Origin of the sequence: Taylorella asinigenitalis ATCC 700933 (assembly GCF_000687755.1) — a bacterium.
Lineage (GTDB): Bacteria > Pseudomonadota > Gammaproteobacteria > Burkholderiales > Burkholderiaceae_B > Taylorella > Taylorella asinigenitalis.
The window spans coordinates 1-48,286 of record NZ_JHXN01000011.1; the positions used below are offsets into that span (position 1 = coordinate 1).

52 protein-coding genes, 1 tRNA gene and 2 pseudogenes are annotated in these 48,286 nt (G+C 39.1%); 23 read left to right on the plus strand and 32 right to left on the minus strand.

Annotated features, from left to right (window positions below):
* Positions 1-149: 149 nt before the first annotated feature.
* The 6 genes from cas2 to cas5c are packed head-to-tail and all read right to left on the minus strand — an operon-like array spanning position 150 to position 5,534.
* Positions 150-443, minus strand: a complete 294-nt coding sequence (gene cas2, locus T432_RS0106330; protein ID WP_028884610.1) for a CRISPR-associated endonuclease Cas2 — start codon at positions 441-443, stop codon at positions 150-152.
* Between the two features lie 2 nt (positions 444-445).
* Positions 446-1,459 (minus strand): type I-C CRISPR-associated endonuclease Cas1c, encoded by a 1,014-nt coding sequence (gene cas1c / locus T432_RS0106335; protein ID WP_028884611.1) that lies wholly within the window; start codon positions 1,457-1,459, stop codon positions 446-448.
* Positions 1,443-2,072, minus strand: a complete 630-nt coding sequence (cas4, locus tag T432_RS0106340; RefSeq protein ID WP_028884612.1) for a CRISPR-associated protein Cas4 — start codon at positions 2,070-2,072, stop codon at positions 1,443-1,445. Before cas4 ends, cas1c begins: the two co-directional genes overlap by 17 nt.
* Positions 2,062-2,910 carry a type I-C CRISPR-associated protein Cas7/Csd2 gene (cas7c, locus tag T432_RS0106345; protein ID WP_028884613.1) on the minus strand — a complete coding sequence of 283 codons (849 nt, stop codon included), beginning with the start codon at positions 2,908-2,910 and terminating at the stop codon, positions 2,062-2,064. The genes cas4 and cas7c overlap by 11 nt, the downstream gene beginning before the upstream one ends.
* A 12-nt stretch (positions 2,911-2,922) precedes the next feature.
* Entirely contained in the window at positions 2,923-4,815 is a 1,893-nt protein-coding gene (gene cas8c / locus T432_RS0106350; protein ID WP_028884614.1) for a type I-C CRISPR-associated protein Cas8c/Csd1, read from the minus strand.
* Positions 4,816-4,817: 2 nt separating this feature from the next.
* Positions 4,818-5,534: a type I-C CRISPR-associated protein Cas5c gene (gene cas5c / locus T432_RS0106355; RefSeq protein WP_028884615.1), complete on the minus strand. Its 717-nt coding sequence runs from the start codon at positions 5,532-5,534 to the stop codon at positions 4,818-4,820.
* Between the two features lie 813 nt (positions 5,535-6,347).
* Between cas5c and T432_RS0106365 the strand changes: the two genes are divergently transcribed.
* The 3 genes and pseudogenes from T432_RS0106365 (at position 6,348) to T432_RS08320 (ending at position 10,065) form a co-directional block, all read left to right on the plus strand.
* Positions 6,348-9,281 (plus strand): DEAD/DEAH box helicase, encoded by a 2,934-nt coding sequence (locus T432_RS0106365; RefSeq protein ID WP_028884616.1) that lies wholly within the window; start codon positions 6,348-6,350, stop codon positions 9,279-9,281.
* A 528-nt stretch (positions 9,282-9,809) separates the two neighbouring features.
* A pseudogene (locus T432_RS08700) lies at positions 9,810-9,872 on the plus strand (hypothetical protein); the annotation flags it as partial.
* A gap of 22 nt (positions 9,873-9,894) precedes the next feature.
* Complete coding sequence (locus T432_RS08320) at positions 9,895-10,065, plus strand: oligopeptide/dipeptide ABC transporter ATP-binding protein (protein ID WP_439645526.1); 171 nt, start codon at positions 9,895-9,897, stop codon at positions 10,063-10,065.
* Positions 10,066-10,882: 817 nt separating this feature from the next.
* On the opposite strand, the gene rpmA is transcribed toward T432_RS08320, so the two are convergent.
* From rpmA to rpe, 4 genes are all read right to left on the minus strand, one after another.
* A complete protein-coding gene (rpmA, locus tag T432_RS0106380; protein ID WP_013522010.1) occupies positions 10,883-11,149 on the minus strand; it encodes a 50S ribosomal protein L27 in 267 nt (88 codons plus the stop codon).
* 12 nt (positions 11,150-11,161) lie between these two features.
* Complete coding sequence (gene rplU / locus T432_RS0106385) at positions 11,162-11,470, minus strand: 50S ribosomal protein L21 (RefSeq protein WP_014110913.1); 309 nt, start codon at positions 11,468-11,470, stop codon at positions 11,162-11,164.
* A 186-nt stretch (positions 11,471-11,656) separates the two neighbouring features.
* Positions 11,657-12,190 (minus strand): HIT family protein, encoded by a 534-nt coding sequence (locus T432_RS0106390; protein ID WP_028884618.1) that lies wholly within the window; start codon positions 12,188-12,190, stop codon positions 11,657-11,659.
* Between the two features lie 28 nt (positions 12,191-12,218).
* Entirely contained in the window at positions 12,219-12,962 is a 744-nt protein-coding gene (gene rpe, locus T432_RS0106395) for a ribulose-phosphate 3-epimerase (protein ID WP_028884619.1), read from the minus strand.
* Between the two features lie 74 nt (positions 12,963-13,036).
* On the opposite strand from rpe, the gene mltA reads away from it, so the two are divergent.
* A complete protein-coding gene (gene mltA / locus T432_RS0106400; protein WP_028884620.1) occupies positions 13,037-14,308 on the plus strand; it encodes a murein transglycosylase A in 1,272 nt (423 codons plus the stop codon).
* A 19-nt stretch (positions 14,309-14,327) separates the two neighbouring features.
* Entirely contained in the window at positions 14,328-15,167 is an 840-nt protein-coding gene (locus T432_RS0106405) for a DsbC family protein (RefSeq protein ID WP_028884621.1), read from the plus strand.
* A gap of 30 nt (positions 15,168-15,197) precedes the next feature.
* Here the strand turns inward: T432_RS0106405 and T432_RS0106410 are convergent, their stop codons facing one another.
* The 4 genes from T432_RS0106410 to T432_RS0106425 are packed head-to-tail and all read right to left on the minus strand — an operon-like array spanning position 15,198 to position 17,477.
* Complete coding sequence (locus T432_RS0106410; protein WP_028884622.1) at positions 15,198-15,701, minus strand: TlpA disulfide reductase family protein; 504 nt, start codon at positions 15,699-15,701, stop codon at positions 15,198-15,200.
* A 13-nt stretch (positions 15,702-15,714) separates the two neighbouring features.
* Entirely contained in the window at positions 15,715-16,425 is a 711-nt protein-coding gene (locus T432_RS0106415; RefSeq protein ID WP_028884623.1) for a BON domain-containing protein, read from the minus strand.
* Positions 16,422-17,015: a phosphoheptose isomerase gene (locus T432_RS0106420; protein ID WP_028884624.1), complete on the minus strand. Its 594-nt coding sequence runs from the start codon at positions 17,013-17,015 to the stop codon at positions 16,422-16,424. The genes T432_RS0106415 and T432_RS0106420 overlap by 4 nt, the downstream gene beginning before the upstream one ends.
* 54 nt (positions 17,016-17,069) lie before the next feature.
* Positions 17,070-17,477 carry a YraN family protein gene (locus tag T432_RS0106425; RefSeq protein WP_028884625.1) on the minus strand — a complete coding sequence of 136 codons (408 nt, stop codon included), beginning with the start codon at positions 17,475-17,477 and terminating at the stop codon, positions 17,070-17,072.
* 49 nt (positions 17,478-17,526) lie between these two features.
* On the opposite strand from T432_RS0106425, the gene rsmI reads away from it, so the two are divergent.
* Complete coding sequence (rsmI, locus tag T432_RS0106430) at positions 17,527-18,462, plus strand: 16S rRNA (cytidine(1402)-2'-O)-methyltransferase (RefSeq protein ID WP_028884626.1); 936 nt, start codon at positions 17,527-17,529, stop codon at positions 18,460-18,462.
* Between the two features lie 95 nt (positions 18,463-18,557).
* Here the strand turns inward: rsmI and T432_RS0106435 are convergent, their stop codons facing one another.
* From T432_RS0106435 to T432_RS0106475, 9 genes and pseudogenes are all read right to left on the minus strand, one after another.
* Positions 18,558-19,040: a septal ring lytic transglycosylase RlpA family protein gene (locus T432_RS0106435; RefSeq protein ID WP_015552155.1), complete on the minus strand. Its 483-nt coding sequence runs from the start codon at positions 19,038-19,040 to the stop codon at positions 18,558-18,560.
* 12 nt (positions 19,041-19,052) lie between these two features.
* Positions 19,053-19,928: an RNase adapter RapZ gene (gene rapZ / locus T432_RS0106440; protein WP_028884627.1), complete on the minus strand. Its 876-nt coding sequence runs from the start codon at positions 19,926-19,928 to the stop codon at positions 19,053-19,055.
* 9 nt (positions 19,929-19,937) lie between these two features.
* The gene (hprK, locus tag T432_RS0106445; RefSeq protein ID WP_014110925.1) at positions 19,938-20,873 is read right to left on the minus strand and encodes an HPr(Ser) kinase/phosphatase; all 936 of its coding nucleotides are present in this window, start codon (positions 20,871-20,873) and stop codon (positions 19,938-19,940) included.
* Positions 20,874-21,027: 154 nt separating this feature from the next.
* Positions 21,028-21,471, minus strand: a pseudogene (ptsN, locus tag T432_RS0106450) (PTS IIA-like nitrogen regulatory protein PtsN); the annotation flags it as partial.
* A 12-nt stretch (positions 21,472-21,483) separates the two neighbouring features.
* Positions 21,484-22,242 carry an LPS export ABC transporter ATP-binding protein gene (gene lptB, locus T432_RS0106455; RefSeq protein WP_015552158.1) on the minus strand — a complete coding sequence of 253 codons (759 nt, stop codon included), beginning with the start codon at positions 22,240-22,242 and terminating at the stop codon, positions 21,484-21,486.
* The gene (gene lptA, locus T432_RS0106460; RefSeq protein WP_028884629.1) at positions 22,239-22,859 is read right to left on the minus strand and encodes a lipopolysaccharide transport periplasmic protein LptA; all 621 of its coding nucleotides are present in this window, start codon (positions 22,857-22,859) and stop codon (positions 22,239-22,241) included. Before lptA ends, lptB begins: the two co-directional genes overlap by 4 nt.
* Positions 22,860-22,862: 3 nt before the next feature.
* Positions 22,863-23,450, minus strand: coding sequence for an LPS export ABC transporter periplasmic protein LptC (gene lptC / locus T432_RS0106465; RefSeq protein WP_248646292.1), 588 nt, complete (start codon positions 23,448-23,450; stop codon positions 22,863-22,865).
* A gap of 37 nt (positions 23,451-23,487) precedes the next feature.
* Positions 23,488-24,066 carry a KdsC family phosphatase gene (locus T432_RS0106470; protein WP_028884631.1) on the minus strand — a complete coding sequence of 193 codons (579 nt, stop codon included), beginning with the start codon at positions 24,064-24,066 and terminating at the stop codon, positions 23,488-23,490.
* Positions 24,067-24,075: 9 nt separating this feature from the next.
* Complete coding sequence (locus T432_RS0106475) at positions 24,076-25,053, minus strand: KpsF/GutQ family sugar-phosphate isomerase (RefSeq protein ID WP_028884632.1); 978 nt, start codon at positions 25,051-25,053, stop codon at positions 24,076-24,078.
* Between the two features lie 48 nt (positions 25,054-25,101).
* Between T432_RS0106475 and T432_RS0106480 the strand changes: the two genes are divergently transcribed.
* Positions 25,102-25,638 (plus strand): adenine phosphoribosyltransferase, encoded by a 537-nt coding sequence (locus T432_RS0106480; protein WP_014110932.1) that lies wholly within the window; start codon positions 25,102-25,104, stop codon positions 25,636-25,638.
* Between the two features lie 3 nt (positions 25,639-25,641).
* Here T432_RS0106480 and ilvA read toward each other — a convergent pair whose 3' ends face one another.
* Genes ilvA through phoB form a run of 3 tightly spaced genes read right to left on the minus strand, consistent with a single transcriptional unit; the run spans position 25,642 to position 29,214 of the window.
* The gene (ilvA, locus tag T432_RS0106485; protein WP_028884633.1) at positions 25,642-27,150 is read right to left on the minus strand and encodes a threonine ammonia-lyase, biosynthetic; all 1,509 of its coding nucleotides are present in this window, start codon (positions 27,148-27,150) and stop codon (positions 25,642-25,644) included.
* Between the two features lie 34 nt (positions 27,151-27,184).
* Positions 27,185-28,498: a phosphate regulon sensor histidine kinase PhoR gene (phoR, locus tag T432_RS0106490; RefSeq protein ID WP_014110934.1), complete on the minus strand. Its 1,314-nt coding sequence runs from the start codon at positions 28,496-28,498 to the stop codon at positions 27,185-27,187.
* A gap of 14 nt (positions 28,499-28,512) precedes the next feature.
* Positions 28,513-29,214 carry a phosphate regulon transcriptional regulator PhoB gene (phoB, locus tag T432_RS0106495; RefSeq protein ID WP_015552165.1) on the minus strand — a complete coding sequence of 234 codons (702 nt, stop codon included), beginning with the start codon at positions 29,212-29,214 and terminating at the stop codon, positions 28,513-28,515.
* Between the two features lie 117 nt (positions 29,215-29,331).
* On the opposite strand from phoB, the gene ubiE reads away from it, so the two are divergent.
* Genes ubiE through T432_RS0106515 form a run of 4 tightly spaced genes read left to right on the plus strand, consistent with a single transcriptional unit; the run spans position 29,332 to position 32,831 of the window.
* On the plus strand, positions 29,332-30,090 hold the full coding sequence (gene ubiE / locus T432_RS0106500; protein ID WP_028884634.1) for a bifunctional demethylmenaquinone methyltransferase/2-methoxy-6-polyprenyl-1,4-benzoquinol methylase UbiE: 759 nt from the start codon (positions 29,332-29,334) through the stop codon (positions 30,088-30,090).
* Positions 30,087-30,812 carry a hypothetical protein gene (locus T432_RS0106505; RefSeq protein ID WP_014110937.1) on the plus strand — a complete coding sequence of 242 codons (726 nt, stop codon included), beginning with the start codon at positions 30,087-30,089 and terminating at the stop codon, positions 30,810-30,812. The genes ubiE and T432_RS0106505 overlap by 4 nt, the downstream gene beginning before the upstream one ends.
* A complete protein-coding gene (ubiB, locus tag T432_RS0106510) occupies positions 30,812-32,350 on the plus strand; it encodes a ubiquinone biosynthesis regulatory protein kinase UbiB (RefSeq protein ID WP_028884635.1) in 1,539 nt (512 codons plus the stop codon). The genes T432_RS0106505 and ubiB overlap by 1 nt, the downstream gene beginning before the upstream one ends.
* Before the next feature lies 1 nt (position 32,351).
* Positions 32,352-32,831 carry an adenylyltransferase/cytidyltransferase family protein gene (locus T432_RS0106515; protein ID WP_028884636.1) on the plus strand — a complete coding sequence of 160 codons (480 nt, stop codon included), beginning with the start codon at positions 32,352-32,354 and terminating at the stop codon, positions 32,829-32,831.
* On the opposite strand, the gene T432_RS0106520 is transcribed toward T432_RS0106515, so the two are convergent.
* Together T432_RS0106520 and thiD are read right to left on the minus strand one after the other, a co-directional pair.
* The gene (locus tag T432_RS0106520) at positions 32,828-33,511 is read right to left on the minus strand and encodes a protein-L-isoaspartate O-methyltransferase family protein (RefSeq protein WP_028884637.1); all 684 of its coding nucleotides are present in this window, start codon (positions 33,509-33,511) and stop codon (positions 32,828-32,830) included. The genes T432_RS0106515 and T432_RS0106520 overlap by 4 nt on opposite strands.
* 27 nt (positions 33,512-33,538) lie before the next feature.
* Complete coding sequence (thiD, locus tag T432_RS0106525; protein ID WP_028884638.1) at positions 33,539-34,348, minus strand: bifunctional hydroxymethylpyrimidine kinase/phosphomethylpyrimidine kinase; 810 nt, start codon at positions 34,346-34,348, stop codon at positions 33,539-33,541.
* A gap of 95 nt (positions 34,349-34,443) precedes the next feature.
* Here thiD and ppk2 point away from each other — a divergent pair, with 95 nt between their 5' ends.
* The 6 genes from ppk2 (at position 34,444) to T432_RS0106555 (ending at position 39,865) form a co-directional block, all read left to right on the plus strand.
* Complete coding sequence (ppk2, locus tag T432_RS0106530; protein ID WP_028884639.1) at positions 34,444-35,667, plus strand: polyphosphate kinase 2; 1,224 nt, start codon at positions 34,444-34,446, stop codon at positions 35,665-35,667.
* A 72-nt stretch (positions 35,668-35,739) separates the two neighbouring features.
* Positions 35,740-37,107, plus strand: coding sequence for a glutathione-disulfide reductase (gene gorA / locus T432_RS0106535; protein ID WP_028884640.1), 1,368 nt, complete (start codon positions 35,740-35,742; stop codon positions 37,105-37,107).
* A gap of 8 nt (positions 37,108-37,115) precedes the next feature.
* Positions 37,116-38,123, plus strand: a complete 1,008-nt coding sequence (locus T432_RS0106540) for an asparaginase (protein WP_028884641.1) — start codon at positions 37,116-37,118, stop codon at positions 38,121-38,123.
* 3 nt (positions 38,124-38,126) lie between these two features.
* A complete protein-coding gene (queC, locus tag T432_RS0106545) occupies positions 38,127-38,795 on the plus strand; it encodes a 7-cyano-7-deazaguanine synthase QueC (protein WP_028884642.1) in 669 nt (222 codons plus the stop codon).
* Positions 38,773-39,204 (plus strand): 6-carboxytetrahydropterin synthase QueD, encoded by a 432-nt coding sequence (gene queD, locus T432_RS0106550; protein WP_028884643.1) that lies wholly within the window; start codon positions 38,773-38,775, stop codon positions 39,202-39,204. The genes queC and queD overlap by 23 nt, the downstream gene beginning before the upstream one ends.
* Positions 39,191-39,865, plus strand: a complete 675-nt coding sequence (locus T432_RS0106555; RefSeq protein WP_014110947.1) for a 7-carboxy-7-deazaguanine synthase QueE — start codon at positions 39,191-39,193, stop codon at positions 39,863-39,865. Before queD ends, T432_RS0106555 begins: the two co-directional genes overlap by 14 nt.
* On the opposite strand, the gene T432_RS09085 is transcribed toward T432_RS0106555, so the two are convergent.
* Positions 39,866-40,147 carry a YqaE/Pmp3 family membrane protein gene (locus T432_RS09085; RefSeq protein ID WP_028884645.1) on the minus strand — a complete coding sequence of 94 codons (282 nt, stop codon included), beginning with the start codon at positions 40,145-40,147 and terminating at the stop codon, positions 39,866-39,868.
* Positions 40,148-40,249: 102 nt separating this feature from the next.
* Here T432_RS09085 and T432_RS0106565 point away from each other — a divergent pair, with 102 nt between their 5' ends.
* Complete coding sequence (locus T432_RS0106565) at positions 40,250-40,849, plus strand: nitroreductase family protein (RefSeq protein WP_028884646.1); 600 nt, start codon at positions 40,250-40,252, stop codon at positions 40,847-40,849.
* Between the two features lie 22 nt (positions 40,850-40,871).
* On the opposite strand, the gene T432_RS0106570 is transcribed toward T432_RS0106565, so the two are convergent.
* A tRNA-Phe gene (locus tag T432_RS0106570) sits at positions 40,872-40,947 on the minus strand.
* 159 nt (positions 40,948-41,106) lie between these two features.
* Here T432_RS0106570 and hemA point away from each other — a divergent pair.
* From hemA to T432_RS0106595, 5 genes are read left to right on the plus strand one after another with little or no spacing between them, the layout of a single operon-like run.
* On the plus strand, positions 41,107-42,366 hold the full coding sequence (gene hemA / locus T432_RS0106575) for a glutamyl-tRNA reductase (RefSeq protein WP_015552179.1): 1,260 nt from the start codon (positions 41,107-41,109) through the stop codon (positions 42,364-42,366).
* Positions 42,367-42,390: 24 nt separating this feature from the next.
* Complete coding sequence (gene prfA, locus T432_RS0106580; protein ID WP_028884647.1) at positions 42,391-43,470, plus strand: peptide chain release factor 1; 1,080 nt, start codon at positions 42,391-42,393, stop codon at positions 43,468-43,470.
* Positions 43,470-44,327 carry a peptide chain release factor N(5)-glutamine methyltransferase gene (gene prmC / locus T432_RS0106585; RefSeq protein WP_028884648.1) on the plus strand — a complete coding sequence of 286 codons (858 nt, stop codon included), beginning with the start codon at positions 43,470-43,472 and terminating at the stop codon, positions 44,325-44,327. The genes prfA and prmC overlap by 1 nt, the downstream gene beginning before the upstream one ends.
* 43 nt (positions 44,328-44,370) lie before the next feature.
* Entirely contained in the window at positions 44,371-44,700 is a 330-nt protein-coding gene (gene grxD, locus T432_RS0106590; protein WP_015552182.1) for a Grx4 family monothiol glutaredoxin, read from the plus strand.
* Positions 44,693-45,277 carry a UbiX family flavin prenyltransferase gene (locus T432_RS0106595; RefSeq protein ID WP_028884649.1) on the plus strand — a complete coding sequence of 195 codons (585 nt, stop codon included), beginning with the start codon at positions 44,693-44,695 and terminating at the stop codon, positions 45,275-45,277. The genes grxD and T432_RS0106595 overlap by 8 nt, the downstream gene beginning before the upstream one ends.
* Here the strand turns inward: T432_RS0106595 and T432_RS0106600 are convergent.
* A complete protein-coding gene (locus T432_RS0106600) occupies positions 45,258-46,022 on the minus strand; it encodes an EI24 domain-containing protein (RefSeq protein WP_028884650.1) in 765 nt (254 codons plus the stop codon). The genes T432_RS0106595 and T432_RS0106600 overlap by 20 nt on opposite strands.
* A 78-nt stretch (positions 46,023-46,100) precedes the next feature.
* Entirely contained in the window at positions 46,101-47,606 is a 1,506-nt protein-coding gene (locus T432_RS0106605) for a DASS family sodium-coupled anion symporter (protein ID WP_028884651.1), read from the minus strand.
* Positions 47,607-48,286: the final 680 nt, after the last annotated feature.

The window sequence follows — 48,286 nt, forward strand, 5'->3', positions numbered from 1 at the left end:
TACTTATTCTTAATGCTTATAATCGCTAAGCTATTAAAGTAATAAGGATTCAAATTAGAATTTTAGCAAAAGTTCAAAAACTTTTTGATTTTTAAAGAACAAAAGTATCGCTAATCTTATCTTAATCCAATGTTAACTAGAGGTTAGCGTCAAAGAATTAAAGGGTCCTTATAAATATCTATTGAAGGTTTTGCACCGTGATGTTCAACCTTTCCCCGCCATTTGCTTCCCAAATTGTAGAATCTCAAACTGTCTTTTTCAGGGTCGTATAAATCTAGCAATGTAGTCTTTAATTTTATCCACTTTTCTGGATCTATATCACATTCAAATACCGAGTACTGAACTCTTATTCCGAAGTTTTGACATGCATTCGATATTTTTTTCAATCTTTTAGCACCTGAACTGTCTTTCATGTCCACATCATAAGTAATTAGTATTAACATGTTCACCTCATTAGGAATGGTGGATATTCCTGTAATTCACCTCTTATATGACGAGCCAGCAATTGCGATTGTATATGTGGAATTAACCCTATAGGTACTTTTTCGTTGATATAAGGATGTATTATTAATTCTTGTTTTTTTGATTGATAAATACTTAAGATTTTTTTTCTTAAATCATCTTTCATCCTAATTGCACCGCTTAGCTCAAACTCAAATCCATTTACATCTATTTGCTTTAGATTTATCATTGTAAGAACAAGTCTATCAACCAACCATGCTCTTAGCTCTTCTAGGATATCTAAACTCAAACTACTTCTCCCTGACCTATCTGAATGCAAAAAACCAACCTGTGGATCAAGCCCTACACCTTGTAAAGCACTTGTTATATCATTAGATAAAACTGAATATAAAAATGAAAGAAGGGCATTCACTGGATCAGTCGGAGGTCTTTTAAATCTTCCATTAAATCTAAAGTTTGATGGTTTAAGTATTAAGGTATCAAAGACAGAGAAATACCTTGAAGCTGCATCTCCTTCTAAGCCAAGCAGTGATTGTTTAGAAGTTATATTTTTAATATTGTTTAAAATAAACGTTAAAGAATCTATTGTTGATTCTATTTCTGAATTATTCGAATGATTCCTTATGAATCTTTGTAAAACACGCTTAGAGGATTGAATCTTCGCAGCAATTATATTTTTAGCAATCGGCAAAGGGCAGTTATCTGCCATTCTATATTGATTTTTTCTAAGTAGTACATTTCCATTTTGTTTTCCAACATATCTTCCTAGAAATCTTCCATGTTCAGTATATAAACACAAAAGAACATTTTTTTCGCCACAGAAACCTACTAGAAAAGGAGATATTAATACATTGCCAAAGCAGAAAATTTGCCCAATTGAGTGGATAGGAATTTGAGCAACTTTTTTTTTATCAACTTCCAAAACGATTGTATCCCTTTCTTTGTGTAAATAACTACCTTGAGAAGTAACATAAATTGAATTAGTCAATTTCTTCATAAGAACTTTCGTAGAGGTTATCAATATATTCTTTAGTTTTATCTAAACTTATTATATTTGGCAAACAAGTGTCATATATAGAGCAAGATTTGCAACTAGAGCAAAGTATGGGATTTGGAGCTTTAGGATTATCAAACAAAATTTTAACTTCGTTTATTAATGAAATGGTCATATCTCTAAGTTCATCTGTGAAACAAACTTTATGTCTAGCTTTATTTAGATCGTACCAAATGTAACCATAGCTGAGTTCAACACCTAACATTTCTTCTAAACATAAAGCTTGAGCACAAACTTGAACCTCGTCCATTTCATTTGGTTTAGGCTTTCCTCGTTTATATTCAATGATGGTAATATGATTCATATCTGAATATTCAATCAAATCTATAAGCCCTGACATTTGGTATTTATGAGAAACGATTTGAATATTTCTAACTTGTTTTATGTTGTTTCTTGAATCTGAAACTCCAGAATCAACTTTTGTATGTATCAATTCACCAGAGGCTGTTAGATAGTTTTCAGCCCAAAGCCCCTCAACATAAATAAGGTACGCTTGTCTTTTGCAAAAGGCATAATGTTGAAGGGCTGAAAGTTGAAAATAGGGTTTATCTACCATCTAAAATTTCAGGTTTTAATTCACTGAGATCATTAATGTTAAATGAACCATCTGAATTTACTTCTAAAGATTGATGAACTTTAGCTGATGAATGCTTACCTAATTTGGAATCGTGTTTCCACCAAATTAGCTTTAATATTTCCATGCTACCCTCAGGTCTCGCAGATGAAGCATCTCCCTCAAACATAGATAACATAGCATTTTTAAGTATGTCTGCATCATCATTAGAAAAGCCTGTTTTTTCAGCTAGCTGAGGTGAAATTGAGCCAAATGATACATAAACAGCTTCATCTATTCTATGTTTCATACCCATAGTATCGGAGCTTTTCTTTTTTCCATCTCCAGATCCGCTAACACTTTTTGTAATCTGTGTAGATGTGATATTAACTGGGTCAACTGAAAAAGCAGGTTGAATTGTTACGGGGCCTCTTATTCCTATTGATACACCTTCTGATTCACCTGCTTTCTTTTTTATAGCAAAAACTTGACCGAAAGCTCTGACATCGTACCATTTTTTGCATGCGTTCTCGTATGCAGTATTTCGATCATTAAATCCTTTTTTACCTAATCCATGCTCTTCATCTTCTGCTCTTTTTTCTAGAGTGGTAATGCCATCCACATTATTATCATCAGACTGAACAAAAATTTTGAATCCATCTTTGTTTTCATTGAGTGATAAGATTCTGTTACGAATTTTTCTCTTCAAGCATACATCACTAATTTCTCCGAGACCATCAAAATTTACTCTCGGTCTATTACCGTTAAGTGGATCTCCATTTGGATTAGCGTTTTTTACTTTTATGATTAAAGCAAAGTCAATTTTATTATCTAAAGACATTATTTTCTCCTATTAATTTAAAGTTGATTCTTCTGTTGTATCAGTGGTTTCTGAATGAGTGTCAGAGCCCTTTCTTTTATATATTTCATTTAACTGGCAATGGTATCCTAATAAAAATTCAGGACTAAGTGCCTTGTCATTTTTATAGCTATCTTCATCAAATAGTTCCATAATTTCTCCAATTATTATGTCTGGATTGCCAAATCTATATCTCTTTGAATATATTTTTAGCGAATCGTAAATTACCTTCCAAGTTGTATAGGGACGAGTTGAGAATCTTTGGAAATATCTCTCCGCAGATGTATCTCTTTTAGAGCCAGGCTCAATATCTTTAATTACTGAATCTTCTACTGCCTGTGCTACGGCCAAGAGCCTACCGTATAGATAATCTCTTGATTTGTTTGTTAAGTTAAGTGACATTTCAACCTCCTTATTTAAGTTTCGAATAGAGTATCCTTTGAAAATTGAGCAAGCCAAGGATATGTTTTTTCTGCGTTTAAAATTGTCATATTTCAATGGGTTACATGCATTATGAAAAGCTTTAGAAACCAAGTCCCACGGAATTTGTAAATTGTTAATTTGTATTGGGATTAAGTTTGATAAAATGGAAGTTTTTAAAGTAGTGGATTCGTTTCCATATAGTTCGTTAACTATAATCCATGGTGAAGGGCTGAATTCATATGCTTCACCCTTAATAGAAAAAGTCCATGACAAATCCTCAATCCATTTGTTTATATTCCTCAAATAGTCATCTTTAAGCATTTCTCGAAAGTAGAGTATTGATCTCCTACCAGGAGAAGCAGATTTAAAGATGATTATTGAAATCTTATCGCTGTCAGATAAGTTATTACTAAAACCAGCAAGTTTTTCTTTTAGTTTTTTAGATGCTTGAAATCCATAAGAAGAAGTCCAATCAGGTTCACTGTTCGTTTCTTCATCATCAAAAGGATTTGAAGGTTCTTCAATTTCTAAAGTTGGCAATACTATAGGTTTCAAATTTAAATTAGCCCAAGAAATTATTTCAATGTTATCGTAAGTAAAAGATTGACCCCTCTCTTTTAGCCATCTCAACATAGCGTGCAATTTATAAGAGGCTTCAACTGAAATTGTCGCTGCTTCGTGAGCTTCTATTGCTCTTCCTCTGTATGTGAAGCCTTTTGAATCATTAGATGAAATTATTTTTTCTCTGTCCCCTGCGTTCGAAATTTTGCAAGAGTAACTTGTAGAATAAGTTTTGTTTTCGCCATAATAAAAACAGAATTTTTTGTCAAGTTTTGTTGAACAAAAGTCGATCCAAGAGGAAATTAAATTTTCATCACTCCACGATTGATATGAGTTGCCTGCAGAGTCAATTACTGACCACACTACAAATAATTTATCAACATCACCCTTATCAGTTAAGGAATAAATTAATTTTTGTTCATCTGAGATAGCGAGTACATTGTTATTTAACAGGTCTTTAATTAGAGATTTTTTATTTACATATTTGTTAATAGCTTGGAGAACTTTATAACTTTCAGTTTTGCTCCACAGACCTATTAACTCTAAATATTTGGAATTCTTTTCTTCAAATTTATTTACTTCTTTAGGTGTGGAAAAATAGTCTTTTAGATCTCCAGCAACATAGCCTAGATTATCAGCGAGTGGGTGTGGTTCGGTGCCACTAGTTCTGGAATCGGACTGGGGTGTTACAGGAATTAAATAAGATTTATTTTTGCTTTCTGAAGAAATTGTTTCTACTGATTTGAAATTTCCGTCTATATCAATTGTTACTATTAAATCAACTTTCTGTTTGTTGTGCAGAATGGGTGTTAATGGTTCAATCTTCTTGGATTCGTTTATATTGGATTTTATATCTTGATCAATAAAATCATATGCTTCTACTAAAGAACTAATCCAACTCATTTTTACTCCTCTATCTCTGAATAGAGATTATTAGTATTGTTTATGCTTTCTTCCCCAAAACATTTAGTAGGTCTCATTTCTCTTATGAAATTGACTTTTAATTTAGGGTCATTAATTTCTGGAAAGGAAATAATTCCCTTTTTCATTTCAGCTGACCAGAATCTGTTTATTAATTTATTTTCCCCAGTTTCTTCAGGATATCCGTAACTGTGAAACATATTCCCAAAAGTTAAATCTGCATCATCATAAAAGCCATTCCCTGAATTAAATTCACAAGGTTCAACATAGCCCTGGCATTCTCTTGAGCCTAAGAAAATATCTTGACGGCCTCCTCTCTCCAACATCCTTTTGGCAATGGATGAGTGCTTCTCCGTATTTCTATCTTTTTCGAGTTCTACCCAATTTTCATTCCATGTGAAATGTGCTAGAACTTGATATTCAACGTTTGTTAGATATGTGTAGTAGGATAGGCTGTTTTCGTCAACGTTCCACTTTCTAGGCTTCATTGACTTACTTGCCATTTTGATTGGATTAATAATTCTTATTTTGTCAATATACCAAATAAAAGTTGGTTTCCAATATATACTTTTAACTATACCTTTTATAGCTTCATAAGTTGGAACTTGATATGTAAATTTTTCGCCACCTAACTTAGTAAGTGGGTCAGTGAATAAAGCTTCTCTTCCCCATACTTTAAAACTTAAGTAATTTGATTCCATGCTGCATCTCCACAAGAACTTTTTTATATGATAGGAGATATGTCATAAAATGTAAAGTAAATTATAAATTAAAGTTAAATTTGTTGTATTTAATTCATAAGTACTTTAATCTAGGTTCACCGAAGTTTATACCTTGCACTCTTTCGATTTAAGAATATTGCACATATGAGGGTTTATTGGATATAGCCCACTCCAGGCCCCATGTAGTTAGCTAATGATCTTTTTGAAAATGTCCTATAAACTACAGATGTTTCTCAAAAGTAAATAATCAGAGAATTAAGTTCTAAGATAAACAAACTTTTTCTAAATTACGAAACTGAGAAGAATGTGGCATATTTATCTATATTAGAAGGTAGCAGATAAACGGCCATGCCAATTAAGAATTAGAGATATGATTTGGATCAATTCTGTCTTATGTTTGAAGATAGAATTACAAAGTATCTATATTCTATTTACTCCAAAATTTACAGGCAACTAATTAACTTGCTTTCAATAAATAACAATAACCTCACCACCCATTGTTTTCCTACTTTTACAGCCTTGTGAACTTTGGCGTTTTACCAGTTGATGTGTATTGGTGGGTAGAGCTCATACTAATTCATCTTATAATTATTTTGATCTGATATACCTATTTTTACGACTCCACCTGTAACGGTAGACATTACATATATAACACCCTTAACCATGAAAACTCCATAAATCTTTTGTGATTAGTTGAAACAAATTAATAATCATGATACATCTTCAAAATTATGTTGAAACATATAAGTCTTTGTGGTGTAAGTATTTTTAGAACTTAATTGGAGGATAGGGATGTCAAACAAAAATAAAATTTTGGATTCTTGGATATTGGTTGAGCAATTATCCGAAGGTGAGATAAAGCCTAAAGAATATGAATCACACTCTAAATTTGATTTCTCACACTCAAAATTAGAGGATTATGATTATTTTGATTTGTTTACGCAAAAAATTAATGTCACTAAAGGAGATGAGCATTTACTTGCACTTTACTTGAACTACATAAAATTTGAAGAATTAAACAAGATTCTTAAATTAGTGCCAAGTGAAGAAGCTTATAAATTTGATAGAAAATTTTCTATAGCAATTTATTTTGATAAAGAATTAAAACTGATGACAAAAGAGATTTTTGTAACTGTTTCTTCTTTCATTAAAAATAAGAATGCAATTCCATCTATAAAAGACTTTCAGGATTATGAAAATAATATTAAACAGTCTATTTCAAGCTTATTTCCAAATGAAAATATAGTCAATTATAGAGAAGTTTTTAATGAAGGTATCAAAAATCTTTTTAAAAATTTTCTTGTAGATAAAGTTAATAGTGGATTCAAAGTATATTCATCCTTAGAAAGGGAAAAATCAAATTTGCATTCTTTCTTCATAAAGGATCTTCAAAAAGCGAAAGTCCTTAGTACTAGAAATTTAGATAATTATCTAATTGATAATTTAGATGCACGTTTGCGTCATAGAGTTAACTTAGTAACAAAAGTTGAGTCAGATGATTTCAATAAAAAAACTATAAGGGCTTTTCTCAAAATACTACAACCAAAAAATTATCCTATTTCTAGATTTCCATCTTCTCCTAAATACGCTTTGAGTTTAATGCAACAGGTTGCGGTTAATTTATCTGTTCATGATGACAGTAATACAATTAGAAGCGTAAATGGACCTCCAGGCACTGGCAAAACCACTTTGTTAAAAGATATTTTTGCTCATTTAGTGGTTGAACAAGCCAAGGAAATATGTTCTTTGAGTAATAAAAAAATAGAGGGTACAGAGACCACGAAGTATTCTGATACCAAGTCTATAGGTGTACTGCAAAAGCAAATTTCTGATAGAGGAATAGTGGTAGCCAGTTCAAACAATGGAGCTGTTAAGAACATTGTTGATGAACTTCCAAAAATTGAGTCAATTGCTGATGAATTTAGAGAAGCAATTCTACAGGTAGATTACTTTAAAGACGTAGCTAACTCAAAAGAAAATTCAGATAATGATCGATGCGAACAAATCAATTCAAAAGGCTGTAAAAACTGGGGACTATTTTCAAAAGAAGGAGGTAAAAAAGCTAATATCAATCAGATTTTAAGTGCCCTTGATGGCGTCATAAAAGATTTGAAAAACAATCCAAATCCTAACTCAAATGTTTATGAAGAGTTTAGAAATCACCTCAAAGAAATCAACGAATTCATAGTAAAAAAACAAAAGGAATTTGAACATCTTAAAAAACAAAAATTCTTTTCAAAAGATATATTAAAGCAATTTCACAATGAAGGAATTAAGTTAGAAAACCCTGGCAGTATAGTTAATAAAGCTATAGTTTGCAAAACTGAGCTTGAGAAAGTTCGTGAAAATATAGCGAAAGAACGCGAAGCTTTTAAGTTAAAAAACTTGCCTCAGCCAAAATGGTACGATTTTTGGAGTAATGAAAGGAAAGAATTAAACAATTTAAAAAGTGAACATAATAAAAAACTCAAACCTTTAAAGAAACAAGAACAAGAACTATTGACTCGCTTTAATTACTTAAAGCAAGTTCATAAAATAGCTTCTGAGGCAAACAAAACAATACTTGATTTCACTGATGGCTATGAATCATTGCATCTAAGTAATCCCTGGTTTGATGCTAAATTCAGAGAAATGCAGTCAAACTTATTTATAAGTGCATTAAAAGTTAGGAAGCAATTTCTTTTAGAAAATGTGGATAACCTAGAAGCGGCACACTGCATTTGGAAGGAACAACTATATAAACCTAAATCTAAATTTATGAACGATGCGGTTATTACTCAAGCGTGGAATTGGATTAATTTAACTATTCCTGTGATAAGTACAACTTTTGCAAGTGTTTCAACTATGTTCAAAAATCTAGACAATGAGGTTATAGGTAATTTATTCATAGATGAAGCTGGTCAAGCTCTTCCACAGGCAAGTGTTGGTGCAATATTTAGAAGCAAAAGAGTTCTTGCTGTGGGTGATCCAGCTCAAATCAAACCCGTTCTCACATTAGATCCTGTGATACTTGAGATGATAAGAGAGAAATTTAATGAAGTTAAACCTGAAATTCCTAAAACTTATCTTTCTGAAAATTCTTCAACTCAAACATTGATTGACAGAATTAGTAAATATGGCTTTTATAAGAATAAGAAAGATGATAACTGGATTGGCATACCACTTTGGGTTCATCGTAGATGTAAATCTCCAATGTTCGAAATCTCTAATCAAGTATCCTATGATGGAAATATGGTGCAAGGGAAAACTGGTGATATACGTGGTAAAGCAGAGTGGTACGACGTTACAGGTTCTGCAGATGATAAATACGTAGAGGAGCAAGGCGAATGTTTGGTTAAAAAGCTAAAATATTTAGAAGATAATAAAAAGTTTTTTGTTATTTCCCCTTTCAAAAATGTAGCTCAGAGACTTATTGAAAGACTGGATTCTGAAGGCTTCGTTAGAAGGGATAAAAATGGAAAAGTAACAAATATTGGCACTGTACATACATTTCAAGGCAAAGAAGCTCCTATAGTATTTCTTGTATTGGGTGCAGACGAAGAAAGTAAAGAAGCTGCAAAATGGGCAATGGGTAAAGACCATCCTAATATTATGAATGTAGCTGCTACTCGTGCTAAAGAGGAGTTTTATATTATCGGTAATAAAAAATTGTATCAGGGATTAGAGAGTACGGTCGTTGATACAGCAATAGAAAAAATCGAAGAATTCAATATACAAAATAAATAATAAATACTTAACAGCTCCTCCACATCCCGCACCCCACATCTTAAGTGGGGTTTTTTCATCTTAAATTTATTTCTCAATACTAAGTACATCTCTCCCACAAATTAGCCATTTCAAAGCTGATCAACACATCAACCCTACCATTCGTGGAACCTCACCCCAACATGCCAAAGTCTACTATTAAGTACCTTCAGACGCACATACCACCCTCTCGTAACCGCTCAACCCCCCAGCCTTTGGTTAACCCTAATATATTGCCCTAATATTAATTAATAATATTGTTTATGAAATTTCCTTGGAGGATATTACAGGTATATAAAGAAAACTATTTTATATGTTGCTATCGCAAGCTTTGCCACTATAGGATTGGCTCAGTCGGCAAATGTACCTGCGGGAACTGAACTAGCAGCTAAGCAGGAGTTTAACAGGAATAATGGTACGAATCCTGCTTCATTCGACCCACAAAAAATCGAAGGCGTTCCTGAGGGTAACGTTGCACGTCAAGTATTCGAGGGCTTAGTTACTTCGGATGTGAAAGGTAATTTAAAACCAGGTGTCGCTGAGAGCTGGGAACATAGCGATGATTTTAAAACTTGGACCTTCCATCTTCGCAAAGATGCGAAATTGTCTAACGGCGATCTTGGAGGGCGATCTGCCTTCTCCAATCAATCCTCCATCTGGATGTGTTTTCAGAACGCGATGCCCAATTGCCGATAACAATTGGGCACAAATTAAGCCTGAGTTAGTGGGCGATAGAGTTCATAAAGTTGCTTGTTTGAAGTCTTAGTAAAACTGATTTGAAAAAACAGCAATTGTTTGAGGGAGTCCCCGTGTTTTGCGGGGCTTTCTTTTTTTATAATCTTTTTGTTCAAACTCATTGCCATGGAATGGGTTTGAAATGTTGGCGTTACAGTTTTGGTATCTACGGGATTAGGATATTTTTGTCCAGCACTAATTGCTTAAATAGGATGGGGCATTTAATATTTATTTACTTTTTTTGCATTTGAAAGAATCATGGTCTTCTTTAATAAATTAGATAGAAATCAAAAGGATGGATTGGCAAACTTTTTTGATTTAATTTCTGTACCTTCACTAATTGCTTTTGTATTGGATATGTTTGGATTTACTCAACTTTCAAAAATAGAATTAATCGCTTTACTAGTGGTGTTTGTGCTATTATTTACGTGTTCACTGACTCTTAGGAGGCTAGAATGGCAGGAGCAATAACACTATTTACGATTGGGATTGTAGCTGTACTTATTACAGCTTATGTAATTGCGGCTGATAAGTGGGGCAAATAATCACTTGACTCATATCCTATTAACTTCCGTTCATGTGAGCGGAGTTTTTTGTGAGTTTTAATTTTGTAAATCCGTTCTAATATTTCAAGACAGCTTTATATATTCTAAGTGCATCTTACATAAATAAAACAATACACAGAGATGCAATTGCGTGAATAAATACGTTAACCATGCCGTACACGAATCTATACAGTGAGTGAGAATCTAGCATACCCAATGAAACTAAGATTTTTTTAGTACACCATAAAAAACCCCGTTCAAATCGAACGGGGGAATTCTTCATAGTTTTAAAACTAATGACAATTAGTTCTTAGTTGATTCAACAACTGAAACTGTATGTTTATTAAGAGCTCCACGATGAGAGAACTTAACTACGCCATCTTTAAGTGCGTATAAAGTGTGATCTTTACCCATGCCTACATTTTCGCCTGCATGTACACGAGTACCACGTTGACGAACGATAATAGAGCCAGCATTAATAGCTTGATCACCGTACACTTTTACGCCTAGGCGTTTCGACTCGGAGTCGCGACCGTTGCGGGTGGAACCGCCACCTTTTTTCTGTGCCATGTGATACTCTCCTTAAGCGATAGATTCGATTTGAATCTCAGTAAAATTTTGACGATGTCCTTGGCGCTTTTGATAGTGCTTACGACGACGCATTTTGAAAATACGAACTTTTTCGTGACGTCCGTGCGAAAGAACCTTAGCTTTAACCACAGCACCATCAACAAATGGAGCACCCACTTTAAGCGAGTCGCCTTCACCTACCGATAAAACTTGGTCTAGCGAGATTTCAGCACCGATGTCTGCAGGTATCTGTTCTACCTTTATTTTTTGGCCTTCAGCAACACGATATTGTTTGCCTCCAGTTTTTATGACCGCATACATTTAAGGTTAACCTCTAACTAAAATTAGAAAAACTATCATTTTAGTAAATGTGGCAATGCTTGTCAATCTAATCTATATTTATAAGCTACTGATTTACAACAAGAAAGCTTAATGGCGGATACATCCCACAGCCACACTCCACAGCCGCAACCTAAAGCCGCACTCCACGGACACCTTCACCCAAGCCTAATTGCAGCCGCACTCCACAGCCTTATCCCCAATCGAATGTTTTATAAACGCATCAAGCAAAGCCGCATGATACTCAGGCACCATCTTATAAAGTTCAGCCAGCTTCGCTAAATATGCATCATCGCGCTCACGCATATTGTCGCTCCAAAAGCTATTTGGATAACGCAAGTCCCATGAGAATCGCGGTATCACGTGCCAATGCAGGTGCGGTACTACATTCCCGAACTGAGCAAGATTCACTTTAACAGCTTTAAGTAAGTTGCGTTGAACGCCTTCAATTAAATAAATATGGTCCATTAAATAATGACGGTCGGCAATGCTTAAGTCCGTCATCTCTTTAGAATGATCCTCCCAAATGACGCGTGTATACATCGGGAAATCGGAGTCATTTGCATTGATAACTCGAAGCTTTGAATCGCGATAGATAAATGTGCCACCTAAAGCCTGACAGAATTCGCAAGTCTCTGTGTCGGTCGCAAGATTGTGATTGCAAGGGCTGCAAGTATCGTGAATGTGATTATGTTCGCTCATACGGGTACTTCGCTTTTTTTAAATCTGATTAGGAACTTGTGCTTGTTATTGTGCTTAGTTTTGAGTCCGCAGAAATTCTACTACGCATCTCAGAGATTACATCCTTATAATTAGATGCCCCAAAAATTGCGGAGCCTGCAACAAAAGTATTAGCTCCAGCCGCATAAATCTGAGCGATATTATCGAGCTTAACCCCTCCGTCCACTTCTAGAAAAATGTCTCGCCCTGATTCTTCACGGTAAGCATCTAACCGTTTACGTGTGTCTGCAATTTTCTTATATGCACTTGGTAAAAATGACTGCCCTCCAAATCCAGGATTTACAGACATAAGTAAGACTACATCTAGCTTATCCATGACATAGTCCATATATTCTAAAGGAGTGGCAGGATTGAATACTAAACCCGCAGAACATCCTTGGTCGCGGATTAAGCTTAAAGTGCGGTCAATATGATGCGAGGCCTCAGGATGAAAAGTAATAATATTGGCCCCAGCTTTTGCGAACATAGGAACAATGGCATCAACTGGCTCTACCATAAGGTGTACATCAATTGGAGTGTCCCCTGCGTAAGGCTTAATCGCTTCGCACACCATAGGACCTATAGTCAAATTTGGAACAAAATGATTATCCATCACATCGAAATGAATCCAGTCCGCACCAGCTGCAATAACTTGTTCGATTTCCTGGCCAAGACGTGCGAAGTCAGCTGAAAGAATACTGGGGGCAATGCGAATGCGACTCGCCTCTCGAGTGTTATACTCAATATTTGACATATTTGGTCACCTATTTTTTGCAATTATTATACATTCGCAGCTCGAATTAGGCTCGGATTAGGCACGGTTAAATAATGAAAAAATTACTATTATCAGGGATTGTTTTGGTGTTGGCTGCATGTGCAGGGCCTAAAGGAGGTGGGTCAGGTTCAGAAGTATCAAAGGGTGAGGCTTTTGATATGAGAGCCCCGTTGAGAGTACCTGACATTGCCACATTGAAAGATACTAAGCCCCGAAAATTAGTTGGAAAATATGTTAAGTCGGATTGGTCTAAGTTGCCAGGTTGGGCTCAAGATGATGCGAAAGATTTATGGCTCGGGATGTATAACAATTGTCGTGGATTGATTAGACCAGTGTCGGGGTCGTTGTCATTGCCAGCTAGGGCGGCACCGCGTGATTGGGTGGGTGTGTGTTCGAAGGTTGCGGCTATGGGTCTTGATGTAGATGCACAAACTGCTAAGCAATTTATACAATCGCAGCTGCAGCCTTGGGCTGTGTTTAAGTCAAATAATACATCTAAGGGCATGGTCACGGGCTATTATGAGCCGGTTGTGCGTGGGTCTCGCTCTGCAGGGGGTGTCTATCAATGGCCTATGTACTCTGTACCGTCCGATTTGATTACCGTAGATTTAGGGCGTGTGTATCCTGAACTTGCTGGTAAGCGTGTACGCGGTAAGCTTGTGGGGACTAGATTAGTGCCTTATGATACTAGAGGTGATTTTAGTAATAGAACTTCGAGCGAAAAATCTAAGGTTATTGTATATTTAGATGACCCAGTGGAAGCCTTTTTCTTGCAAGTACAAGGATCAGGCAGGGTTATGCTTCCAGATGGTTCAGCCTTAAGATTGGCATATGCGGACCATAATGGGCGTCCATACTCATCTATCGGTAAATGGCTTGCAGATAGGGGTGAGTTGCCCATTGCCAAAGCATCTATGCAAAATATTAAGGCATGGGCTCAGCAAAATCCAAATCGCGTGCCTGAGATGTTAAATAGCAATCAAGCACTCGTGTTTTTTAGAGAAGAGCCCATTGTGGATGCTGTAGTCGGTCCTAAAGGTGCATATGGAATTCCACTGATTGCAAAGAGGGCCATTGCCATAGACCCAACTGTAGTTCCTTTGGGGTCACCAGTGTATTTATCGACTACAATGCCTGCAAGCTCTGAGCCGTTGCGACGTATGGTTTTTGCTCAAGATACTGGAGCGGCAATTAAGGGAATCGCAAGGGCGGATTTTTATTGGGGCAGTGGACCTGAAGCGGGTCAGCTTGCTGGTCGTATGAAACAAGACGGATTTATGTGGGTCTTATGGCCTAAGGATGCGGGTCAACCATCCGCTCGATAATTTTTTTATAGAGGTACATGTGAAATTAAAATTTAATTCTATATTTGCGGTGCTTGCTTTGTCTTCATTTGCTTCTGTTGTAGCGGCTCAAAATGCGGCTGTGGTGCCTCCTATGGGGGCCGTGGAGAAAGCACCTGTTGAACAAACTAAAGCGGAGAAGGCTGAGGCGACTTCGGAAAAATCAAAGGTGGAGAAAGCGGGGGCATTGCCACAAGAGAAAATTAATGCAATTACATCTAACATCGAAAAATCTTTTGGCGTAAAGGTGCTTGAAGTGAATGCCACTCCATATACGGGCCTGTACGAGGTTTTGACAAATGAGACTATTGTCTACACAGATGCGGATAGTTCGTTCATTCTTGCTGGGCATTTATTTGATACGAAAACGACCGACAATCTTACTCAACAACGCGTGAAAGAACAGTCGGCGAAGGCGTTTGCAAAATTGCCTGTGGGTGAGGCTGTCAAGCGCGTTAAAGGCAAGGGTACTAGAAAACTTGTGACATTTGAGGATCCGAATTGCAGGTATTGCAAGGCTCTATATAAGGAGCTTGAGCAAATGGATGATGTCACTATCTATACTTTTTTAGTGCCTCTATTAGCTAAGGATTCTGTAACTAAGGTGCGTGATATCATGTGCTCATCGAATCCTGCATTGACATGGCATGAATGGATTGAAAAGGGCCAAAAGCCTGCTCCTCATAGCAAAGCGAATTGCGAAGAGCCGAATCCTAAAACTCTCGATTTAGCTAGAAGCGTGGATGTAAGGGGTGTTCCAGTGATTTTATTTCCGAACGGGGAGCGTCGAAATGGTTTTGTGCGTCTCTCTGAAATCGAAGAGATAATTTCACAAAAATAAAAAAATGGGAGGACATGACACCTCCCTTTTTTATGATTGCTGTTTTAGTGTATTTTCTAAAGTTTTGAGGAAATCCTCAGAATTATATTTTCCTACGAAGGATTTTACGATCTCTCCGTTTCGATCAAGTAAAAACATAACGGGAGTGAATCTAACATTACCGTAAGTTTTAGCCAATGAGCCATCTAAATCGTATGCAACATTAAAAGGCAATTTCCACTCATTTACGAAATTCTTAATAGCACCCAAATCATCATATTTCATAGCTACAGCCATGATATCAAATCCCTGAGGCTTATATTTTTCGTAGTATTTAATGACATCAGGCATATTAGCTACGCAAGTGGTGCAAGTGGTTGCCCAGAATTCGACAAGCGTAACTTTGCCCTTTAAGTCCCCATGCGAGAGTTTTTTTTCTGAAATAAGCTCATATTTCAAATCTTCCAAAGGATTTGAACTACTGCGATTCAAAAAATAAAATCCTGCAGCGATTAAAACTATAGCGGTAATAATAGGTAAAACCATTTTTTGCATAGGCAGTTTTCTCCTAATTCACTGGAAATGTTTGTACGCCTGAAGCAGGTTTGCTTACAGGGGCTGGTTGAGCGGGTGCTACAGTAGTAGGCCCGCTATATGAGTTGTTTTGAATTCGATTGTATGTCGGTGCAATAGTCTTGTTTACGGGATCGATAATATCGAACACTTTTACAACTCGCTTAACGCCTTTAACTCTAGAAGCTGCATTTGCGGCTTTATTCGCTTCATCCGCTGTAACTTCGCCCATCAAATACACAACTCCCTGAGATGTTGTGATGGCAATGGGCCTGCTTGGTACGTTTTCCGCTAAAGTCAGCTCTGTGCGAACTTTAGACGTAATCCAGGAGTCGTTCGTTCTCGATTTAAGAGATGACTTAGGTCCCACAACAAGCTCGTTTACAATATATTTAACATCTTTTGATAACTTAGCAGCCTCAGTAACTCTAGCTTTTTCTTCTGCTGAGGCAACCTCGCCTGTAATCAAAGCCCTCTGATTAAACGCCGCAACATTAATGCGTGAAGTGTCAGGATTTACGACCTTTTTCGCCTCATTGGACACCGCAATATCGATTGTTTTATCAGTAAGCTGCATGCCAGTCGTTCGCCTGTCGCTAACAACAACAGCCGTCACAACAGCAGCCGTCCCAACAGCCAATGGCACGCAAGCTGTAAATGTACTCGCAGCTAATGTAGATAAAAGTACTGTTTTGAAAAATCTCATGACTTATCTCCGAAAAGGATGGCATCAATACCATCACACAAAATATGTAATAGAAGAATATGAACTTCCTGTATGCGCATCGTTCGATTACTTGGGACGCAAAGCTCAATATCATCTTCGCGTAAAAGCCCACGCATAGCCCCACCATCGCGTCCTGTCAGTGCTATGACCTTCATGCCCGCATCATGGGCCGCATGAATAGCCTCGATAACGTTTTTAGAATTTCCGCTTGTACTGATGGCAATGATAACGTCGCCCTCAACCCCAAGCCCTCGCACCTGTCTTGCAAATACATCATCGTATCCGTAGTCGTTTGATACAGCCGTCATAATCGATGTGTCCGTATTTAGTGCAATGGCTGGCAATGCATTCCTCTCTCGCTCAAATCGCCCAATCAATTCTGCTACAAAATGCTGTGCATCAGAAGCGGAACCGCCGTTTCCGCAGGCGAGGATTTTCTTATTTGCTTTTAGGCAAGCATATAAAGTTTGAATAGACCGCTCAATAGACACACCGAGTGCCTCCAAGGCATCGATATGAGCCTTAGCGTTTTCCTCAAAGTGTGATTTAATGCGTGTTTGGAAATCCATATTTATTCATTTTGCCAAAAAATTTTGCTAATAAGAAATTATAGAGTATTAAATTTATTGCAATATGTTTTTAATCCAGTCCATAGACTCAGCCCCAGCCACACCGTCAATATAAACGACATCAAAACGCATCTGATAATTCTTTACATGCGGATAACTCGCTTTTATTGATGGCAATAAATACGTGGCCGTCATCCTAAATCTTTTGAGCTTGCGAAATGAGATGGACTCGAGGCCATTGCCAAAATTGGCTTGCTTTCTATATCGCACCTCAACAAAAACAAGCTCAAAGCCATCAGTCATAAGCAAATCTATTTCTCCAACTTTGCATCTAAGATTTTGATCCAAAAATTTGAGGCCATGAGATTCAAGAAAGCTGCGTGCTTTTTTTTCGTATTGATGTCCTGTGCGTTGGTTCGGAGAATTTAGTAGTAATTTCGGAAGCGTTTGTGTGTATGTCATTTTGTGCGAGAATAATGGTTAAATTTATATTTTCTAATTTTGACCTCTCATGTCCAAGCCTGAAGGACAATTTTGTCCACCCCATTTGCTCGATAATTTAAAACATCAAGATTGGCCAGAAGCGACTCTGTATGTGGTTTCTACGCCTATAGGGAATCTGGCCGATATTTCTTATCGTGCTATTTATACTCTGCAATTATGCGATGTGATTGCATGTGAAGATACTCGTACTTCTAAGCAACTTCTGTCGCAGCTACATATTGAGCCTAAGAAATTGATGGCTCTTCATAAATTTAATGAGACGGAATCCATAGATTTGGTTGCATCCTATCTATCGGAGGGGCTTAGGGTTGCGATGATATCTGATGCTGGAACGCCTGCGGTATCTGACCCAGGAAGTGTATTGATAGAGGCTATGCTCGGACGAGGATTTCGTGTGGTACCTATACCTGGGGCGTCGGCCGTAATAACTGCTGTTATGGCCTCTGGTGTTAGGCCAAAAGATATTTCCTTGAGTGGATTTAGTTTCTTGGGATTTTTGCCATCAAAAGCCAGTGAGCGCAAAGGATTCATAGAACAGGAATTGACTGAGAATATTCGCCCTGCGGTGGTGTTTGAATCGCCTCATAGAATCGAAGAGTCCATGAAAGATATGATGGAGTTGCTCGGTGAGGATAGGTTGATTACTGTGTGTAAGGAGCTTACGAAGAAATTCGAAACTGTTGTGAGAGGCAGTGTGCGTGAGATAGTGAATTGGCTTGCTGCGGATAGCAATAATCAGAAAGGCGAATTTGTGATTATTGTGGAGGGCGTGGGCATTGCCACCCGAGAGGGGGAGGCGGAAAGCGAGAAACTGCTACGACTGATGTTAGGGAAAGGAATTTCGGTAAAGGATGCGGTTGCTGTGGTGCATGAGTTTATGTCAAGCCCTAAAAAACCGATATACGATATGGCTCTTCGCATCAAAAGCGAGGGGGAGGGCTAGGGCTAGGGCGTGCCGCACATGGGAAGCCGCTTAGAGGCCACTTAGTAGCCGCACACGGGCCAAAAGCATGAAGCCGCTTGGGAGCCGCAAAATAGCTACTTAGCTTTCTTATCTGATTTAAAGCCTACGAGTTCAATCGTAACTTTATCCGTGCCTTTTTTGTGAATCCCCAATTGCTTCGCAGCTGCGTACGAGAGATCAATAATGCGATTTTTATGGAACGGGCCGCGGTCATTAATATGCACAATCACGCTTTTTCCTGTAGTCTCGCTCGTAACCTTAACGATACTATTAAACGGCAATTCCTTGTGAGCTGCTGTAAGGGCGTTTTGATTGTATTTCTGGCCATTTGCTGTGAGGCGGCCATGAAAGCCAGGGCCATACCATGAAGCCGTCCCAGTCTGAGTATATTCCTTTAATTTAGTAAATGGACGATAAGCTTTTCCTGCAACAGTATAGGCCTTACCTTTTTTGGCTTGAGAATCATGGTAGAAATGCGGCTGATCAGCAACGGCAGCGGCACTTAGAGCTACACCGACTCCAAGTAAAATAGAAGATAAATAAGCCTTACAGTCCATAAATATCCTAAATTAAACTCTCGCAAAATGAGAGAGTGCTCTATGCCTTACACGCAGCGGTTTATGATCTTTGAAAATATCGGCTAGTTTTTCTGCGATATAAACAGATCTATGTTGACCACCCGTGCACCCAATCGCAACCGTCAAATAACTACGAGTGTCCTGCATATACTGGGGAAGCCACTTCCGTACAAAGGTGGCAATGTCCTCGATCATCTCGTTTACTTGTGGTTTGCTACCCAACCACTCCGCAACCTCAGTGTCTAAGCCCGTCAATGGCTTAAGTTGAGCATCGTAGTAGGGATTAGGTAGACATCTTACATCAAAAACAATATCTGCACTACTTGGGACCCCGTATTTGTAACCGAATGATTCAAATGTGATTAGGGTATCTCCACTGCGAACATTGATTAATTCTTTAATCCAGTTTCTAAGTTCGCTTGGTTTAAGTAGTGAAGTATCAATTACTTGCTCACTTTCTTTAATGGAACTTAATAAGTTCTTTTCGTAGTCAATGCACTCCTCTAAAGATGGAGTATGATTTGTCTCATTTTTGATACGCTTTGTGAGTGGGTGGGCTCTTCTCGTTTCAGAAAATCTATGAATTAAAACATCGAAAGCAGCATCTAAATAAAGAACCTGGACGTTGTATCCGAGCTCTCGCATACGTTTAACGGTCTCTGGCAAATGATGAATATCGTTATGGCTTCGTGCATCAACAGCAGCCGCAAGATAATCTTCTCCCTTAAGGCTAGAGTCATCAATAAAGTTCTTTATAAGCGATACTGGTAGATTATCGACGCAATAGTAGCCTAGGTCTTCAAGCTGCTTGATAGCAACTGATTTACCTGATCCTGAGATTCCAGTAACTATCACGACAGACTTCATATAGGCCCTTTATATCTTTGAATCCTTAAGAATAGCTTCTGATTGTTTCTTCATGAAGTCACTCAGTGTATCGATGCCTCGAATCTTGAGAACCATGTTCCGCACTGCAGCTTCAACTAAAACAGCTAAGTTACGTCCAGCTGCGACTTGAAGAGTAACTTTCCTAATCGGAATGCCCAATATATCATCTGATTGCTCTTGCATAGGAAGTCTTTCGAAAAATTCTGTATTTGCCCTAACCAAATTAACTATAAGCTTTAGGCTCATCTTGCGACGTACAGCCGTCTCACCGAAAATAGTGCGTATATCCAAAAGCCCTAAGCCTCGAACTTCAAGTAAATTTCTTAGTAGTTCAGGACAACGTCCTTCAATATAGTTTGGATATGTACGGGCAAATTCAACTGCATCATCGGCTACCAATCCGTGTCCACGTGAAATAAGCTCAAGTGCAAGTTCACTTTTACCCAATCCAGATTCCCCTGTAATTAAGACTCCAACTCCTAACACGTCTAGAAAAACTCCATGAACGGTGGTTTTTGGGGCAAATCTTCTAGTGAGAAAAACTCTAAGCACATCGATAATGCGAGATGCATCAATAGGGGAGGTTAAAAGAGCAACTTTATTTATCTCACAAAATTCAATTATGGATTTAGGCGGAGGTATATCTTCAGCAATTACAATGGCTGGAACTGAGCCATTTTTTAAAGTCTCAAGGTAGTGTTTAGTTTGAGTTTTGTCTAAATTTTGAAAATATTCAGTTTCCACTACACCAAATACTTGCACCCTTTGGGGGTGCATAATATTTAGGTGTCCGATTAAATCTGCGGCTGTAGTATTCGTATCCTCAATTGAAGAAAGCATGCGATCCCCAAAGGAGTCGCTTAGATACCAACTGAACTTTAAAGTACCAGTATTTTCTTCAACTAATTCTTTAATACTAAGCATCAGTATTGTTATTATCCTCTAAGTTGGAATTTGAGTCGGCCTTGGTTTCTGCTTTGACTTGGGCTTCGGCTTCGACTTGTGCGTCGGCTTCAGCTTCAACTTCCGCTTTGAGATCAACTTCAGAATCAAGCCCATAATTAGGTTCATTTTCAGATTCCGATAGAATACTCAATACTTCTTCAGTAGTCTCAACATTAAATAATTTACGTCTAGTCTCTTCATTTGAGAGTTTTTTGGCAATCAATGCCAACAAGTCCAAATGTTCCTGAGTAGCAGATTCAGGAACAAGCAAACAGACTAGTAAACGAACATTCTCTCCATCAGGTGCATCAAAGGCAATTGGAGTTTCTAATCGAAGAACCGCAATATGCGTATCTTCTAATTTTGGAATGCGACCATGAGGAATTGCAACTCCATGCCCTAAAGCAGTGGAACCCAATCTTTCTCTTGCAAAAAGGCTATCAAAAACCGTTGCTCTGGCAATGCCATACTGATCCTCGAATATTTGTGCTACTTGCTCAAAGGCTCTTTTTTTACTTGATGCCTGAACATCAAGCAGAATATTTTCTTGTGACAAGTTAGCTGAGATTTGATTCATAATTAATTATCCCTACATACGGAAATTTTCGCCCAAATATACTTTACGTACTTCGGGATTTAGAATTATTTCATCGGGTGTGCCACTAGTTAAGACACTACCGTCAGAGATTATATATGCTCTATCGCAAATTCCTAAAGTTTCGCGAACATTGTGGTCAGTAATAAGTACTCCAATATTACGCCTCTTGAGGAAATTAACAATTCTCTGAATTTCAATAACTGCTATTGGATCCACCCCTGCAAATGGTTCATCCAAAAGAATAAACCTAGGTTTTGTGGCTAAAGCTCTAGCAATTTCAACCCGTCTTCTCTCTCCACCTGACAATGATATCGCAGGACTGGTCCTTATATGTTGAATTTGCAGTTCAGAGAGGAGATTTTCTAATTCTTCATTTAGATTGAATTTATGGCCTGAAGCCTTTGAGTGGTATTGCTGTATTTCTAGAACAGCTAGAATATTTTGCTCAACCGTGAGCTTTCTAAAAATTGATGCATCTTGAGGTAAATAAGAAAGACCTATTCTTGCTCTTTTATGTATAGGAAGGGTAGTTACTTCCACTCCATCAATTTCAATTAAACCGTAGTCTGCAGGTACTAGCCCTACAATCATATAAAAGCTCGTAGTCTTGCCAGCTCCATTAGGACCAAGAAGACCTACAATCTCTCCGCTATTAACTTCGAGACTGACATTTTTAACTACAGATCTTTTTCCGTAGTCTTTGCGAAGTCCAATGGCCTTTAAAGTACCATCAGAGTTAATTGGAATCATACTTTGTCTTTTATGATTGAAGGCATGGGCTTGCCATTATACTTTTTTTTACATTCCTCTAAAGCTTTGTTACCGTTAGCTCTAGGTTCTAATACAGAACGCACTCTGCTTGAATTGGAGCGTTTTGCTGTATATGTGTTATTTGCGTTATCAAAAATAATTTCTTCGCCAGATATACTATCTACTATATTTCCGCAAACGCTTCTCGTAATAATTGCGTTACCCTTGAGGATAATTTGGTCAGAACTTCCGTCATAAATTGCCGATTTTCCTGATCCTTTTAATAATTCATATTGCTCTGGCCGTTCATTAAAAAACTCTACCTTCTTATTTGGCCCTACAACAGCCTCACCCCTTTGGGTACCATCAGAATTTTCAGTGATATGCAATTCATCTGCTGTTAATTTCATCAATCCTCTCTGTAAAATTACATTTCCAGAGAAGACGGTCTCATTTGTATTCTTGTTATATTGAAGAGAGTCTGATAGAACGGTGGTTTTTGGTTCTTCTGCACCTTTTGAACTACCAGTGTTCATAAGATCTTTTAGACCTTGTGCATGAACAATGCTCGTAGAAAATATAGATGCTAAAAGAAAATATAAAAGTCTTGAATTCATAGCTTATCGCAACTCAGTTTTGAATCGCTTATTATCTGAGCGACCTTTGTTTAAATCTTCTGGGGCAATTTCAAGACCAGAGTTATTAAGAACATTTAGTAGTCCCGTCTTGTTATCGAAAGTCATTCCAACCCCCTTGAGTACCGAATCTCCGTGATGGACAACGACCTCACTTTTAGTTTGTATTAAACCCGTTTTTGTGTGAATTTCTAGTTTATCAGATTCGATTTTTATGTTTGGTTGATTCTCAGTTGCGGGGCGATTTACGATTGCATCCCCCTCTAGAATAATCAAATCTCCATTTTGCATTACCCTAGCTTTATTTGATCGGCCGATTGTTCTTGGATTTTTTGCATCTTCAGCTATTAAGTGGGCATCAGTAATAAGATAGAAATCATTAACAGGAAAATGCTCGATTCGCTGGCCTATAAGTCTATTGATAGCATGCCCTTGTTCATCTGAGGTGATCATTTTAAATTCCCCCGACCAGGCATCGGGTTTGTTTTTTTGCACGCTAACTTGATCTATGGGTATAGATTTTTTTGCGTATTCTGAGGCCCACCAGGTGGCAATGACCAGTAATATCAGCAAGCCAAATGCTAAAAAGGTGGGAAGTCTTTCTCTCATATTACTGTAGGTTTAATTTAGATTTGAGTGATTGGTTTAATAAACCTTGAGCAGCCAAAATAATATCAATAAATTCGCGAGCTGCCCCATGCCCCCCATCTTTAGTGCTTATCCAATGAGCGGCTTCCTTAATATACTCAGGTGCATGTGGAACACTTGCTGAGAGTCCAACAGTTTTAAGTAGGGGATAGTCTAAAATATCGTCCCCCATAAAAGCGACCTCTTTCAGACTAAGCTTATATTCTTCGAGGATGGATAACATGATTTGATATTTGTCACGGGCATTTTGATATAAGGCGTGAATTCCAAGTTCCGCTGCACGTTTCTCGACAATAGGACCTCCACGCCCAGTAATCCAAACCACCTTAAATCCGTGCTCTTTTAGTCTATTGATCCCACCGCCGTCTTGAGTATGAAATCGCTTCATAACCTCACCATCTGGACCCAAGTAAAGAGCTCCATCAGTAAGTACACCATCTACATCAAAGGCAACAAGCTTTATTTCAAGAGCCTTAAGCCTCACACTTGGCGGGACATGTGATAAAACCTGAAGTTCGCATGGAAGCCTTACTTTGTGCATATATACCCCTTAGATTACTTTTGATCTTAATAAATCTTGCATATGCAGAGCCCCAATTAATTTTTTATCGGAATCTGTCACAAGCAGAAGATTAATAGAATGCTTCTCCATAATATTCAGAGCCTCAGTGGCCATCAATGTATCCGAGATAGTTTTGGGATTTTTAGTCATCACATCGGACATCTTAAACGAGCGAATATCGCCTTGTTTTTGAATAAGTCTTCGCAAATCTCCGTCTGTAAAAATGCCAGCTGCACGTCCTTGCTTATCCGCATAGCAAGCCATACCAAGAGTTTTAGATGACATGGTTTTAAGAATTTCGTCCATACTCGCATCCTGTGACACGCATGGCAAATCGGCAAGCGGTCTCATAATATCTGATACTTTAGTTAGCAGCTTACGCCCCAAAGCCCCGCCTGGATGAGAGCGAGCAAAATCTTCGTGATTAAATTGCATAGCCTCCAAGCATGCGATAGCAATGGCATCGCCCATAGCCATAGTAGCAGTTGTACTACTTGTCGGTGCTAAGCCCATAGGACATGCCTCTCGCTCCACTCGCACACTCAATACCACATCTGAAATTTGTGCAAGTTCAGATTTAGTGTCTCCAGTTATGGCAATAATGCGAGCCCCTGACCTTTTTATTAGTGGCAATATCGTCGCAAACTCTACGCTTTGCCCAGAGTAAGAAATCGCAATTACAATATCATCCTTGGTAATCATCCCAAGATCCCCATGCACAGCCTCTGCTGCATGGACAAAATATGCAGCAGTCCCTGTCGATGCCAATGTAGAAGCGATTTTACGTGCCACATGACCAGACTTACCTATACCCGTAACGACTACACGTCCCTTACGAGTAAGAATAAGCTCACATGCCTCAATAAACTCATGCCCAATATGGGTGGCAATGTTCTGTAGGGCACTCGCTTCTATATTAAATGTAGTCCTAGCGGACTTTAAGTGATTGATTGATTTCATGCGCATATTTTAACTTAGCTTATAATAATTAAGTTACAAATCTTCCCCATAATCATGCAATACAACCCCATCGAAACAGTAAGACAAAACATTCGCACAATTCCAGATTGGCCTCAACCTGGAGTTAACTTTAGAGACATAACACCCGTTCTGCAGGACCCGCGTTGTTTTCGTATGCTTATCGATATATTTGTCTCTCGCTATATGAGTCAAAATCTCGATGTTGTTGCAGGGGTTGATGCACGTGGATTTATTTTAGGAAGTGTTGTTGCCTATGAATTGAATTTAGGCTTTGTCCCAATTCGTAAAAAAGGAAAACTTCCTTTTGATACTTTAGGCGAAGATTACAATCTTGAATATGGGAGTGCCTCAGTCGAAATACACACTGATGCTGTTCATGCTGGGCAGAGGGTTCTTTTAATGGATGACTTGATAGCTACAGGAGGCACATTGCTTGCTGCGAGTCGATTATTAAAACGTCTTGGGGCTAACATTGTGGAGGCCTGTGCCATAATCGACCTTCCAGATCTTGGAGGTTCCAAACTTATAGAAGAATCTGGAACCTCTGTTTTTAGTCTATATAAATTCTAGTAACTATAAGAACATTTTGTAAGCAGGGTTATCGGTTTCATTTACATACCTATAACCCAAATTTTTAAGCACTTCTTTAAATGCCTTTTTGCTGTCTGGAGGCACCTGTATTCCGCAGAGTACATGCCCAAAGTCTCCTCCAGTATTGCGATAGTGAAACAGACTAATATTCCACTCAGGATTCAAAGCTAATAAGAAGTTCATCAAAGCCCCTGGCCTTTCAGGAAACTCAAATCTATATAGCAATTCATTTTCCGCAAGAGGGCTCTTACCGCCTACCATATGACGTATATGCGTTTTAGCTAAATCATCATTACTAAGGTCGCGAACATCATAAAACTCCTTATCGAGTTGAGCATGAAGCTTACGAATGCCTTCTTGATCAGTAGTCTGAATCCCAATAAATATATGAGCTTGCTGTTTATCTGAAATGCGGTAATTAAATTCTGTCACCTGACGGTTACCGATAGCAGCACATAATTTTTTAAAACTTCCCTTTTTCTCGGGCATCGTAACTGAGAACAGGGCCTCTGTATAATCACCTACAGATGCACGCTCTGCCACAAATCGTAGCAAATCAAAATTCATATTAGCTCCTGTAGTTACAGCAACTAAATTAGTGCCTTTTAGACCTTTCTCATAAGCATATTTCTTAGCCCCTGCCACTGACAATGCCCCCGCAGGCTCCACCACATTTCTCGTATCAAGGAACACATCTCTAATAGCAGAACAAATCTCATCGGTATTCACGCAAACATAATCGTCCACGTAGTTTTTACAAATCTCATATGTACGCGACCCAACCTGTTTTACGGCAGTACCATCAGAAAATAGCCCTACATCTGACAATGTCACCCGCTTATCCGCTTCTATACTTAATTTCATGGCAGCTGAATCCTCAGTCTGAACACCTATAACTTTAATATGCGGATACAAAGCTTTGATATAGATGGCAATGCCCGAGATCAATCCACCCCCACCGATTGGACAGAAAATCGCCTCAATATCTGGAGTAGTTTGTCTCATAATCTCCATGGCAATGGTTCCCTGACCTGCAATTACATATGGATCGTCAAATGGATGAATAAATGTCAGGTTTTGTTCTTTACAGAGTTTTTTTGCATGGGTTTGTGTCTCTGTATAAGACTCACCATGTAGGACCACTTCAGCCCCAAGACGTCTAACGGCATTTACCTTTACTGCGGGTGTTGAAACGGGCATACATATAATCGCCTTACAGCCTAGTTTTCTAGCTGATAGGGCAACACCTTGTGCATGGTTTCCTGCTGAAGAGGTAATAACTCCACGCTCAAGTTCTTTTGGAGTCAGATGTGCCATTTTGTTGTAAGCTCCGCGAATTTTGAAGCTAAATACGTCTTGGCTATCTTCTCGTTTAAAGTAAATGTTGTTATTAATTCGGGCTGAAAGTATCGGAGCAAAATCTAGTGGAGTTTCTTCTGCGGCCTCATAAACCTTAGAAGTAAGTATTAGTTTCAGATAGTCATTCAGCATTTTTCGTTACAATTCAAAACGATTTAAAAACTAACTATTCTATAATATTTTGTTCTTCTTGTTCAAAATTCTGAATTGGGAATATTAGGCTAAATGTACTACCTTGGTTCAATTTAGATTCAATTAGAAGTTTAGCTTGATGCCTTAAAGCGACATGCTTAGTAATAGCAAGACCTAATCCAGTCCCACCAGAAGCTCTAGAGCGGCTCTTGTCTACACGATAAAATCTTTCCGTTATTCGAGATATATCTGTTGGAGATATTCCTAAACCTGAGTCTTTGACGCTAAATACAGGGTTCCCTTTATCATTTAGCCCCCAAAATACATCAATACTGCCTCCCTCAGGAGTATATCTGACAGCATTAGTCAAAATATTTGTAAATGCTGATCCAAGTTCCGTCTGTTTTCCACGTATGGTTAAATCCTCATCTACATTCCAAGTGATTTTATGATGCCCCCCTGAGAGCATATCGATGGAACGCTTAGCCGATTCTAGTAGGGCAGAGACCTTCACTTCGGGTTGCTGAGAATAGTCTAATTTAGAGGATTCAAGTTCAGATAATGCAAGTAGATCGGATATGATCGCCTGCATTCTTATGGCCTGCTCTTGCATTAATTGGTGAAAATGCTCTTTTTGCTCATTTGTCAGTGAGTCTGGCAGATTACCTAATGTTTCCAAAAAGCCAATAAGTACAGTAAGTGGAGTTTTTAGTTCATGAGAAACATTTGCCACAAAATCTTGTTGCGTAGTTTTCATGCGATCAATAGCTGTATTATCAAAGCATAGTACCAGTATTCCACCGTTATGGTATTTGGTTAATTCATATTTCAAGTTATACGTTTGCTCATTTTTATGCACATAACTTAAATAGGGTTTTGTCCAAATTCCAGAAATTACATATTTATAAAAATCAGGTGATCGCAAGATATTAAAAATACTAGTACCAATATCTCGTCTATTATCTATACCGATAAGACTATAGGCATTTTTATTGCACCATTGGATTGTGTAATCACTATTTAAAATAATTACACCTGCAGGGTAAGCGTTTGCCGCTTCCATAATATCCCTGTTTAGGGACATAAGATTTTTATTTTCGTGAGTCAGTTTTTTGAAATGACGAAAAAGAGGACTAATAATAGGTTCTAAATACCCCATGTAAATTGGAGGGGTCGACTCAAGATTATTTACCCATGACCTAATTTTGTAAAGCTTAACGCGGTTGATTATATGGAAAATCATTAATACACCGAATGCTATTAAGATTCCCCAAAAGGAGTGCAGATAATACTGAGCAACTATGCCAGCAAAAAAGGAGAGAATAATGGCAAAAAATGGAGGGAACATAACGATCCCTGATACTAATTTGAAGAAGGCAGTCTAGTAGTAAATCTATAACCGCTACCACGAACAGTTTCTATTAGTTGATCATGACCACTAGGCTCAAGTGCTTTACGAAGTCTTCTGATATGCACATCCACAGTGCGTTCTTCTAGGAAAACGTGATCACCCCATACGTGATCTAATAGCTGGCCACGACTAAAAACTCGCTCCGCATGAGTCATAAAGAAATGAAGCATACGGAATTCAGTAGGACCTAAAGAGAGAAGGGTGTTATTACCTGTAACTCGATGCGATCCTGGGTCCAAATGTAAGCCAGCTATATTAATTTCATCATCTGTAAGCTGAGGGGCTCTTCTTCGAAGAACAGCTTTGATGCGTGCTAATAGTTCTTTAGGAGAGAAAGGCTTTGTAATATAGTCATCAGCACCATTTTCCAAACCCTCTACTTTATCAGCTTCACTATTTTTTGCCGTAAGCATTATGATAGGTATATCCTGAGTTCTCTCATTGCTACGGAGAGATCTAGCAAGAGAAAGTCCAGATGTATTAGGTAGCATCCAGTCAAGAAGAATCAAGTCAGGAAGTTCCGCATCAATAAGAATTTTCGCTTGTGCGACATCTAAGGCACGAAGCACTTTATGTCCCGCAAACGTAAGGTTTACTGAAATAAGCTCTTGAATAGCTGGTTCATCTTCTACTACTAAGATTGTGCTTGCCATAATACGGTAAAATTAAAAGGATTAAATAAAGGTTTTGTTGGCTGTAACTTTGTTACAATCAACCAATATTAAATTCATTATATGTCATGTTTGTGACATTATTCTTTTTTGATTCATATGCAAAACCAAATTCCCCCAGATGAAAGCAAAAAAACCCATTTTGGCTTTCAAACAGTAGACGAAGACAAAAAAGCGGAAAAAGTCGCTGATGTATTTCATTCTGTAGCAAGACGATACGACATTATGAATGACTTTATGTCAGTAGGTCTTCATAGAGCATGGAAGTTCTTCACCATAGGAAAAGCCAATGTGCAAAAAGGCATGAAGGTGCTTGATGTAGCTGCAGGTTCAGGAGATTTGACTATCGCCTTTGCAAAAAAGGTGGGCAAAGAAGGGGAAGTCTGGCACACAGATATAAATTACTCGATGTTAAGTGTGGGACGAGACCGTCTAATCGATAATGGGTTCAATATTCCTAGTGTTGTTTGTGATGCGGAAGCATTGCCATTTAAAGATAATTACTTTGATGTTGTGACTGTTGCTTTCGGTTTGAGGAATATGACTCATAAAGATAAGGCAATTGCTGAAATGTATCGTGTTCTTAAGCCAGGCGGTAAATTGCTTATTCTTGAGTTTTCAAAAATTTATCAACCACTTGAAAAAGCATATGATTGGTATTCGTTCAATATATTGCCTTGGCTGGGCAAGAACATTGCCAAAGATGAAGACAGTTATAGATATTTAGCGGAGTCTATACGCATGCACCCAGATCAGGAAACTTTAGCTCATATGATGCGTGACGTGGGGTTCGAGATGGTTGATTATCATAATCTTAGTATGGGTATAGTCGCACTTCATGAGGGTATTAAGCTATGAGTTTACTGACTGATTTACTAAATGGGGTAGGCGGCTTATTAGAGCAAGCCACACGTGCATCAAGTTCAAGCGGAATTGGTGCCTTAGTCTCAAAAATAAATCCCATTAAATTAGGCGTTCTGCTCCTTAACTCTGCAATTGTTAAAAATCCACAAATCAAAGGTCAGCTCGATCAATACTCTGGGAAAATTTTGTGTGTTCGAATTCTCAATAAAATCCATTATTTTAGAGTCATGGGTGGTACGGGTCTTGAGTATATAGATGGTGCTCAAGCTTATGAGCCGAACGTTACTTTAACATTGGATAATAGTGTTTTATTTAAAATTCCTTCATTACTAGCTGATGGAATTTCTATTGATGACTTGACGGAACTTATGCATATTGAGGGGGAAGCAGGTTTAGCAAAAACATTGGCAGAATTGGTGGTCCTACTTAAAGAGAGTGGTGTGGCTGAGTTAAGCAATACAATTGGTCCTCTAGCGGCAGGTACTATTTTTGAGGGTCTAAGAAAAAGTAAAGAGCTTTCATCATCAATTTCTAATAAAGGTTTTGAGCGAGCAAGGGAATTTATGTCTAAAGACTTTCATGTAACTGTTACTAGAAATGAGTTTTTAGAACTTAAATACGATATTCAAGATTTAGATCACCGTCTTGATAAATTAAATTGGAAACTTAAGACGGCGAATTCTGTAGTTGAAGATGCTGTAATGCTAGGTGAATAATGAGGCTATTTCGCTTACTACGTATAGGTTTTGTAGGTTGGAAGTATAGTCTTGATGAACTCGTCTTGGAGAGGATGAGAAATCCTTATGCAACTACTTTTCTTAATCTAACTCGCTTTGGTCGCAACCCAACCAAACCTAGAGGGGTGCGCTTGCGTGAGGCTCTAGAGGAACTTGGTCCAATATTTATTAAATTTGGACAGGTACTCTCTACTCGCAGAGATATAGTACCTCAGGATATAGCCGACGAGCTTCAGTTATTGCAGGATCGAGTCCCTCCATTTCCATCAAAAGAAGCGGTATCTATTATTGAATCGACTTTTGGAAAATCTGTCGATGAACTATTCGCAACTTTTAATAAAGAACCGTGTGCCTCAGCTTCTGTAGCTCAAGTGCATGAAGCAACTTTGCATAATGGAAGACGTGTAGCCGTAAAAATTTTAAGACCTGAAATGCAAAAAGTAATCGAAAAAGATTTGCTTTTATTGCATAGTTTTGCTGGATTTATTCAAAGATTTGTACCCGATGGAAAGCGTTTAAAGCCTAAAGAAGTTATAGCCGAGTTTGATCAATATCTTCATGATGAGCTCGATCTACAAATTGAGGCAGCTAATTGCAGTCAACTAAGAAGAAATTTTAAGAAAAAAGGTCGAGAAAATTTATTGCTTATACCTGAAGTGCATTGGGACTATTCTAATTCCAAAGTTTTCACTATGGATTGGATGGAAGGGATACCGATAGCTCAAATTGACTCTGTAATTGAGGCTGGTGTTGATATTAAAAAACTTGCACGTATGGGTGTAGAAATCTTTTTTATGCAAGTTTTTGAGGACGGATTTTTTCATGCGGATATGCATCCAGGAAATATTTTTATTTCCGTAAATCCGCAAAGCTTTGGTCAGTATGTCGCACTGGATTTTGGTATTGTAGGCTCCCTCTCTGACTTTGATAAGAATTATTTAGCTCAAAATTTTCTTGCATTTTTCCAAAGAGACTATCGAAGAGTTGCACAGTTACACATTGAGTCCCAATGGGTACCGCCAAATACCCGAGAAGAACAATTGGAAGCAGCCATTCGTACAGTTTGTGAGCCTTATTTTGATAGACCTATAAGTGAAATAAGTTTAGGAAATGTTTTAAAAAAATTATTTCAAATCTCAAAACGTTTTCAAGTTTCTATACAACCGCAGTTAGTATTGCTTCAGAAGACTTTGCTTAATGTAGAGGGTATGGGTCGCGAGCTTGATCCAGATTTAGATTTATGGTCTACAGCAAAGCCCTTCCTTGAGAAGTGGATGATTAATAGGGTGGGGCCTAAGAGATTTGTTGAGCAACTCAAACATGAATCTTCTCAGTGGGCTGATATGCTACCGCAAATCCCAAGACTTGTTTATCAAAACTTAGAGCGTCAAGATAGAACAAAAGATCTTATAGAAAAAATAGATAAGCTTAATGAGCAACAGGACTTGAATTCAAAATCAATAATCTTCGTCTTAATACTTATGCTTATTATGTTCATCTTATTTATTATCTATTGATATGGTTGGATACGAAGCGAAGATATTGCCACCAAAAGAATTGCAATTAAGGCTTAAATACGAGTCGAATATCGTATTTACCAATGGTGTATTCGATATTTTGCACCGTGGGCATGCAACATATTTAGCACAAACCAAGGAGCTATTTGGCGGCAAACTTGTGGTCGCGCTAAACACGGATAACTCGGTGAAGCTCTTAAATAAAGGGGATGCGAGGCCCTACAATAATTTGCAAGATAGAATGGCAGTGGTGGCTGCTTTAGAGAGTGTGGATTATGTTACTTATTTTGATGAATCCACTCCATATGAATTGATAGAGCTTTTAAAGCCTCAGACGATAGTAAAAGGCGGTGATTATGATATGTCTAAGTTGCCCGAGAGTGAGTTAGTTAAATCGTGGGGCGGTCAGGCGATTGCTGTTCCCTTTGAACATAATCGCTCGACCACTAAGCTAGTAGAAAAAATCAGAAACTCTAATTAAAAGGTGAAATTTGATTCGACTAAAGCGGCACCGTGCAGCTTATCGATTAAAGTTTCTGTCAGTGTTTGCTCTTCAAATTCCGAAGCACTTAGACGAGTAATCAACTTCATTTCAATAACAGGTGGTGTCCCAACAAATGCAACGAGACGGCCTCCAACAGATAGCTGATATTTAAAAGCATCAGGAAGTTTTGGGCATGATCCTGTGATTGCAATAGCATTATATTCGCGTGTACCCCATCCAGCAGATGCATCCCCGACTTGCACACGAACATTACTAATATGATTTCGTGCAAGATTTTCCATAGCAAAATTTGCGATATTAGGATTGATTTCAACAGTCTCAACTTCGGAACAAAGTCTGCTAAGAAGAGCCGCTTGAAAACCGCTACCTGTCCCAATTTCAAGGCAAGTGTCTGAAGGCAAAAGAGCTAGCGATTCTGCAATTCTCGCTTCAGTGATGGGAGTGAGCATATTTTCACCTGAGGGTTCTCCGTTGATTACAATAGGAATCGACGTATCAGAATATGCCACAGTGTCAAATTCAGGTGCGACAAAGGCCTCACGTGATAGACCCAAAAGAGCGTTGAGCACACGCTCATCCAACACGCCAGCAGGCCTAATTTGCTGTTGGATCATATTGATGCGACTTTTCTCGAGTAGTGAATTTAAGCTTGACATAGAACACCTCTAAATTGAGAACACATTTTACCAAACATTGTAGAAATGATGTATGGGTCCATGACCATTGCCAACTGTCAATAAGCCCGCATTTTCTATAGCTTCATGCACATAATCTATGGCAATGCGCGTCGCTTTCGGAACGTCTTCGTATTTAGTTTGCAAAGCACATATCGCAGAAGAAAGCGAGCACCCCGTGCCGTGCGTGTTTTTTGTTTCATGTTTGGCATTCACATGTTCTATCATCTTATCGCCATTAAAAAGCAAATCAACCGTCTCAGAGCCGCTTGAATGGCCGCCCTTGAGCAACACCCAACTCTCGCGTGATTGGTTCATTAGTTTATGCAATCGTTCAGTTGCCTTATATGCTTCTTGTATGGTGGCAATGCTCATGCTTTCCAACAACTCAGATGCTTCCGGCAAATTCGGTGTAATCATCTGGGCAAATGGAATAAGATCTTCTCTAAGAGATTTAATAGCAGAGTCCTCTAATAATTTATCGCCGCTTTTTGCAACCATAACGGTATCGAGAACGATAAAAGGTGGTTTATGTTTTTCAAGACCATCTGCTACAGTTCTTATGGTTACTGCATCACCAAGCATGCCGATTTTTACGCCATCAATTCGTACATCTTCAAAAAGCGTATCTATTTGAAGTTTTATAAATTCCTTATCTATAGGTTTAACGCCCGTTACTCTTTGAGTGTTTTGTGCAGTTAGGGCGGCAATGATACCGCATGCATATGTGCCTAAAGCTGACATAACTTTTATGTCTGCTAGTACTCCAGCTCCACCCGACGGGTCAACGCCAGCAATTGTTAATGTATTTTTAATCATGGTTTAGGTAGGATAATTTAGTGATTTAATAATATTGTAAAGGCTTCAAGTAGTAAAATAACGAATGTTACATTTTCAGATTACGGGAGCCCCATATGGTCGCTAAGAAACCCTCTAGCGCAACTAAAAGGACTACAAAAAAGTCTACTGCAAAAACATCAACTACTGCTAAAAGAAAGACTTCAACTAAATCATCATCAAAACCCTCTTCTACAACTGCACGTAAAGCTATAGAAGGAGATACAGTAGTTGGTTCTACTCAAGCTGGCACTCGTAGAAATGTAGTATCTCATAAGGTTCAATCAAAAGCGGAGCTTCAAGCGGCTAATTTAGCACGTGAACTCTCTCGTGCAGAAACATCAGTTTATAGACATGAAAGAGCAAATGCACTTTTAGAAATATTGTCACCTGATGATAGGAATGCACTTCTTAAAGTGTTGCGTGAAGAAAAACGTAGGCTTGAATCAACTAGCAAAACCAATCCTGACTTAGTATTGGTTGATGATTGGCAAAAAGAAGGCGTCTATCCATACAAATATTTGATGAGTCGCCGCAATTATGAGTTCCAAAAATATAATCTTCAGGTTGAATTATTAAAACTTCAACAATGGGTTCAAGACTCTGGTGCTAGGGTAGTTATTATTTTTGAAGGACGCGATGCGGCTGGTAAGGGTGGTACTATTAAGAGATTTATGGAGCACTTAAATCCTCGTTATGCACGCATCGTGGCTCTTCAAAAACCAACTGAGCGCGAAAGAGGTCAGTGGTATTTTCAAAGATATGTAGAGAATCTTCCTACAAAAGGTGAGATAGTTTTATTTGACCGTTCTTGGTATAACCGTGCAGGTGTGGAGCGAGTAATGGGCTTCTGTACTGATGCTGAATATCAGGAATTTATGCGTCAAGCTCCTGAATTTGAACGTATTCTTGTTCGCAGTGGCATAACGCTTATTAAATTTTGGTTCTCTGTAAGTCGTGATGAGCAACGTCGTCGATTCCGTGAGCGTCAGCACCACCCATTAAAAAGATGGAAATTATCGCCTATTGATCTTGCATCCTTAGATAAATGGGATGATTACACAAAAGCAAAAGAAGCGATGTTCTTTTATACGGATACAAGCGATGCTCCTTGGACTGTGGTTAAATCAAATTGTAAAAAACGTGCACGTTTAAATGCTATGCGTTATGTTTTAAATAAATTTAACTACAACAATAAGGATATGGAAGCTATCGGAAAAATAGACCCACTTATTGTTGGTCGCTCAAATGTTGTATATGAATCTGGTGAGGAATTCATAACACATATGACTAAGAAATAGATATAGCTTGCATATCAAGCAAAACGGCAATACTTAGTATAATGAGTATTGTCGTTTTTTTTGGAAGTTTTTATGCATTCTTATGATTATGATTTGTTCGTAATAGGTGCTGGTAGTGGAGGCGTTCGTGCTTCTAGAATGGCTGCTAGTGCTGGTGCTAGGGTGGCTGTGGCTGAAGATGCCCCACTTGGCGGAACATGCGTAAATGTAGGTTGTGTACCAAAAAAACTCTATAAATATGCTTCTGAATTTTCAGGCGAGTTTGAAGCATCTAAAGGATACGGATGGTCTCTTGAAGGGGTTTCTTTTGATTGGGAAATATTAAAAGCTAATCGTGCAAAAGAAATAACTCGTTTAAATGGAATTTACCAAAATATATTAGAAAAACCAGGTGTTCAAATTATTCGTGGTCATGCGAACTTAGTAGATGAACATACTGTGGAAGTAGACGGGAAGCAGTACACAACAAAATACATACTTATTGCCACAGGTGGGTGGCCTGTTATACCTCAATTTGAGGGTGGAGATTTGACAGTAAATTCAAATCAAATTTTCGACCTTGAAACATTGCCAAAGAAAATATTAATTGTTGGCGGAGGTTTTATCGCATGTGAATTTGCATCTATATTTAATGGCCTTGGAGTAGATGTTAGACAAATAGTTCGCTCGAAAATATTAAAAGATTTTGATGCCCCAAGTATCGAATTTTTGAAGGAAGAGCTTATTAAAAGCGGTATCAATATATCTGAAGGCGTAAATATTAAAGCTGTTAGAAAAAATCCTGAGGGTTCAGAATATAAGCTTACCGCTGAACTCGACACTAATGAGACTTTGCAAGTTGATGAAGTTTTAATGGCCTTAGGGCGCAAACCTAAAATTGATGGTTTGAATTTAGAGAAAGTAGGTGTCCAAATTAAGGATTCTGGACATATCAAAGTAGATGAAAATTCACAAACCTCAGTTGCATCTATTTATGCAATAGGTGATGTTGTAGGACGTATGGACTTGACTCCTGTTGCGATAGCCGAGGCTATGGCTTTTGTAAGCCATGTTTTTGGAGATGGCAGTCGTAAAATGTCTTATGAAAATGTGCCATTTGCAGTATTCACTAAGCCAACGATGGGCACGGTGGGGCTTACGGAACAAGAGGCTCGAGAAAAATATGCAGATGATATAGTAATTTTCGAGTCTAACTTTAAGGCCATGAAACATACATTATCTGGTTTGGATGAGCGTACATTGATGCGATTAATCGTTCAAAATTCAACGGATAAAGTATTGGGGGTGCATATGGTCGGAGACTATGCCCCTGAGATTATTCAAGGCTTTGGCGTTGCCTTAAAAGCAGGTGCGACTAAGGCACAGTTTGATGCTACTATCGGTATCCATCCAACATCTGCTGAAGAATTCGTTACTATGCGTTCACCAAAATCAAATTAGGAATTGATATGACTATTATTTCATCGACCGTTGCTGTAGGAACTTTAGGGGGAACTATCACAATGACTAGTTCCGATAAGTTGGCGGGCATTGAGTCGACACTTGGAGCAGAGGAATTGTTAGAAGCTGTTCCAGGTTTGAAAGATATGTCACTTGATATATGGCACAAGACCATTGCCAACGTAGCGAGTGGGTCTTTGAGTTTTGATTTGCTATTTACGGCATTGGCTTGGGCTAAGCAACAGGTAGAGCGTGGTGCTCAGGGTATTGTCCTTGTGCAAGGGACGGATACGCTTGAGGAGACATCATACTTTCTTGACCTATATTGGCCATATGCAGTGCCTTTGGTATTGACAGGGGCTATGCGACATCCTGAAGTTGCAGGTGCGGACGGGGCCTCTAATTTACTAAACGCTATTAGGGTAGCGGTTGATATAAGATCTAAAGGGCATGGGGTGTTTGTAGTTATGAACGATGAGGTTCATCAAGCTCGATATGTGACGAAAACTCACGCAAATGCGGTAAATGCTTTTGAATCACCGCAGGTTGGTCCGATTGGTGTGATTTTGGAAAATCAATTTATTCTAAGAAGGCAGGCCAATGAGCGATTGTTATTTCCAGTTCCAGAAGATACGAGCCCTTGCGTTTTGCTCCTTGAGTCTACTCTTAATGAGTCCGAGGAAATATATGACTGGATTTTGCATTCATCCTATAAGGGACTTGTGATTGCTGGATTTGGGGCGGGGCATGTTCCCGGAAACATTGCCAAAAAACTTGTACCTATTATTGAAAATATGCCTGTAATGATATGCACTCGTACTGGACGGGGCTCAACTACATATAAAACATATGCGTATGAGGGTAGTGAAATTGACCTTCAACGCAAGGGTGCGTTAATGGGGGGATTTATTTGCCCTCGAAAAGCTCGTTTGCTACTGACGGCTATGCTTTGGTCAAAAATGGATAAAACTAAGATAGCTGAACATCTTCGCAATTACAGCAAGGATTCTAACTAAAGCATGGAAAATAAGGCTTTAGTTATTTTTTCGGGCGGTCAAGACTCGACGACTTGTTTGCTTCAAGCGATTGAAAAATACGGTGTCTCAAATGTAGAGACCATTACTTTTTTATATGGGCAACGACACGATATTGAGCTTCAGAAAGCTCGTGAAATTGTGACTGAACTTGGTGTGAAGCAAACTATTCTGGACCTTAGTGTGATTAAGGGCATTACATCTAATGCTTTAATGGAAGAGGGTGCAGAGATAGGCCAAAACGAAGATGGTTTGCCAAATACATTCGTGGATGGCCGCAATGCTTTGTTTATTTTGTATGCCTGTATATATGCCAAATCTCAGGGTATTCGCAATATTGTGATTGGAGTTTGCGAGACTGACTTTAGTGGATATCCCGATTGTCGCGATATCTTTGTGAAATCGATGAATGTTAGTATGAATTTGGCTATGAACTTTGACTTTGTCATTCATACTCCTCTTATGTGGCTCACTAAAGCTCAAACATGGGAGCTGGCCGATAAGTTGGGATATTTGGAATTTGTTAGAAATCGCACGCATACTTGTTATGAAGGTGTTGAGGGTGGATGTTGTAAATGTCCTAGCTGCATTCTTCGCAATCGTGGTCTTGAGGAATACTTAGCTTCTAAAGATGAAAGTAGTAAAAACGTTTAATTTTGATATTGCCCACTTGCTTGATGGTCATGATGGTAAATGCAAAAATTTACATGGGCATACCTATAGGCTTGAGGTAGAAGTGACGGGTCCAGTAATTACAGAGGGGCCGAAGATGGGCATGGTTATTGATTTTGCCGATCTTAAATCGATTGTGGAAGAGCTTGTTATTGAACCTATGGACCATGCGTTTTTATATGATTCTACAAATGATAGAGAGTCTGAGATTGCGAAATTGTTAGATGGGTGGAAGATGAAGACGTACGCATTTGCACATAGAACAACTGCAGAAAATATCTCGAGCCATATCTTAAATAAATTGCGCTCCAGAATTGAAGGCGTATCTAGAGTACGTTTGTGGGAGACGCCCTCATCATATAGCGAATGCATTTTTAATGAAGACTATTAATATTAAGTCACTGTCCGATGCCTCGGACGAACCACAATTTCGCATAGTTGAGATATTTAAAAGCCTTCAGGGCGAGGGGTATAACACAGGAATGCCCTCGGTTTTTGTACGGCTTGGTCGATGTAATTTATCATGCGAGTGGTGTGATACAAATTACGAAGAATTTGAGTATAAGCCATTGTCAAGGGTGCTCGCAGCTGTTGGGGCATTTGATGTGCGAAATATAATTCTGACCGGTGGAGAGCCTTCGGTTCATCCGCGGGTTGAGGAATTGGTGGCGGCGTTTAAGGCACGGGGCTACTTTATGTGTATCGAAAGTAATGGGCTTGCGAGAGTGCCGGTCGGAATCGATTTCATTGCCATCAGTCCGAAGTATTGCTATAAGGAGCGCTACGAGCAGGCTGTTGGGTTTGATGTGGATGAGTTGCGTATCGTTGTCGATAGTGTGGCAATGCTCTCGCATTCCATCGATGATTTTATGTCTTGGGCTGAAGCTATGGCTTCGAAGTTTCCCGCTAAGCACAGATTTCTGTCACCGCTTGAGCTTGAAGGTCAGATGAATATTCTTCAAACAATCGAAACTATTGGGAAATTAAATGCTAAGGGAAAGCAGAGATGGGCTCTTAGCCTGCAAACTCATAAGCTTGCAGGCATCGAGTAGTTAGTTAATTATACGACCTGACCCCTCAAAGACATCTGCGTCTTTTGCATCAAAAGGGTTTTTGGCTTTAGCCTGTGATTGAGCTTGTTGAGCTTGCATACGTGCAAGTTCATTAAACCTTTGCTTTTGATTGTGTTCAGATAGTGCATAAACGGCCCATATTGCGGCTGGAATCCATCCAATTATGGTAATCATCAGAAAAAGGTTTAGTATCCCTAGTCCTGGTCTACCAATTGTAAAAAACAAAATTGGCGGAAAGAAAATAGCTAGAAATAAACGCATAAAACCCCCAAAGAAAATAGACAATAATGTAACCAAATATTTCCCTGCTTATACTATTATATATAGATATTAAAACTAAAAAATCAATAAAAGGAGAACTAAATGTCTAGTTTTTACGAGTTACAAAAAAAGCGTCGCTCTATATATGCACTAGGGAAAAATGTTGATCTTTCTAAAGAAGAAATCACAGATTTAATTAAAAATGTTGTAAATGAATCTCCTACAGCCTACAACTCTATGTCTAATAGATTGGTGATTTTGTGGGGCGAAGAACATAACAAATTATGGGAGCTTGTAAAAGCCTCAATTAAGGCAGTTGTTAGTGAAGAAGATTATCCAAGTTCAGAGCAGAAAATTAATTGTGCATTTCAATCGGGAATTGGAACCATCCTTTACTATGAGGACGGTAAAACTATTGAAGAATTGAAGAAAAAATTCCCTTTATATGCAGAAAGCTTTCCTAAATATGCTCAACAAAGCAATGGAATGTCTCAATATGCCGTATGGACCGCACTGGCAGAGAAAGGTATTGGAGCTTCGCTTCAACACTATAACGAACTGATAGAGGATAAAGTGCGTGAGATTTTTAATATTCCAAGTGAATGGATAATGATTGCTCAAATGCCTTTTGGATCTAAGGAAGGTGCACCAAATGAGAAAAATTATTTATCTGACGATGAGAGATTTAAAGTATTGGGGTAAGATGGATAGGGTGTTTTAATTTTGGTGGTTTGGGGCGGAATCGAACCGCCGACACGCGGATTTTCAATCCGCTGCTCTACCAACTGAGCTACCGAACCATATTTGACTGTAAGCTGTATATCATACTTAAAAACTAATAATTTGTGAAGTAAAAATAGAAAGTTTTCAAAAATAAGTTATGGTCTGACACGAAATTGTATTATTTCGGCTTTTAAAACCCTATAATATGTAATTGATTTGAAGACCCATTGAATCTAATGACTAGTGTATTTACATTTGGACTTAACCATCATTCTGCACCAGTAGATGTGCGAGAAAGGGTTTCTATGTCTGGTGATCTGGTACGTCCTGCATTAGATGGTTTAAGAGCCTGTTTTAACGGTCGCGTGAAAGAAGCGGCTATTTTATCAACCTGTAACCGCACAGAAATTTATGTTGCAGCTCAGCCTGATGCTGCTGAACACATAGGTCAGTGGATGGCTGATTTTAATTCGCTCGACTCTTCTGTTATTTCTCCACACCTTTATGAATACTCTCAGGATATGGCTGTGCGACACGCTTTTCGTGTAGCTTCTGGTCTTGATTCAATGGTGCTTGGTGAAGCCCAAATATTAGGTCAGATGAAAAATGCTGTTCGTGCAGCATCTGAAGCAGGTGCTCTTGGTACTATGCTCAATCAATTATTCCAAAAAACATTTTCAGTAGCTAAAGAAGTTCGTTCCAACACTGCTATTGGTCAAGAATCTGTATCTATGGCTGCTGCGGCAGTACGAATGTCCGAAAGGGTGTTCGGTGACTTGGATAATTCTAAAGTTTTATTTGTGGGTGCAGGTGAGATGATTGAGTTGTGTGTTACTCATTTTGCAGCTCATAATCCTAAGCAAATTGTTATTGCGAATCGCACTATTGAACGCGGTGAAGCACTTGCATCAAGGTTCCGTGCAGACGTGATTAAGCTTGCGGAACTGCCAGAGCGTATTCATGAATTTGATGTAGTTGTATCCTGTACGGCGTCAACATTGCCAATTTTAGGGCTAGGAATGATTCAAAGTGCCCTCAAGCATAGACGATTCCAACCTATGGTTATGGTTGATCTTGCGGTGCCGCGTGATATCGAGCCTGAAGTAGGTCGACTTGGAGAGGTGTATCTTTATACCGTAGATGATTTAGGTCGTATGGTACAGATGGGTAACGATATGCGTAAAGCTGCTGTTGTAGAGGCTGAACAAATTATCGATTCAAGTGTAAGCAATTTTATGAATTGGCTTAAAACTAGAGAAGTCGTTCCTGTAATACAATCTCTTAATAATTCTGCTCAAACACTTGCTCAAGTTGAACTCGATAAAGCTCGCAAACTTTTAGCTAAGGGTGTGAGTCCAGAAGAGGCTTTAGAGCGACTTGCTCAAGGCCTAACTCAAAAATATATGCATGCACCTATGCGTGCTCTTAATAAATCTCAAAATGAAGAAAGAGAGCAAATTCTCGACGTTCTTCCTAAGCTATTTCCTACTCATTAGCTAATTCTTTTTTCCTTTTTTATTATGAAAGATTCAATGCGCTCCAGATTGGAGCAGTTAAGTCAAAGACTTGTTGAAGTTGATGCCCTATTGGCAGAACCCGATGTTGCGAACGATATGGATCGCTTCCGTAAGCTCTCACGCGAAAGAAGTGAGATTGACCCAGTAGTGGCTCTGTTTAAGGAGTTTGAAGCGGCTGAGAGTGATCTAGAAGCTGCAGTAGAAATGATGTCCGATCCTGAACTCAAAGAGATGGGTGAAGAGGAGATGAAGGCTACAAAAGAGAGACTGGAGCAGCTAGAAGAGAAGCTGCAGTTGGAATTATTGCCAAAGGATCCAGATGATGCACGAAGTGTGTTCCTAGAAATTCGAGCTGGCACGGGTGGAGATGAAAGTGCCATATTCTCTGGCGATCTATTTCGCATGTATAGCCGCTATGCAGAGCAAAAGGGGTGGAGAGTTGAACTTATGTCGGAGAATCCATCGGAACTAGGGGGCTATCGCGAGGTCATTGCCAGAATAGAAGGGGATGGCGTTTACGGACAACTTAAATATGAGTCAGGAGCTCATCGTGTGCAACGCGTTCCAGAAACTGAATCGCAAGGCCGCGTCCATACGTCAGCTTGTACTGTGGCCGTTATGCCAGAAGCCGATGAATTGGCGGAAGTAGTTTTAAATCCAGCTGATTTGCGTATCGATACGTTTCGTGCGAGTGGTGCGGGTGGTCAGCATATTAATAAAACCGACTCCGCCGTTCGCATTACGCATATTCCAACGGGCATTGTTGCGGAGTGTCAGGACGATAGGTCGCAACATAAAAACAAAGCTCGTGCCATGAGCGTTTTAGCGGCTCGTATCAATGATATTCAACGCCAGGAGCAGCAAAGTAAGGAAGCGGCAGAGCGCAAAAGTCTGGTAGGTACTGGCGATCGTTCGGAGAGGATTCGCACGTACAATTATCCGCAAGGCCGCGTTACCGATCACCGCATTAATCTTACGCTTTATAAGTTGCCACAAATAATGGAAGGCTCGCTTGATGAGCTAACTAATGCCTTGATTAGCGAAAGGCAAGCGGAATTGCTTGCGGCTTTAGGCGACGAATAATGTCAAGCGTCTCTATCGCAGCGGCTCTTCGGGAATGCAAGCTCGATAGATTGGAGGCCCAGCTATTGTTGGGGCATGTCTTGGGCGTTGATCGCGTTTGGCTTTTGACGCACGATGATGAGGTGCTTTCTGATGAGCGGCGGCTTCATTTTGAGAGCCTTGTGGATAGGCGAAATGCGGGCGAACCCATTGCCTACATACTTGGGGTGCGTGAGTTTATGGGCCTTGAGTTTGAGGTAAATCCAAGTGTTTTGATTCCGCGTCCTGATACGGAAATTTTGGTCGAGTTGGGTTTGTCTTTTTTGCACGAGCGCTCACGCTCACTATCACGCTCACGAGAACCTGCGAGGCCCGCTCGGGTGCTTGATCTTGGGACGGGTAGTGGTGCTATTGCCATCTCGATTGCACGGTATTTCGATTTGTGCGAAGTATATGCGACAGATGTGTCGGATGCGGCTTTGCAGACGGCCGCTCTAAATGCTCAAAAGCACGGAGTTGCTGTGCAGTTTTATGCGGGGTCGTGGTGGGAGGCATTGCCACCTGAGATAGAGGCGTTCGATTTAGTGCTGTCGAATCCGCCATATATTCGTGCAGATGATAAGCACTTGAGTTGCGGAGATGTGCGGTACGAGCCATTGTCCGCTCTTGTTGGTGGCAATGACGGCGTGAACGCATACCGTGATATTGTTTCGCGCTCTCGCGAATTTATGCGATCTGGGGCGATGCTTGCGTTTGAGCATGGGTGGGACCAGGGTGAAGCTGTGAGAGGGATTATGCGGCGGTGGCATTGCCACAAGATAGAGACGCATAGGGACTTAGCAGGGCATGACAGGGTCACTTGTGGGGTTATAACGTGAAGCCTGAATTTTGTAGGTACAATTAGGAAAAATGGAGATTTAGATGAGCGAAATTCAAGAATATATTAAAAAAATCGTAAGCGAAAATCCTGTAATTCTTTTTATGAAAGGGACGGCAAATGCCCCGCAGTGCGGCTTTTCGATGAGGGCGGTCGAGGCTTTGCGTGAGGTAGGCGTGAAGAAACTTGCGACCGTAAATGTGCTTGAGGATCAGGAAGTGCGTGAGGGCATTAAACAATACGCAAACTGGCCTACTATTCCGCAACTTTATGTGAACGGCGAATTTATCGGCGGCTGCGATATTATCCTTGAGATGGCTGAGAGCGGGGAACTTAAGGAAGTGCTTGAGCCTACAGGCGTTTTGAATGACTAAGAGATTGGTTGTCGGAGTCACGGGGGCGACTGGAGCTATATACGCTCTTAGGCTCTTGGATAGGGTGCGCTCGATGAGAGATGTGCAAGACGTGGAAGACGTGGAGACGCATCTTATTGTGTCGCCAGCTGGCTTGATTACGATTAAGCACGAGCTTGGTATGGATCGCAAGGAGTTCTGTGAGCATGCGGATCATACGCACGGATACAGGGATGTATCCGATATGCTTGCAAGCGGCTCAGTGACTACTATTGGGATGGTTGTTCTGCCATGCACGATGCATACTTTAGCTTCGTGTGCACATGGGCTGGCCGATAATTTGCTATCGAGAGCGGCTGATGTGCATCTGAAAGAGCGACGCCGATTAGTGCTTGCGGTAAGAGAGACTCCTTTAAATCTCGCTCATTTGAGAAATATGACGGCCGTTACAGAAATGGGGGGCGTGATTTTCCCGACATTGCCAGCGTTCTATCAAAAACCGCAAAGCATCGACGAGATAGTCGATCATTCTGTAGACCGCATACTAGCACTTTTTGGATTTGATTTGCCCGAAACTTCTACCTGGCAGGGACTGTAGTCAATTCGCGTCCATCTTTACGGATCTTATCGAGTAATGCTAAGCCGTAGTGTGTGCAGGAGATAATAGAATACACGGGCATGATTAGGCCTAATAATGGAATTAAAGACAGCAAAGCACATATAAATCCAATAATCCAAAAGCCACTTTTATAATTTGAAATTACATATTTTCTCTCTTCTGGAGTTGCATGCTCAACGATGGCATCCACTTTGGTCATATTTGCGTATGCATAGCTAATCCAAAATAGGGATAGTACGATGGAGAGCCCTGGTATCAACCAAAGTGGCAATGTTATAAGCCATCCTAAAGCGAAGATTACTGTCACTTTAATTGAATTCAATATACTGATTCCAGTAGCATATTTTCCATCACGAGTAAGGTAGGGATAATGATTTTTGCTAATTAGATTTACGGCAAGCGGGGTCACTAAAATACCTGCTATTACAAGCCCAATAATTAAGCTCAACACAATAACGCAAATTAAAGTGATTATCCAAGCAAAAAACTCTCCGAAGCCACCAGCATTAAGTCCCACATCATTCAAGAGTATGCCAATTTGATTTAAGATCCACCAATCACTTGTAGATGTAATAAGCCATGAACTGACATCCGACCATATGAATATACAAAATATAACGAAGGCTGCGACACTGGCAATTAATGGCAGAAACGCAGCAAATATCATTTTTGGGTGAAACATGGTTTCAAAACCATTTTTGAGAGCTCTAAAAATTTCAAACATAATCAATCCATAAAAAAGAGCCTAATGCAGAATACATCAGGCTCTTAGATGAGCGAGTTTGTTAGATAATCCTAAGTATTATTTTAGATGACCTAACCAATCCCAGTAAGTTCCTGCAAATAGAACCATCAGTAAGTAACCAATTATAGTAATAGTGATACCAACTTTTGCGAACTGTTTTGCATTAAATGTGTCTGTACCTAAACATACCATATTTTGAGGAGCGTTTACAGGAAGTATGAAACCATAAGAAATTACAAAACCTAGTATCATGGTCATACCTAAACGATCCACAGATCCATCTGGCATAGTTTTTAGGATAGAAATCACAATAGGAATCATAGAAGATGAAAGTGCAGTTGCACTAGCAAAACCTAAGTGAATGATAATTAAGAATGCTGCTAGGATTGCAAAAATCATCAATGGTCCAAGAGTATCCAATCCTGTCCACACAACGATTTGATTACCTAACCATTCACCTGCACCAGATTTAAGAATAGAGCTACCTAAACTGATACCAGTACCGAATACAATCAAGGTACCCCATGGTGTGCGTTTTTGCATTTCTTTCCAATTGATTACACCGATTTTAGGAATCAATAGAACACCTAGGGCTACGATTGTTGTAGCTGCGGTACTGTAGTTATGTAATTTACCTTCAGTAGCCCAAAATCCAATTAAGATAGTGGAAACAATCAAAAGTCGAAGTTGATCGGAAGTCATAGGTCCGATTTCTTCTAGCTGCTTACGAACAGATTGTTTACCGCCTTCAAGTTTTTTAACTTCAGGACGGAAGAAGGTTAGAACTACAAAGTAAAGTACAAATGACATGATAATTGACCATGGCAATGCAGCAATTAACCAATCAATCCATGCTACACGTTCGCCTAGCAACTCAGTCATAAAGCCTACAGTAATTAAGTTTTGTGCTGCGGCTGTTTGAATACCTACGTTCCAGATACTGATACACTCCGCCACTAGAATCATAAGCCCTACAGCAAGTTTAGATTTATTTTCCACACCAAATGCAGCAACCATACCCATAGCGATTGGAATCATCGCTGCGGCACGTGCAGTAGCAGAAGGTACAACTAAAGATAGAATGATAGTTACTAAGATCATTCCGAAGAAAATGGATTTTGTACTGGTACCCACAAGATTCATGGTATTAAGGGCGATACGTTTATCTAATCCTGTATACGTCATGCAAGCTGCGATAAATAATGCCGCTGCTACTAATGCAAGTCCAGAGCTACTAAAACCTGCTAAGGCCATAGTCAAGGCACTTTTAACGCCCCATTCCACTGTCGGGTCCTTGAGTGAAGGAGATAAACCCACAAGGAATATAATAAGCCCCATAATAATAATTGAGCTTGCCTCATAGGATACGGCTTCAGAAACCCACACGATAATAGCAAATACCAAAATCGCTAACATGCGGTGACCTGCTGGTGAAAGTCCTTCAGGCGTAGGCAGTAGTAGAATACCGATTAGTGCGGCAAATCCAATAAATAAGAATAAGGGGAATTTTTCGGGACCAAAAAACGATCGTTTTTGGTGAGATTGGACGTTATTAGTATCCATATTTAACTCCAATGATTAACATGCATTAACAGTATAAATCTAATAAATGACAAATAGGTAAAACCCTAATATTTTTTGATTTACATTAAGTTAAAAATATAAGATTTAGGTGGCAATGTACCTCGGTTTTTACGCTTGGCCCTATTACTTGCCTTTTGATTGCAGATCTTCTCTGTGGCAATGCCCCCTCATTCGACCTTTCTCCTTTTTCCGCAAACAGATTTTGATTCATTCGTGAGGTTTGCGAGGCGTTGTTTGGAGCACAGAGCTCGGGCAACTGATGCGGGCGTTGAAATATGCATAAACACAACATGATTTGGAGCTTAAATTAGGGTTAACGCTAAAAAGATTTGACAAAGACTTTAAGTTTTATGTATATTAATAATCTTTCACTTTTCCCACATTTTACGAATTTATTACATATGAATTTTGTGTGGGGGTGGTAGTGAAAAAAATGTTCTTTAAAAATTAATACAGCCGATAAGTGTGGGTACTTGATTTTGTTAAATGTTAGGTTTTAATACATCAAGTCTTACGCTTATAAATGTGAAGAGAAAAAGAGAGTAGATAAGAGAAGGTTTTTACTTAGGGCCAATAATAAAAGAAATGGGGTTCTAGGTGTAATCTTTAAATAAGTTAATTCTTTTTTTTGAAGTTTTAAGCAATAAAAGTAAGCGATA

Coding starts and splice junctions, on each gene's coding strand:
- ubiB (WP_028884635.1), top strand. CDS start 30,812: ATGAGGCTATTTCGCTTACTACGTATAGGTTTTGTAGGTTGGAAGTAT.
- cas8c (WP_028884614.1), bottom strand. CDS start 4,815: ATGAGTTGGATTAGTTCTTTAGTAGAAGCATATGATTTTATTGATCAA.
- gorA (WP_028884640.1), top strand. CDS start 35,740: ATGCATTCTTATGATTATGATTTGTTCGTAATAGGTGCTGGTAGTGGA.
- cas7c (WP_028884613.1), bottom strand. CDS start 2,910: ATGTCTTTAGATAATAAAATTGACTTTGCTTTAATCATAAAAGTAAAA.
- thiD (WP_028884638.1), bottom strand. CDS start 34,348: ATGATTAAAAATACATTAACAATTGCTGGCGTTGACCCGTCGGGTGGA.
- T432_RS0106520 (WP_028884637.1), bottom strand. CDS start 33,511: ATGTCAAGCTTAAATTCACTACTCGAGAAAAGTCGCATCAATATGATC.
- T432_RS0106390 (WP_028884618.1), bottom strand. CDS start 12,190: ATGAGCGAACATAATCACATTCACGATACTTGCAGCCCTTGCAATCAC.
- cas4 (WP_028884612.1), bottom strand. CDS start 2,072: ATGGTAGATAAACCCTATTTTCAACTTTCAGCCCTTCAACATTATGCC.
- hprK (WP_014110925.1), bottom strand. CDS start 20,873: ATGCTTAGTATTAAAGAATTAGTTGAAGAAAATACTGGTACTTTAAAG.
- T432_RS0106470 (WP_028884631.1), bottom strand. CDS start 24,066: ATGCACAAAGTAAGGCTTCCATGCGAACTTCAGGTTTTATCACATGTC.
- T432_RS0106555 (WP_014110947.1), top strand. CDS start 39,191: ATGAAGACTATTAATATTAAGTCACTGTCCGATGCCTCGGACGAACCA.
- T432_RS0106600 (WP_028884650.1), bottom strand. CDS start 46,022: ATGTTTGAAATTTTTAGAGCTCTCAAAAATGGTTTTGAAACCATGTTT.
- T432_RS0106505 (WP_014110937.1), top strand. CDS start 30,087: ATGAGTTTACTGACTGATTTACTAAATGGGGTAGGCGGCTTATTAGAG.
- cas2 (WP_028884610.1), bottom strand. CDS start 443: ATGTTAATACTAATTACTTATGATGTGGACATGAAAGACAGTTCAGGT.
- T432_RS0106605 (WP_028884651.1), bottom strand. CDS start 47,606: ATGGATACTAATAACGTCCAATCTCACCAAAAACGATCGTTTTTTGGT.
- T432_RS0106515 (WP_028884636.1), top strand. CDS start 32,352: ATGGTTGGATACGAAGCGAAGATATTGCCACCAAAAGAATTGCAATTA.
- T432_RS0106410 (WP_028884622.1), bottom strand. CDS start 15,701: ATGCAAAAAATGGTTTTACCTATTATTACCGCTATAGTTTTAATCGCT.
- mltA (WP_028884620.1), top strand. CDS start 13,037: ATGAAAAAATTACTATTATCAGGGATTGTTTTGGTGTTGGCTGCATGT.
- T432_RS0106480 (WP_014110932.1), top strand. CDS start 25,102: ATGCAATACAACCCCATCGAAACAGTAAGACAAAACATTCGCACAATT.
- cas1c (WP_028884611.1), bottom strand. CDS start 1,459: ATGAAGAAATTGACTAATTCAATTTATGTTACTTCTCAAGGTAGTTAT.
- ppk2 (WP_028884639.1), top strand. CDS start 34,444: ATGGTCGCTAAGAAACCCTCTAGCGCAACTAAAAGGACTACAAAAAAG.
- hemA (WP_015552179.1), top strand. CDS start 41,107: ATGACTAGTGTATTTACATTTGGACTTAACCATCATTCTGCACCAGTA.
- T432_RS0106415 (WP_028884623.1), bottom strand. CDS start 16,425: ATGAGATTTTTCAAAACAGTACTTTTATCTACATTAGCTGCGAGTACA.
- rpmA (WP_013522010.1), bottom strand. CDS start 11,149: ATGGCACAGAAAAAAGGTGGCGGTTCCACCCGCAACGGTCGCGACTCC.
- T432_RS0106540 (WP_028884641.1), top strand. CDS start 37,116: ATGACTATTATTTCATCGACCGTTGCTGTAGGAACTTTAGGGGGAACT.
- lptB (WP_015552158.1), bottom strand. CDS start 22,242: ATGATTCCAATTAACTCTGATGGTACTTTAAAGGCCATTGGACTTCGC.
- rsmI (WP_028884626.1), top strand. CDS start 17,527: ATGTCCAAGCCTGAAGGACAATTTTGTCCACCCCATTTGCTCGATAAT.
- T432_RS0106565 (WP_028884646.1), top strand. CDS start 40,250: ATGTCTAGTTTTTACGAGTTACAAAAAAAGCGTCGCTCTATATATGCA.
- rplU (WP_014110913.1), bottom strand. CDS start 11,470: ATGTATGCGGTCATAAAAACTGGAGGCAAACAATATCGTGTTGCTGAA.
- T432_RS08320 (WP_439645526.1), top strand. CDS start 9,895: ATGCGAAATTGTCTAACGGCGATCTTGGAGGGCGATCTGCCTTCTCCA.
- rpe (WP_028884619.1), bottom strand. CDS start 12,962: ATGTCAAATATTGAGTATAACACTCGAGAGGCGAGTCGCATTCGCATT.
- T432_RS0106595 (WP_028884649.1), top strand. CDS start 44,693: ATGACTAAGAGATTGGTTGTCGGAGTCACGGGGGCGACTGGAGCTATA.
- queD (WP_028884643.1), top strand. CDS start 38,773: ATGAAAGTAGTAAAAACGTTTAATTTTGATATTGCCCACTTGCTTGAT.
- cas5c (WP_028884615.1), bottom strand. CDS start 5,534: ATGGAATCAAATTACTTAAGTTTTAAAGTATGGGGAAGAGAAGCTTTA.
- ilvA (WP_028884633.1), bottom strand. CDS start 27,150: ATGCTGAATGACTATCTGAAACTAATACTTACTTCTAAGGTTTATGAG.
- prfA (WP_028884647.1), top strand. CDS start 42,391: ATGAAAGATTCAATGCGCTCCAGATTGGAGCAGTTAAGTCAAAGACTT.
- lptA (WP_028884629.1), bottom strand. CDS start 22,859: ATGAATTCAAGACTTTTATATTTTCTTTTAGCATCTATATTTTCTACG.
- T432_RS0106475 (WP_028884632.1), bottom strand. CDS start 25,053: ATGCGCATGAAATCAATCAATCACTTAAAGTCCGCTAGGACTACATTT.
- T432_RS0106435 (WP_015552155.1), bottom strand. CDS start 19,040: ATGGACTGTAAGGCTTATTTATCTTCTATTTTACTTGGAGTCGGTGTA.
- phoR (WP_014110934.1), bottom strand. CDS start 28,498: ATGTTCCCTCCATTTTTTGCCATTATTCTCTCCTTTTTTGCTGGCATA.
- T432_RS0106365 (WP_028884616.1), top strand. CDS start 6,348: ATGTCAAACAAAAATAAAATTTTGGATTCTTGGATATTGGTTGAGCAA.
- ubiE (WP_028884634.1), top strand. CDS start 29,332: ATGCAAAACCAAATTCCCCCAGATGAAAGCAAAAAAACCCATTTTGGC.
- rapZ (WP_028884627.1), bottom strand. CDS start 19,928: ATGAAGTCTGTCGTGATAGTTACTGGAATCTCAGGATCAGGTAAATCA.
- phoB (WP_015552165.1), bottom strand. CDS start 29,214: ATGGCAAGCACAATCTTAGTAGTAGAAGATGAACCAGCTATTCAAGAG.
- prmC (WP_028884648.1), top strand. CDS start 43,470: ATGTCAAGCGTCTCTATCGCAGCGGCTCTTCGGGAATGCAAGCTCGAT.
- T432_RS0106420 (WP_028884624.1), bottom strand. CDS start 17,015: ATGGATTTCCAAACACGCATTAAATCACACTTTGAGGAAAACGCTAAG.
- queC (WP_028884642.1), top strand. CDS start 38,127: ATGGAAAATAAGGCTTTAGTTATTTTTTCGGGCGGTCAAGACTCGACG.
- T432_RS0106425 (WP_028884625.1), bottom strand. CDS start 17,477: ATGACATACACACAAACGCTTCCGAAATTACTACTAAATTCTCCGAAC.
- grxD (WP_015552182.1), top strand. CDS start 44,371: ATGAGCGAAATTCAAGAATATATTAAAAAAATCGTAAGCGAAAATCCT.
- T432_RS09085 (WP_028884645.1), bottom strand. CDS start 40,147: ATGCGTTTATTTCTAGCTATTTTCTTTCCGCCAATTTTGTTTTTTACA.